Raw genomic sequence first — 49,560 nt, 5'->3', positions numbered from 1 at the left:
CAGGAGCAAATAAAGAACATTTATTCCATTCGAGAGAGAGGGCTTTTTAAAAGTCCTTTCTTTTGAAAAAATATCTTTATCTCCCCCCTAAAAGTTGCATTAATTAGTTGAATCTAGTATTCATACAATTTCAATTTTTCATTCAGTCGTTTTATTTTGTCCTTATCCAACCTTTTTCGCAAAAAAGCAATGTTTATTTTTTTGGGATTTGAAGTGAACTGCGTTTTTTTGTAAAGCACAATATCTCTTTTATCTAAAAACTCTACTTTCAAAAATTGTTCTACCTTTTGTTTGTATTTTTTTTCTTTAAAAAGCTGATATGCAAAGAAAACGCTTGGAAACAATTAAAGCTAATGTCAAAAAAGAAATTATAAACCTAACTCTCTTTTCTGTCTTAAAATTGGTTTGTTTAACACATGGGTATTTCAAATATTTAACAATTATAAGGCTTGCAATACAAATGAAAACACAATTAATAGTGTACAAATACATCGCACCAAAAAAAAATCTAAAATTCCCAAAGCTAAGCCATAACCCGCAGTACACAAAGGAGGCATTAATGCAGTTGCGATGGCAACTCCTGGAATAGGATTTTCTTTTTCTACCTTTGTAATGGCTATCACTCCAACGAGCCCTCCAAAAAAAAGCAAAAAAATATCTTAAATTTTGGGTCATGTTCTTGTTAAAAATACTAATTATGTGTCTTTTAAAGGACTCAAATAAAAGTAAATTTTAGAAACCACCAAACTCACCATTGTGGCGATAGGTAAGTTTTAAATGATCTTTTACATCAATTAAAATAATAAATTATCAAACCAAAACCGGCTCCAGTAATTGGTCCCATAAAATGTTAAATGATAAGGTCATAAGTAATAATAGCCGTTAAATTCAAATTCAAACTGATAAAAGCCACTACCGCATAAGCCCAAATTTATAAAGATGATCCTTGAAAAGAGATGTTTGAAGTGACATTATCCAATACTTTCTTTTTGTATTCTTAAACGCTAGGTAAGTCAAAAAAATTTACTACTTTATTTACGCTTCCATGTTTATTTGTCACTAAAATAAGATTCAAAAATTAAGAATTAATCTTTACAATCATCCGTGAGAACAGCAAGATGAACATTTTTGAACTAAATGAAAATTTTCTCATTTATCTGAAACGTGACTAATTAAGTAAAATATATGATGTAGAGTCTGTTTACTACTTCAATAAATATGTTGTGCCAGTAAATTTCTTAACAAGTCTATTCAAGAGTTTCCAAATGCTTTTTAATTTGATTTTTGTTACTCGTACCTGTTACAATACTTACAGCGAGTCAAAATTTAATTTGTTAATAAGATATTTTTATGAATTCTGTTTTTTTATTCAATAAAAATTAAATTTTCAATAATAAAACAACATACAAACATTTTTATTAAGTATAATGAAATATAATTAACATTTTATTTGGATATTTGACTCAATTAATCTTAAACCAAACCAAAATGAAAATGAAATTCAAACAATTTTTGAGTTTACTAATTGTACTGTCCGTGCAATTGACATTTGCTCAAGAAAGTACCTTGTCCGGTAAAGTGACTGACATGGGCGGACTACCAGTACCCGGCGCTAACATTATTGTTAAGGGAACAACAATTAGTGCACAAACTAATTTCGATGGAGATTTTACCATAAATGCAAAAAAGGGACAAATTTTAATCGTCAGTTTCGTGGGGATGAAAACTGTAGAAATTTCAGGATCTTCTTCTATGCTGATAAAGCTTGGTGACGCTTCAAATCAATTAGAAACAGTCGTTGTTGTGGGTTATGGAACCCAAAGCAAAAAGAAATTAACGGATAATATTGCTCGTGTAACAGCTAAAGATATCCAACAGATTCCGGTATCGAATGTGCAAAATGCTTTAGTTGGTAAATTGGCTGGAGTTCAAATCACACAAACCAACGGTAAAGTGGATGGAGGCATAAACATTCGTGTACGTGGTGCCGCCAGTATCAGTGCCGGGACACAGCCATTGTATGTTTTGGATGGAATTCCTTTGGTAACAACAAATGAATCCAGTAATGGCGCACCAACCAACCCATTACTAACCTTGAGCCCAAACGAGATTGAATCTATTGATGTGCTAAAAGATGCATCATCAGCCGCAATTTATGGTGCCAGAGGAGCAAATGGTGTGGTATTGATAACTACTAAAAGAGGAAAAGAAGGCAAAGGAACGTTTTCGATCAATCTTTCACAAGGAGTTAGTCAGGCTACAAACAAAAGAAAATTCCTGAACGCGGATCAATACATCGAACTTTTTACAGAAGCTTCCATCAATGGACTTGGCGATGCTATTGAAGCCGAAGATACTTTCGATTTCTTGGCACAAGGTACAGATTGGAGAAATAGAGAAGTAGACACTGATTGGCAGAATACTGCGTTTCAAGACGGATTTAATACCGATGCTGATTTCTCAGTATCAGGGGGAGATGCAAATACCAGATATTTCTTCTCTGGCGCATACAACAATACAACAGGAATTATAAATAGCAATGCATTAGAACGAATTACCGCTCGTACAAATGTTTCCCACAAAGTTTCAGACCGCTTTACTGCTGGGATGAATTTAAGTTTCTCTAGATCAGAAATTGATCGTATTCAGGATGATAACTCTTTCACGACTCCATTACAAGCCGTAGCACAATCACCATTGTCTCCAGATCGTTTTGAGGACGGTACTGCTAATCCAAATACTTTGTATGCGAATTATTTATTAGCGATTGACAATTCGTTTTGGAAAACATTAATGAGAAGAGTTACAGGAAAAGTGTACGGAGAATTTAAGATTATCCCTTCTTTAAAAGTAAATTCTGATTTTTCTTATGACCTTTTGTCGCAGACAGAAGATGCTTGGTATGGGAAAGATTCTCCTTTTATGGCTACTGATGGTGAAGCTTTCGCCACTTCTGTAAATAACGAGACGTACATTTACAGTAATTATTTAACCTTTGATAAAACTTTTGGCGAGAAACATGATATTAATGCCGTTGCCGGTGTGGAGTTTAATAAATTTAATCGCAGGTTTCAAAGTGTAACTAGTATTTATTTTCCAAATGACTCTTTTCAAACTGTAGACGGTGGAGCAGAAGTTTCTGCAGGATCAGGTAATGAAACTGATTACACTTTTGTTTCTCAGTTTGGTAGAATCACCTATTCATTTGATGACAAATACATTTTCAAAGCAAGTATTCGTCGTGATGGTTCTTCTCGATTTGGTAAAAACGAAAGATTTGGTACTTTTCCAGCTTTTTCAGCTGGTTGGATTATTTCAGAGGAAAGTTTCTTAAAAGACAATACTACTTTAACTTTTTTAAAATTAAAAGGAAGTTGGGGTAAATTAGGAAATGCAGAATTAGGCAATTTTGCTTCCCGCCAATTATACGGCTCAAATCCTTACAACTTAAAATCAGGACTTTCTTTTTCTCAAGCAGGAAATGATAATCTTACTTGGGAAAAGTCTACTCAAATCGATTTTGGTGTTGAATTTGGTTTAGTAAACCGAATCAGTGTCGAAGCTGATTACTACAAAAAAAATACCAATGGATTACTGTTTAGTGTACCATTAGCATTAAGCTCTGGTGCGACATCTATCAATCAAAACATTGGTGAAGTACAAAGTAGCGGAGTTGAATTTACTTTAAATACAAAAAACATTGAGTCGGCGAATCTTAAATGGAATACCAGCTTTAACATTACAACTAATGAATCTGAAGTAGTGTCCATGCCAAACAATAATAAAGATATCATTGGTGCATTTACGATTAACAGAGTTGGTGAAAATATATCTTCCTTTTTCTTGGCAGAATATGCTGGAGTTGATCCTGCTAACGGTGATGCATTGTATGTAAAAAATACCCGTAATGCTGATGGATCTTTGGATAAATCAACAACTAATGATTATGCTGAGGCTTCAAGAGTTGTTTCCGGAAATCCTTTCCCAACATTGATGACTGGTATGACCAACACCATCAACTATAAAGGAATTGACTTGTCTTTCACTTTCCAAGGAGAATGGGGAGCTAGCATTTACAACTCAGCAGGAAAATATCAATCGGTTGCTGCTGATTATTTTGACAACCAAACGATTGATCAATTGGATCGTTGGCAAAATCCTGGCGATATCACTAATGTTCCGCAAGCCAGATTGTACGGAAGTAACGGAACTGGAGAATCAACACGATTTTTAGATAAATCTGATTTTGTTCGTTTAAGAAACCTAACAATAGGATATTCTTTATCAGGAAGTGCTATTAAAGAACTAGGAATGAGCAGCGTACGCCTTTACGCAACGGGTGTCAACTTGCTTACATTCACAAACTATTCTGGTTATGACCCAGAAGCAAGAAGAGATGATGCGGGTATTGGAGAAGAATTTTATTCGGCACCACCTGCAAGAACAATTGCTTTAGGAGTAAATATTAATTTTTAAAAATTAAAAAAAATGAAATCAAATAAATTAATCTTATTTATTCTTTTCGCTACTTTTTTTGCAAGTTGTGATAATGAATTAGAAATTGATCCGAAACAAAATGAAGATGCAACAGTAACATTAAGCACTGAAACCGGTATTACTAATATACTAACAGGCACTTATGCTACCGCGGCTGACGGCGATGTCTATGGAGGCAGAATATTGACTTCTGCTGATTTATTGGCACAAACTGGTATAACTGCAACTACTGACTTTAGATGGAGAGGTACTTTTGGCGAATGCCGACAAATGTATTCTAAAAGTATTCTTGTAAACAATGCTTTTGTTCAGCAAATTTATGCCAGAAACTATCAAATAATAAATGCGGCCAATACTGTTATTGAAAATATAGATAAAGTACCAGATCCGGAAAAAAAGGCGACAATGGTTGCTGAAGCCAATTTCTTAAGGTCAATGGCGTACTTTGATTTGGTTCGATTCTTTGCAAAACCATTTGAAGCAGGTCAGACAAATACACAATTGGGTGTGGTTATCCGACCAAATGCAATATATGATTTCACTGTTGATTTAGCAAAAGAAAGAAGCACTGTTGCCGAAGTGTATGCGGTAATAATCTCAGGTTTGAATCTGGCTTACAATGACCTTCCGGAAAACAATAGTTTTTATGCTGATAAATATGCTGCGAAAGCTTTATTAGCAAGAGTCTATCTTCAACAAGGGAATTATATAGCTGCCAGAGATGCGGCTGATGATGTAATAAAAAACAGCGGACGCTCATTATCTACAAAATATGCCAACGCTTTCAACCACGATGTAAACCAAAGTGAGGATATTTTTGCAATCCAAATCACAAAACAAACTGGAGAAAATGAAATGACAATTTTATATGCTTCTGAAAACAATGGTGGACGTGGAGGCGATATCGAAATCAGATCTACTTATTTAGCTAAATTTACAGATCCTGCTGACGAAAGACGAAACTTTAATTACATCAATCCAGACAATGGAAGAAGATTGACTTCTAAATATACCAATCAATTTGGCGATGTTCCCTTAATTCGTTTGGCTGAAATGTACCTGATTCGAGCAGAATCCAATTTCAGAGCTGGAACTTTTGTTGGAAATACACCATTAGCTGACGTTAATTTACTGAGAACTCGTGCAAATGCTACAAATTTTCTAACCATTTCCTTAGCTACTATTTTAAGAGAACGCCAATTAGAATTAGCCATGGAAGGTTTTGCCATTCACGATTTAAAAAGAACAAAGGCTTCAATTGATGTTTTTGCAGACGGAACGAAATTGATTCCATATAATGACAACTTATTGGTATTTCCTATTCCGCTAAGAGAGATGGATACAAATAGTAAAATCAGTCAAAATCCTGGTTACGGAGGCTAATACAATTCCATACTATTAGAAAAAACCATTAATTAAAAAGCCCGAAATCAATTTTGATTTCGGGCTTTTTTATAAATTCGAAAAAAACTATTCAACAGGATTAACAAGTTCTGAAGTTATGGACTCTAAAACTTCAAATGCAGTTTCTGCCATTTTATTTCCTTTGGTGTCCAATAACGGATTAACCTCCACAAATTCGATACAAACCACTTTTTTGGTTTGGATAATCTGATTGATGATTGCTATAATTTCATATTGATCAAAACCTTTAGGAACCGGCGTTCCTGTTCCACAAGAAATCATATTACAATCCATGGAATCCACATCAAAAGAAATATATAATACCTCACAGTGCGATAATTTAGACAACGCTTCAGCGACACATTTCTGCAAACCTCGATACCTTAATTCATCAACTTTATAATTTTTGATATGCAATTTTTCAATTTGCTTGTCCTCCTCTTCTTCAGTATCACGCACACCAAAATAAATCAGATTTTCAGCCAAAACTTTTGGTCCTTTAAAGCCAATATTTTTCATATCCTCCCAATGCTGTTGTGTTTCAGAGGGAACTTCGTTATTCTGACAACTCAAATTATCATCGCCAAGGGCAGCAGACAATGGCATTCCATGAATATTTCCAGATGGTGAAGTGTAAGGCGAATGCAAATCGGCATGCGCATCAATCCAAAATACGCCAATATTTTGCTCAGGATATGCCGCTTTGATTCCGCTTAACGTTCCTAATGCCGAAGAATGATCTCCCGATAATACAATTGGAAAATAATTCCCTTCAATATTTTTCTTTACCGCATTACAAACCCTGGTGCATTGCTCCACAACGTGCTCAATTCTTTTAGCTGAAGAACTTCGATTTTTATCATATATTGATTCGTTGTGCGTTTTGACATCTTCAAACTCAAATTGATTAAAATAATCGCTGTTTTTATTAATTGCTGCAATCTCGATAGCATCAATCCCTAAGTCAGATCCTCGCGTACCTGCACCAATATCAGATCGGTTCTTTATTAATTTTATCGTTTTTCCCATTATCTGAAATCGTTTAAAGCTCTTTCAATAATAGCCAAACATTCGTGTATTTGAGATTCCGTAATTACTAATGGCGGAGCAAATCTAATTTTGTTTCCGTGTGTTGGCTTTGCCAATAACCCATAATCTCTAAATTTCATACAAATATCCCAAGCTAAATCGGATTCTTCATCACTGTTGATAACTATGGCATTCAATAATCCTTTTCCTCTAACCAATGTAATTAAAGGATTTCTGGAAGCGATCTCGTTAAGTCCAGTTCTTAAAACTTCACCTAAGTAAGCAGCATTTTGCGCCAAATTTTCCTCTTTTACCACTTCAAGCGCTGCAATGGCAACAGCAGCAGCAATAGGATTTCCTCCAAAAGTAGATCCGTGTTGTCCCGGCTTAATTACGTTCATAATATGATCATTCGCTAAAACTGCCGAAACTGGGTAAACACCACCTGAAATAGCTTTACCTAAAATAAGAATATCTGGTTTTACTTCCGGATTGTTTTCACAACCTTTTTTGCATTCACAATTTCCACAAGTTGCCAATAATCTTCCGGTTCTCGCGATTCCCGTTTGTACTTCATCTGCAATAAATAAAACATTATGTGCCTCACAAAGCGCTTTCGTTTTTGCTAAATATCCTTCAGAGGGAACATAAACTCCAGCTTCACCCTGAATAGGTTCAACTAAAAATCCTGCAATATTTGAAGTTGATTTTAATACGTTTTCCAATGCTTCAACATCATCGTATGGGATTTTAATAAATCCTGCTGTATATGGTCCAAAGCTTTTACGTGCATTTTCATCATTCGAAAATGAAATGATAGTAGTTGTTCTTCCGTGGAAATTGTTTTCACAAACGATAATTTGTGCTTGATTTTCAGGAATTCCTTTTACCTCATACGCCCATTTTCGACATAATTTCAAAGCGGTTTCCACAGCTTCTGCACCAGTATTCATTGGCAATACTTTATCAAAATCAAAATACTTGGTTACATATTCTTCAAAAGGTCCTAATTGATCATTATGAAAAGCACGTGAAGTCAAGGTCAATGTTTGTGCTTGTTTTATCATAGCACCAACAATTTTCGGATGACAATGCCCTTGATTAACGGCAGAATATGCTGATAGAAAATCAAAATATTTCTTTCCATCCACATCCCAGACATAAACGCCTTCGCCTTTTTCTAAAACCACAGGTAATGGATGGTAATTGTGCGCACCGTATTGATTCTCTTTTGCTATCAACGCTTCAGATTTTGAAGACAGGTTTTGCTCTGTATGTGTCATGATATTTCGAATTTACTATTTGAAAAAACAAAATTACTGTTTTTTTTTAATTTACCAATAAAATAAATATTTTGACTTTTAAAAAGATCTTATGTAAAAATATTTATTTAATTTAGATTAAAATAAGTCATTTAAGAATTCTAGAACCAATTTAAAGACATATTCCGAATTAAATAAAAATAAGTACTTTTATACAAACATAAGAGCATTATTTATAATTAAACCAACATGGACATAGTAGACGAATTTGATATCAATATTATTAAAGAATTAGAAAAAGATGGAAGAATGGCATATTCAGCCATTGCAGCCAATCTAAAAATATCAAATACCATGGTGCATCAACGCATCCACAGATTGATGGAACAAGGAATACTTACAGGGATAAAACCAGTAATCAATGAAAAAAAAGTGGGGTATGATTGGGGATCTTTTACGGGAATTACGTTAAATAAAGATCAAGACTCTGATAGAATTATTGAAGAACTGAAAAAAATTCCGGAAATAACAGAATGTTACTATATTACCGGATCTTTTACCCTTTACATAAAAATCATAGCCAAAGATCACGAACACATGCGAAAAGTCCTGTACGAAAAAATAGACAATATTCCCGGTATTGCCAAAACCGATTCCATAATTGAATTGGGCTGCGCTTTTAAAAGAAACGTTTCTCTCTAATTATTATTCAAATGCCGACTTAATCTCCAAAAAATAATTCATGAAGGAACCGACTCACTCCCTACTCTATTTTAAATTTGTTATTGGCACGCTTTTATTTCTATCTTTTGGAACTTTGCAAGCTCAAAAATTGAAGGGAAAATTATTCATCATTGGAGGAGGACAACGTTCTGATGCAATGATGACACAATTAGTAAACCTATCTGAATTGCAAAAAAACGATTATATTGTCGTGTTACCAATGTCGAGCGAGGAACCGGACAGTGCTTACATTTATTTCAAAAAACAATTCGAAAAACTGACCACGAATCCAATTATTATGCTGAATTTCGACAAAACAACAGCTACAAATAAAGTATTGAACGATTCGTTGCAAAATGCCAAACTAATTTTCATCAGCGGAGGCGATCAATCTCGCTTCATGAACGTAGTGAAAAACACTCCTATATATATAGCAATTCACCGCGCGTACGAAAATGGAAGTACAATTGCCGGAACAAGTGCAGGAGCAGCAGTTATGTGTGAACACATGATTACAGGAAATCAAAAATTAGAATCCAAATATAGCGAAACTTTTAACAATATTCGATATGACAATTTGGAAACAACTACAGGCTTGGGACTTGTCAAAAACGTAATTATCGATCAGCATTTTCTAAAAAGAAGCCGATATAATCGCTTACTGTCTGCTTTAGTTGAATTTCCAACTCATATCGGAATTGGCGTCGACGAAAGTACCGCCTTGATTGTTCGCAACAAAGAAATCGAAATTGTTGGCTCAAGCGAAGTTATTGTCGTTAAAAAACCAAAAGGAATCGCCAAATCTAAAAAAGAAAATTTAGTTAGTATCAAAAGCTTAGAAATGGCTATTTACACTGAAGGTCAAAAATTTAAAATTCAATAAAATGAAATATTACAAGAATGATTTGCCATTAACAATTTTAGTTATTTGTTTTAGTTTTTCCATGTTTGCACAAAAGATATCAAATCAAGAAATAGAAAGACTAAAAAAACTATCGCAAAAAGTAACAATTATCAGAGACAACTGGGGAATTGCGCATGTATATGGCAAAACCGATGCAGATGCAGTTTTTGGAATGCTGTACGCGCAATGTGAAGATGATTTCAAACGGGTAGAAATGAATTATATCGAAAAACTGGGACGCCTTTCCGAAATCAAAGGACAGTCGGTTTTATATAATGATTTGGAAATAAAACTTTTGATTGATACCGAAGAAGCCAAAGCCGATTATAAAAAAGCAGCACCTTGGTTAAAAAAATTATTAAGCAGTTACGCGGACGGAATCAACTTTTACCTACACAATCACCCCGAAGTAAAACCCGCTTTGCTGACTCATTTCGAACCTTGGTTTCCATTACTTTGGACCGATGGAAGTATTGGAGCCATTAGTACCGCTGATCTTTCTACCGGAGAATTGAAAGCTTTTTACTCCGGAAACACCGATAAAGTGTCGTACATAGAACGTGAAAAAGATGTGCAAACAGGTTCTAACGGATTTGCAATTGCTCCATCAAAAACGGCGTCTGGAAATGCAATTTTATACATTAATCCGCATACCACTTTTTATTTTAGACCAGAAATACAAATGAGTAGCGAAGAAGGATTGAACGCCTATGGAGCAGTGACTTGGGGGCAATTTTTCATTTACCAAGGATTTAACGAAAATTGCGGTTGGATGCATACCTCGTCAAATGTGGATGTTGCGGATATATATGCTGAGAAAATAGTGACTAATAACAACAAACTATTTTACGAATACGACAACAAATTAGTTCCAGTTATCGAAAAAAAAATAATTATCAAGTATCTGGAAAACGGGAAACTCATTCCCAAAACATTCAATACGTATTACACCAATCACGGTCCAATCATGGCCAAAAGAGACGGAAAATGGATAAGCTTAAGATCGAATAATCGTTCGATGAAAGGACTGGAACAAAGTTGGGTGAGAACTAAATCGAAAAGTTTTGAAGATTATAAAAAGGCAATGGATTTGAAAGCCAATACCTCAAACAACACCGTTTATGCCGATAAAGAAGGAAATATTGCATACTGGCATGGGAATTTTGTCCCAATTCGGGACAAAAAACTTAATTGGTCAAAAGTGATGGACGGCACAACACCAGCAACACAATGGAAAGGCTTACACGAAGTTTCAGAAACGGTTCATTCCTACAATCCCATAAACGGCTGGTTGCAAAACTGCAACTCTACACCATATACCGTGGCGGGTGATAACAGTCCAAAAGAAGAAAACTATTTACCGTACATGGCCCCGGACGGAGAAAGTTTTAGAGGACTAAATGCTGTTCGATTATTGAGTAAAGGCAATCAGTATACATTAGACAAAGTAATTACTGATGGTTACGACACGAAACTGACGGCTTTCGAATTTTTAATTCCATCGTTGATTTCCAGTTTTGAGAAAAATATCACTGCCGCAGATCCGCTTTACGCAGCACTATTAGAACCGATAACCCTTTTGAAAAATTGGGATTATTACAGCAGGGAAAATTCTGTCGCAACAACCTTAGCTGTGGAATGGGCTTATAAATTAGATCCAATTATTCAAAAAGTATACACTAATGAAGGAGAATTGGACCAAGTAGAGAACACCCGTAATTTTGCGAAAAATGCTTTTCCAAATCAATTGATTCCGCAATTGCAAATGGTGGTAAACGAACTGAAAATTAAATTTGGAACTTGGCAAATTCCTTGGGGAGAAATCAACCGTTTCCAGAGAACTTCCGGTGAAATAACAATGGTTTATGACGATGCTTTGGAAAGTTTACCGATCGGATACGGACCGGCGCTTTGGGGAAGTTTACCCGCTTTTAAAAGCAACTATCAAAAAAATACTAAAAAACGCTACGGAACTAACGGCAACAGTTTTGTGTGCGCAGTCGAATTTGGATCTAAAATAAAAGCTAAGTCTTTACTGGCAGGTGGAAACAGCGGTGATTTAAAATCAAAACATTTTTACGATCAGGCTGAAATGTACCAAAAAGGACAATTTAAAAACATATTATTCTATAAAGAAGACGTGCAAAAAAATGCCGAAAAGACCTACCATCCGGGAGAATAATTGCTGTACTCTTGATAATAAGAATTAAAAATACTGTCATAAGATAAAAAAATCAAAGTCTTAATTTTAGGACAAATTAATTGAGACATTTGTAAAAATAAAAAATACAATATGAAAAATATTTTCTTTACCTTTTTAGGGTTATTATTATTTTCCAGTAGTGCATTTGCACAATTAAAAGCCGTAAAATACACGGATGGAAATCAAAAATTAAATGGACTTTCAACTGGTCCCAAAAAAGGAAGCACAACCAAACCCGGAATTTTAATCATTCCCGCTTGGAAAGGAATCGATACGCATTCCAAACAATCAGCAGAAAAACTGTCAAAAATGGGCTACTATGCGTTTGTGGCAGATATCTATGGTGAAGGAAACTACCCAACTAACACACAAGAGGCTGCTAAACAAGCTGGTTTTTACAAAAGTAATATAGCGAATTATCAACTACGCATACAATTGGCTTTGGATCAGTTAGTGAAAGCGGGTGCTAACCCAGACAATATTGTAGTGATTGGATACTGTTTTGGGGGAACAGGAGCACTTGAAGCGGCGAGAGCAGGAATGAAAATTCAAGGTGCAGTTTCTTTTCACGGAGGTTTAGGTCGTGATGCTTCCCGAATAAACAATCCAATAACTGCAGAGATATTAGTATTACACGGCGCAGATGATACGTATGTTCCAGCTGCAGAAGTAGCCGCATTTCAAAAAGAAATGAGAGATAGTAAAGCAGATTGGGAAATGATTTATTACGCGAATTCAGTACATGCCTTTACTGAAATAGAAGCTGGAAACGATAATTCAAAAGGTGCCGCTTATAACGAAAAAGCTGCTAAACGTTCGTGGGAGCGTATGAATTCTTTCCTAAAAGAAGTTTTAAAATAACGCAGAAAATATAAGTTTTTAAAAACAGTATAAGTTCGGTTTTTTTGTTAGATTTATAAATTAAAATGTAACAAAAAATCTGGAATTTATACTGTTTGTTTATGTCTAAAAGTAAAATCCGAAACGACAAAACCTGCCTTAACTGCAGATTCGTGGTAGAAAATAAATTCTGTCCAAATTGTGGACAAGAAAACACTGATACCCGAAAGACGTTTTACCATCTCTTTATTCACTTTTTTGAGGATTTAACACATTACGAAAACGCTTTTTGGCGCACCATAAAAAATCTTTTATTCAAACCTGCAGAACTAACTAAAGAATACCTTTCGGGAAAACGATTGTCTTATTTGGCTCCAGTTCGATTGTATATCTTTATAAGCTTTATCACTTTTTTATTGATTACCATTTTCCCAAGTGAGATCAATTCCCCCGATAATACGGGCGAAAAGGAATCTAGCATTACCACTAAAAATAAATCATTTCAAGATACGTTATCTAAAAATGATTCCATTAAAAAGAACCATACGGATTCAGAAGAAGAAGATCACTTATTTAATTTTGGATACGCCTCCGTGGAACAACTGGACTCTATCCAAAAAAATGCTCCGGAATCAGAAAAGCTATCTGATTTCAGTTATTGGATAATTAAAAAATTCCAATTAGTTAAAGAGAAAAACACACAAAGCGAAATTATTGAAAAATTCGTACGCACCTTCACCCATAATTTACCCAAAGTTCTGTTTGTATTTATGCCAATATTTGCTTTTTTTCTTTGGCTTTTCCATAATAAAAAACGCTGGTATTACTTTGATCACGGTATTTTTACCTTACATTACTTTTCCTTTTTATTACTAATTTTTTTGTTACTGTTCCTCATTAACAAAGGACTGACACCAATTTCAGAATCGAGTTTCATTTCTCTAATTCGGTTTCTGGTTAATTTTATTGGTATCGGATGGATGATATATTATTTCTATCCCGCGCATCATCGTTTTTATGGTGAAACCCGCTTAATATCTTTCTTAAAAAGCAGTTTGTTATTTTTTATTAACTTCGTGCTGATTATTATCATATTATCAATCTTTGTTATTTACACCTTTATTAATTTACATTAAAAAATGAAAAAAATCCCTTTATTAGGTTTCATGGTCGCATTAACCATAAGCTGTACTACTCAAAAAATAAGTATTACTCAAAAAGTAAGTACCACTCATGTCGACCCAACAAATTACATGAATACAATTACCGCTGAAGAACTAAAAACACACCTGTACATCGTAGCTTCAGACGAAATGGAAGGCCGCGAAACTGGTTCAGCAGGTCAGAAAAAAGCGGGCGTTTACCTTGTCAATCAATACAAAAAAAACGATATCAGCTTCCCTACTGGAGCTTCTGACTTCTACCAAAAAATTCCGGCTGCTTTTCTGAACGCTAAGCGCAATGAAAATTTACCGGATTCAGAAAACGTTTGGGCTTACATTGAAGGTTCTGAAAAACCAAATGAAGTCGTGGTAGTTTCAGCCCATTACGATCACGTGGGTACAAAAAACGGAGAAATTTATAACGGTGCCGATGATGATGGTTCTGGGACTGTTGCATTGTTAGAAATTGCGCAAGCCTTCCAAATGGCTAAAAAAGCAGGACATGGTCCAAAACGTTCTATCCTTTTTCTTCATGTTACCGGCGAGGAACACGGGTTACATGGTTCCCGTTACTATTCTGAAAATCCGTTGTTTCCGTTAGCAAACACCATTACTGACATCAATATTGATATGATAGGCCGCCGTGATGAAGCCCACGCAGACAGCAATAATTATGTTTATGTAATTGGCGCAAACCGATTATCAACTGATTTACACAACATTTGCACCATCGCAAACACTAAATACACGCAATTGAATTTAGATTATAAATACAACGATCCTAAAGATCCAAACCATTTTTATGAGCGTTCGGACCACTACAACTTTGCTAAAAATGGTGTTCCATCTGTATTCCTTTTCAACGGAGTTCATGCTGATTACCACAAACCAACGGACAGCGCGGACAAAATTGAATACGATGCGTTAACCAAAAGAGCTCAATTTGCGTTTGTAACCGCCTGGGAACTGGCAAACCGCGCCGAAAGACCTATTGTGGACAAAAAATAGATTGAATATTTGGGCACATCTGCGCTTTCACTAACGTTACAGCGTGGTCGGGCTATACGTTACAATCTTTATTGTCTCGTTAAAAAACAAGACAATAAAGGATTTCCACTGCTATCCCTTGTGCATAACCCATAAAAAAAGAGCTTTGAAGTGATTCAAAGCTCTTTTTTTATAAACTAATAAAACTAAACTTACGCGTCAAATTCTATTTTATCCGCACTGTCAATTTTATACAAAGATTCCTCAATAGGCAATGTAAAATAAAATGAAGTCCCGTTTCCTTCAACACTTTCAACCCATATTTTACCGTCATTTCGCTCTAAAAATCCCTTGACCAATAAAAGTCCAATTCCGGCACCTTTGTTATCTTTCCTTGCTTTAGATAGCGTACTCATTTGGGGAGTAAAAAGTTTCTCTTGCACCTCTTTAGACATTCCCGTTCCGGAATCTTTTATTTGAATTATGGCAATTTCAGCCTCAATTTTCGCCAAAATGATAATTTCCCCGTCAGGTAACGAATGCTTAATAGCATTAGAAACAATATTTTGAAAAACAGAAAAAAGCATTTTCCCATCTGCAAAAACAGTGGTATTAGCTTCAATTTCGTTAATAAGATGTATGTTGTTTAAAGATGCCGATTCCTTCAAAGATTTAAAAACTTTTTGTACATAATCAAAGAGATTAATTTTTGACGGAGAAAATACTTCCGAGGCATATTTTATTCTGGCCCATTCCACTAAATTGTCCAGCATGTTTAATTCATCAACCGCAGTTTTGTGAAGCAAATTAAGCATTTCTTTTGCCTTGGTGGTTTCTAATCGGTCCAGGTTTGTTTTCAAATATTCTGCCGTTCCAATAATTCCAGACAACGGACTTCTTAAATCATGGGAAACAATCGCAAGAACGTTCTCTTTGTGCGAGTTAAGATCTTCCAGTTCTTTTATATATTTTTTTATGGCATCCTCAGATTTCTTTCTCTCAGTCAAATCCCGCAGGATTTTTACGTAACCTAACATCTCACCATCGATTCCAATAAGCGGAAAAACCAAACCATTAGCATAAAATTCACTTCTGTCCTTACATATATGCCACCTGTTATCAGTAGCTCTTCCCTCTATTAATGCCGCTTTAATTTCTGTTTGCGGAATACCATTTTTTATATCTTCATCAGTAAAAATAATATCAAAATGCTGTCCTATAACTTGGTCTGGCTCATAACCAAATATTTTGGTTGAACCGGAACTCCAGCTATTAATTATAAAGTCATTGTCAAGAGTAAAAATCGAGTAATCATGTAAACTATCTATTATTTGGCTATAAAATTCGGCAGTCGGAACGTAATTGGTTTTAAGAATTTTAGTATTGATTTTCTCGTTTTTCATTAAATTATGTAAATAATATTTAAAATTTTGAAAGTATATATTCGTTTGATTTAACTACGTAATGTGCCCAAAGATACACAAAAGAAAACACGTTTTATGTAAAACAACTATTATAACCCGAAACAAGAATGTCTGCCCGGAAAACTACAACGGCACCGGGGTTACTGGTGAAATCGTAAGTAGTATATTTAAGTGCAATGCCGTCTTCATTCCCTTTTACAATATTCACGCCAATAAAATAATTGCTATACTTTCACGAAACTTTATCCCACAAAAAAAGCCCCGAATTTCTTCGAAGCTTTTGCTTTCTGGGTGGAAGACGGGGCTCGAACCCGCGACCCTCGGTACCACAAACCGATGCTCTAACCAACTGAGCTACAACCACCATTTGCTTAGCGGTGGCAAATATACGACATAAGTTTACTTCTGCAAATATTTTTTTTGTAAAATTACATGAAATTTACATTAAATCTCCTAAGCTATTGACTGCCAAATATCTTTCTACAGTAAATCCTTCCGCATGATCTAGTCCTGTAAGCCTTCCTAAATCTCTGGATCGGTAATTCAGGCTTTCCAGGAAGTTTTTACTCGAAATTGGTGACTCCGGTTCATTAGAATTTGCATCATAAAACTGTGAACCGTAAGCCAAAATCGACTCAATTTTTTTATCGGTGAAACCAGTAATATCAACAACGAAATCTGGCTCTATGTTTTTCCATTGTATGTAATGATACACTAATTTTGGTCGCCAGGCCTTTTGTTTCTCTCCTTCCAATGAAGTTTCAATCTTCATTAATCCAGATAAGAAACAAGCATTCGAAACCAATTTGCTTCCCTTTGCATGATCGATATGACGATCATCTATCGCATTACACAAAACAATTTCCGGTTGATACTTGCGAATCATTTTTATAATTTCCAATTGGTGCTTTTCGTCATTGACAAAAAAACCATCGCTCATTTCTAAATTTTCACGCGCTGAAACACCAAGGATTTTTGCAGCAGCATTTGCTTCCTGATCTCTTATTTCAGCTGAACCGCGAGTTCCTAATTCTCCACGAGTCAAATCGATAATTCCAACCGTTTTTCCTAAAGAGATTTCTTTCAAAATGGTTCCTGCACAACCCAATTCAACATCATCAGGATGCGCACCAAAAGCAAGTATATCTAATTTCATCTAAAATTTATTTAATGTTTTTTTACTTAGTGGTTAAACGCGCATATGACCTGCAACCTTTAACTCTTTATTTTGTCGCTTCTGCAACAAAGATTAATTACTGCAAATTCAATATTTTTTTCATTGTGACAGATTTATTGACACTTTCTTTCCACTCTTTTTCAGGAATACTGTCCTTTGTAATACCACAGCCCATATACAAATGCGCTTGATTGTCTTTAATCTGCATGCATCGCAAATTGACAAACAAATCGGATTTTAATTCTTTATTATTATATCCTTGCTTGTTTAATTCCCCTAAAAAACCGGTGTAATATTCTCTATCGTAGCCTTCATTTTCAATAATAAAATCTCTGGCAGACTCTTTTGGCAATCCGCATACGGCGGGTGTTGGATGTAAAACGGAAACGACTTGTTTCAAACTTGAATTCTCATTGATTATCCCTTCAATATCTGTTTTAATATGAGCTAAAGATCCCGCTTGTGCTGTGTATGGGCTTGAAACGGAAACTTCTGAAGTTAGATCTTTAAGATTATTTAAAATAAAATCGGTTACAAACTGCTGTTCCTCCATTTCCTTTTTCTCCCAAACTACTTCTTTCGCACCTTGAATTTTTTGCGTTCCCGCTAATGACATTGTTTCAAAATTATTATCATTGGACTTCAATAATCGCTCTGGCGTAGCGCCCATCCATAATCCTATTTTAGGATGAAACCAACAATAGCAAAAAGCAGTTGGATAGCTTTGAATTAATTTTTCGAAAATTAAAACTAAATCAAAATTTAACAAATCAACTGTTTCTTTCCTTGATACAACCACCTTTTTTAGAGTTCCTTCTGCGATTGCATCAATCCCTTTTTGAACAAGGTTTTCAAAATTTTCTTTAGCTTGACTATCTTCTGAATCTGTAAAATTTGAGTCTTGATTTTCTTCCAAAAAAGTAATCAATTCTTCCCATTTTACAGATTGATTTTTAGGTATGAGTATTCTTTGACTGCCTTCAAAAGGAGCAAAAACAAAACCTGCTTCTTCAAAATTTTCAGCAAAATATAAATGGTCATTGTTCTGAAAAAAACCTACTAGTTTAATATCATTTGGTTTTCTGTACAATACAAAAGGTAAATTCTGAGCTTTTTGTTGCTTTACTTTTATAAAAAAATCAATCATCTTTAATTTATTAAAATATAAATTTCATTAAAACTCTAAGTGTTATTATTTGCTTGATTTTTTAAAAAATTACAGTAGTCAAGTTTTCCCAAAGCTGTTTTTTGGGTTTAGCTTCATTTGCTTTCATTACTTATCTCCGTTTTTTCTTTTTGGCAAGACCATGTTCGTCAACTTACAAAGTGAGATTAAATTATTGTTTTCATCAGTAATTCGTATTTCCCAAAGATGAATGCTTCGTCCCTTGTGAACAATCGTAGCGGTTGCCGTTACAATTCCGTCCCGTTTTGCTTTCAAATGATTGGCTGAAATTTCGATACCGCGAATTTCACTTAGCTCGGAATTAACGTATAGCATAGAGGCGGCACTGCCTACACTCTCTGCTAAAGCCACTGAGGCGCCGCCATGCAACAATCCCATTGGTTGATGAACGGACGAATTTACGGGCATTGTGGCAACTAAAAAATCTTCTCCTGCATCAGTATATTCAATATTCAATGTTTGCATTAAGGTATTTTTAGAAACGTGATTGCAATATTGAAGTATTTTTTCTTTGTCGAATGTCATGTTATTGGCTTTTAAAATGTAAAATTAAATAAAAGATAAGTCACAAAATAGTAATTACAATTGTTATTCTAATTCCGAAATAGATTTTTCCTATTTTTACAAAAAATCTAACGAAATGCGTCCTATCCCATTACTACTTTTTATTGGAATAATGCTTTCAATTTTTTCCTGTCGTTCCGATTTTGAGACTGTAACAAGTACTGGCGATTTGAAATTTTCGAAAGACACTATTTATTTAGATACCGTTTTCTCTAATATTGGTTCCAGCACGTACCGACTTAAAGTGTACAACAATAGCAAGAATGACATCACTATTCCAAGTATAAAATTAGGAAAAGGATTGAACTCAAAATACAGAATTACCGTTGATGGATCGCAAGGGACAAATGGCAAAATTTTCAATAATGTGGATCTTTTAGCCAAAGACAGTTTATATATTTTCATTGAAACTACCGCTAATATCGCCGATGCTAACCCAAACGATTTTTTATACACCGATAAAATTCAGTTTGACAGTGGCGAAAATCTTCAAAATGTAGAATTGGTCACGCTGATTCAAGATGCTGTTTTCTTGTATCCAAAACGTTTTGCCGATGGAACGACTGAAACACTCCCACTAAATACCGAAAAAATTGAGGGATTTTACCTTGATGAAAATGATCCTGTAAATGGAAATGAATTACAGTTTACCAATGATAAACCTTATGTGATTTATGGTTATGCTGCGGTTCCTTCGAATAAAAAAGCCACTTTTGAAGCAGGAACCCGAGTTCATTTCCATGCAAATTCCGGACTCATTGTAGCCAATAATGCTTCCATAAATATTAATGGAACTCTGTCAACAACGGATAAACTAGAAAACGAAGTTATATTTGAAGGCGACCGTTTAGAACCGGATTTTTCGGATGTGCCAGGACAATGGGGAACCATTTGGCTTACTGATGGCAGTACCAATAATACTTTTAATCATCTCACCATTAAAAATGCTACCATTGGTTTATTGATTCAAAACAATGACGGCACAACAGTTTCTGTCAAAAATACCCAAATTTACAACAGCAGCAACTACGGAATTTTGGCGCAGACCGCAAAAATAAATGGAGAAAATATAGTCATCAATAATGCAGGATTAGCCAGTTTAGCCTGCACTTACGGAGGAAATTATTCATTTATACATTCTACCTTTAATAATAACTGGAACAGCTCGCAACAAGTGGCGGTTTTAGTGAGTAATTATATTTTGGGAGCAATTCCAGAAGTGAAAAATTTAACCGCAGCCACATTTAACAATTGCATTATTTATGGTTCTTATTCAAACGAAATGAGTTTAACAAAAAAAACTGGAGCCGCTTTTGAATACCAATTCAACAATTGCCTGATTAAATTTGATAATGTTGCCAACCAATTCATGACAAATCCCGATTATCAATTCAATACGGATACGGCACATTACAATGCGATACTTTTGAACAAGGATCCCAAATTCTTCAATATTTCAAGAAACAAATTTAATATTGACGAAACTTCTTCCGCTTTCGCAAAAGGGAATTCGGCGTATTTAATTCCGTTGGATATTATAGGAAAAACGAGAACTTTCCCGCCGGATTTAGGTGCGTACCAAAACAAAGCTTTTCCAAAATAAATCACTTTGAATGCTGAGATGTCACTTCAGTAAACAATTTATTGCAAAACTAAAAATTGAATTACGACCGCACAAAATGGTACTAATTATGTTAAAAAATTCACACGTATCTTCATAATTCCTTAACATAAACCACTTAAAAAGTTATAAATTTGCATGTCTTCACTATTTTAAAATTTGAAAATCAAGTTTTACAATCGGAAACTAACCCCAATAACCTAAAACAGTTTTAATTTATGAAAAAAATCTACTCAGTCTTATTATTCCTCATCGTTACAGTTAGTATAGCCCAGATACCAAGTGGCTATTACACGACCGCTACCGGAACTAGTTACACCTTAAAAACACAATTGTACAACATCATCAAAGGCCATACAGATAATGGGTATTCAGGATTATACACTATTTATCAAACCTCAGACAGAGATTATTATTATGAAAATGATGCCACAATATTAGACATGTATTCTGAAAATCCATCAGGAACAGATCCTTACACTTATTCCGCCGGCACCACTCAAAGATGCGGCACCTACAGCGTAGAAGGCGATTGCTACAATAGAGAACACATTATTCCGCAGTCTATTTTTGGTTCAGCGGCTCCGATGGTTTCAGATGCCCATTTTATCACACCAACAGACGGTAAAGTAAACGGTCAACGTTCTAATTACCCACACGGACCAGTGACTTCTCCAACGTGGACCTCCAGAAACGGCAGTAAACTTGGATCCAGCACAACTGCTGGTTATTCCGGACCTATTTTCGAACCTATCAATGAATTTAAAGGTGATATTGCCCGAATGTACTTTTATTTTGCCACACGATATGAGAATACTGTTGCTGGTTATTCTTACGCGATGTTCAATGGCACTAGCAATCAAGTTTTTACCACTTCATTTTTAAACTTATTGATCACTTGGCACAATCAAGATCCGGTTAGCACAAGAGAAATTGCCCGCAATAACGCTATATATAGTTCCCAAAACAATAGAAATCCATATATTGACCATCCGGAATATGTACAATCCATTTGGAACCCAACCGCTGATGCACAAGTCCCTACAACTCCAGCAAATTTAGTAGCTAGCGGAACAACATCAAATTCAGTTACATTAAGCTGGACAGCTTCCACTGATAATACAGGAGTGAGTGGCTATAATGTATACATGAACAATGCTTTAAAAACAACTGTAACAAATACAACAACAACTATTACTGGACTACCCGCTTCTACTGCCTTCTCTTTCTTTGTAAAAGCTAAAGATGCCGCAGGAAATATCTCTGGCGCAAGTAACACGGTAAATGTGACAACTGCTGCAGCGAGCAGTGCAACTGCAACCGATTTATTATTTTCAGAATATATTGAAGGTTCGTCAAACAACAAAGCGTTGGAAATTTCGAATGCAACTGGCGCAGCGATCAACTTATCGATTTATACCATTAAAAAACAAACAAACGGTGCCGGTGCCTGGAGTACAGGGTTAAGTCTAACAGGAACTTTGATTACCGGAAGTAAATTCACTATTGTAAATAATTTAATGGCGTCCAGTTGTTATGCTACCTCATCTGCAAACCTTTCTACAGCGGCAACTGAAATGACTTTTAATGGAAATGATGCTTTAGGTTTATTCAAAAACGGAATTTTAATTGATATCATTGGAACTTTTAACGGTGGAACGGCAAACTTTGCTGCGGATCAAACCATCCGAAGAAAATCTACCGTTACAGCACCAACGACTACTTTCAACAAAACGACCCAATGGGATTCTTACACTTCTGATACCTGTAACAATTTAGGAAGCCGCATGGCCGAAAACGCGCCAAAAACCAGTATTGCTTTGGATATAAATGATATCGCCCTCTATCCAAATCCATCCAATGGAAATTTTTCTATAAACAATTCGAATAAAATATACTCCATCGAAGTTTATTCGATAACCGGTCAGAAGATTTTCGAAGAAAAAAACAGCACTAAAGCAGAAATTACACTGCCCAATAGTGCGAAAGGAACGTACTTAGTTCGGGTTACTGTGGATTCAAATTCAGTCATTAAGAAATTAATAATCAACTAATAAAAAAAGCGGCAAATTGCCGCTTTTTTTTGTTCTAATTATAAAAAAATTTGTTTTTATTTTAAAAAAAAGATGCCTTGACTCTGTATTTCAAAATCGCTTTTAGGTTTCTTTTCTTTTATCATAATCTAAAATAAGACTATGAATACAGTATTTAAAATGTTTTGAGGTGTTCATTTACTTACTTATTGTAATATCTTGATCTAAAACTTTTTGAGTGTTCTTCATTCCGTTAATATGTAATTCACATATGTTTTAATTGTAAATTGACCTATCAATTCGGTAACTAAACTCGTCTAAATATGCTCTTTATAAACCTAAGAAAAAGTACTTCTCAACCAAGATTTTACTTGATGAATTATAGTATTTAATTCTTTTGAAGATTTTTCTTTGTTACTTTTTATCTGTTTCAAAATAAACCCTTTTTTTAACGGATTATTTCCAGTCTATTTGTCTCTTTTTATTGTCGCAGATTTAGATATATATTTATCAAATATTTTACGAATTTCTTTGCATGAATAATCTTCAAGTAGGTTAAATATACTTTTTTGATTTCGCCAGTATGATTTGTTTCAACGGCGATTATAAACATCTTTTTTTTTGAATCATTACTTCTTTATTGCTTGCGCTCTTCTTTTCCACCCAAAACAAATTAATCAGTAAAAACCTGATAAATCACTGGTTGTGGAACACTAATTACTACACTAATTCTGAATTTTTAAATGAAATTTGTAGCCGAAGTGTTCCTGCTTTTTAATCGTTTTTTCGTTTGTTTCGTCGAGAAATCTTTTGTGGTTGCACTCCTCTCAAAAACAATTGTAAATGCTTTTCACAAACCAAATCGAACTCTGTGAAAAATAGTATTTCCGATTGGACTTTCAATATGATGGCACGCTCTACGTTCTCTGGCAAAATTCTTCAAAAGAACAGTAAATTTTGTGCGATTGCATTTTACACATGTAAACCTTTTTTCGACTTTATTTATGCCAAATATTCTAAACAATTAAAATTTGGTTTAAACTTTTTGGTGAATTTTAAAATACATTTTTCTACGCATTTTTCGATACTTTAAATATAAATCAAACGATGAGTAATTATCACGACCGCTCCAAATAATTTAAATTGTAACAAAATTTTGAATATTATAATTTATTTATTAAATTATATAACACTCTAACTATCAGTTATTAATATCTTTGTTTAATGTAAAAATTTAACGAAATAAATACAAATGGAAACGTCTAATCATACATCCGAGTTCGAAGATGGAACTGTAACTTCTGGAACTAATCTTTCATATTGGTTTTCTTCCAATATAAAGACGCTAACTTTTGAGAAATTAAGCCAAAATATTGATACAGATATTTTAGTGATAGGAGGCGGCATTGCAGGACTGACTACTGCATACTGTCTTGCAAAGTCGGGACGTAAAGTAATTTTAGTGGAAGACGGATACATCGGAAGCGGTGAAACTGGAAGAACTACCGCTCATCTTACTTGTGCGCTTGACGATCGGTATTATGAATTGGAAGAAAATTTCGATGTACAAGCTGCAAAATTAATAGCTAATAGTCATATGGCTGCAATTGAATGGATAGCCAATACTGTAGAGGATCATAATATTGATTGTCATTTTAAAAGAGTGGATGGTTATTTGTTTTTAAGTTCTTCTGACACAGTAGAAACTTTGGAAAAAGAATATGAAGCAACAAAACGTGCAGGACTAACTACAGAGATGTTGAATTATATCCCATCTGTAGTTTCGGAAAACAGCAATTTGTGTATCAAATTTTCTGATCAAGCACAATTCCACATACTGCTTTATCTTACCGGTTTGGCAGAAGCTTTTATAAGCTTAGGAGGAAAAATATATACACAAACAAAAGCAGAAAACATTACGGATCAGGGCGCTACTGCAAACGGTTTTACAGTAAAAGCAAATCACATTGTAGTTGCAACCAACACGCCAATTAACGACTGGATAACTATGCATACTAAACAATGGCCTTATCGGTCCTATGTTATAGGTATCAAAATTCTGAAAGGAAAACTCCCTTACGCATTATGGTGGGATACTGGCGATATGAGTTCAAAATGGATCGTAAAACCTTACCATTATGTCCGTTTAGAAGAATATGACGAACAGTATGACTTGTTGATTGCCGGTGGTGAAGACCATCGCACGGGGCAGGCAGATGACGAAAATATTAACGAAGAAGACCGTTATGCGAAATTGGAAAAATGGACAAAAAAACATTTTCCTGTAACTGGAGTTGTTGAATTCAAATGGTCAGGTCAGGTGATGGAACCTCTTGATTCATTGGCATACATTGGCAAAAATACTGGGGAAGATAACATTTACATTATCACGGGCGATTCCGGTAACGGTATGACGCATGGAACACTTGGGGGAATAATTATTAACGATATAATTACCGGAAAAGAAAATCCTTGGATTGAAATATATAGCCCCTCTCGCATTAGCCTAAAAAAAACTGGTGATTACCTGCATGAGGTTGGAAACATGGTTGCGCAATTTGCTGACTGGATTGTTCCGGAAGATATAAAGGAAGTAACCGATTTAAAACCAGGAGAAGGAGGAATAATTTCAGTAGGGTTAAAAAAAATAACGGCCTATCGTGATGAACAAAATAATCTTCATACCTGTTCTGCAGTATGTCCTCATTTAGGTGCTATACTGCAATGGAATGCCGATGAAAAAACATTTGATTGTCCAATGCACGGCTCCCGTTTCACAAAATTAGGTAATGTGATAAATGGACCGGCATCATCAGATTTAAAAAAAATTACACATAATGAGCCTAAAATCTAAAAATTATAATTTACGATTCGTTAGAAAGACTCCATTGATAATACTGGAGTAAGTGGAGACTATGTGTACGTAAACAGTGCTTTAAAAACAACTGTAATCACTCCATCAACAACTATCAATTTACTAACTGGTTCTACCACCTTACCGTTGAGTGTAATTAAATTTGTTTAATTTTTTAACCACATAGAAAAATAGATTTTAAAATTATCTAAGGCGTTTCACTTTTTTAGAGAAAATCATTGCTATGCGAATCCAAAAATTGGGCTGTCCAACTCTTTTTTCTATGTTTCTATGTGGTTCAATTTTTTTATTTACAGTTAATTGAAATTTTCAATAATTACACCCAACGGGTACTTCCTTCTCTTTTATTATAAAAGCTAAAGTTGTCGCCGGAACTATCCCTCTAGAAAGTAACACAGTAAATTTAACAACTTCTGCAGTGGGCGGTTCAACTGTAACGGATTTGTTGTTTTCTGAATTTATTGAAGGTTCCATAAACGATAAAGCGTTGGGAATTTCGAATGCAACTGGCCCAGCGATCGACTTATCAATTTATAGCATCCAAAAACAAACGAACGGTTCCTCCGATCGGATTCCAGGGTTATATTTAACAGGAACTTTGAATAACGGGAGTAAATTCACTATTGTAAATAGTTTAATGGCCTCCATTTATTATCCTTTATCCTCTGCAAACCTTTTTACAGCTGAAACTGCAATGACTTTTAATGGAAATGATGCTGTAGGTTTACACAAAAACGGAGATTTAATTGATATCACAGGAACTTTTAACGGCGGAACGGCAAACTTCGCAGCAGATCAAACCATCAGAACGAAATCTACCGTTACTTCTCCAACTACTACTTTTAATAAAACAACGCAGTGGGATTCTTACACTTCTGACACGTGTAACAATTTAGGACGTCGCATGGCCGAAAACGTGCCAAAAACCAATATTGCTTTAAATATAAATGATATCGCCCTATATCCAAATCCATCCAATGGAAATTTCTCTATCAACAATTCGAATAAAATATATGCTTTCGAAATTTAATCTATAATTGGTCAGAAAATTTTCAGCGTAGAACACAGTACCAAATTAGGAATTACTTTACCAAATAGTGTAAAACGAACGTACTTGGTTCGAGTTAGCATCGGTGCGCATTCGGTCATAAAGAAATCAATAATTAAATAATTGGGAAAGCGACAAATTTGCCGCTTTTTTTATACCCAAAATTTAATCTTAATTGACTAAATTTGCACCGCAATACAACAAACTACACAACAATGATCCATTTCTTTGAAAACCAAAGCAAAACTGTTTTTGCAGTACAAACGCAAAACGAAATTTCGGCTCAAGACATTTCAAAACTTAACTGGCTTTTTGCCGATTCAAATAAAATAGAAAAATCCGTATTGACGGATTTTTTTGTTGGTCCTCGCGCCACAATGATAACGCCCTGGAGCACTAATGCTGTGGAAATTACCCAAAACATGGGAATTTCCGGTATTATTAGAATCGAAGAATTTCATAAAGCAACAGCTGATTTTTCTGATTTTGATCCAATGCTTTCGCAAAAATACGCTGAGTTAAATCAAGATATTTTCACTATTAACGTACTGCCGGAAGCCATTTTGGATATCGACGATATTGCTGCTTACAACAAAAAAGAAGGATTGTCTTTAAGTCCGGAAGAAGTAGCATATTTGGATAATTTAGCAATTAAATTAGGACGGAAATTAACGGATTCAGAAATTTTTGGTTTCTCACAAGCCAATTCAGAGCACTGTCGTCATAAAATATTCAACGGAAAATTCATCATTGATGGTGAAGAAAAAGAGTCGTCTTTATTCAAATTAATCAAAAAAACATCACAGGAAAATCCGAATAATATTGTTTCGGCTTACAAAGACAACGTTGCTTTTGTAAAAGGGCCTCGGGTACAACAATTTGCTCCAAAAAGCGCTGATAAACCTGATTTTTACGAAATAAAAGAATTTGATTCGGTTATTTCATTAAAAGCAGAGACACATAATTTCCCGACAACCGTTGAGCCTTTCAACGGAGCTGCAACGGGTTCTGGAGGAGAAATTCGGGATCGTTTAGCAGGTGGACAAGGTTCTTTGCCGATGGCGGGAACAGCAGTTTACATGACATCATATTCTCGTTTAGAAGAAAACAGACCGTGGGAAAACGGTATGACCGAAAGAAAATGGTTGTATCAAACCCCAATGGATATTTTGATCAAAGCTTCCAACGGAGCTTCTGATTTTGGAAATAAATTTGGACAACCGTTAATTACAGGTTCTATCCTGACTTTCGAACACGAAGAAGACGCTCGCAAACTAGGTTTCGACAAAGTAATTATGCAAGCGGGTGGAATTGGTTACGGAAAATTAGACCAAGCAATTAAGAAAAAACCCCAAACAGGGGATAAAATTGTTATTCTTGGTGGGGAAAATTATAGAATTGGGATGGGTGGAGCTGCCGTTTCTTCAGCAGATACGGGCGCTTTCAGTTCAGGAATTGAATTGAACGCGATCCAACGTTCGAACCCAGAAATGCAAAAACGTGCTGCCAATGCCATTCGTGGTTTGGTAGAAAGCGATATCAATCCAATTGTTTCTATTCACGATCACGGCGCTGGCGGACATTTAAACTGTCTTTCAGAATTAGTGGAAGATACTGGTGGATTAATTGATTTAGACAAATTGCCTGTGGGAGATCCTACCCTTTCGGCAAAAGAAATCATTGGTAACGAATCTCAGGAAAGAATGGGATTAGTTATTGGCAAAGAAAACATTGATTTATTGCAAAAAATTGCCGACCGCGAACGTTCTCCGATGTATCAAGTGGGAGACGTAACTGGAGATCACCGTTTTACTTTCCAATCAAAATCAACTGGTGCCAAACCAATGGATTTTGCCTTGGAAGACTTTTTTGGAAGTTCTCCAAAAGTGGTCATGACGGACAAAACAATCGAAAGAAACTATACAGATTTAGTATACGATAAAAAGAACATCACCACGTATTTAGAGCAAGTCCTTCAGCTGGAAGCAGTGGCTTGTAAAGACTGGTTGACCAATAAAGTGGACCGTTGTGTAGGTGGTAAAGTGGCTAAACAGCAATGCGCAGGACCTTTGCAATTGCCATTGAACAATTGTGGTGTAATGGCCTTGGATTACCAGGGAATAGAAGGAGTTGCCACTTCATTAGGTCACTCTCCTGTTGCAGCATTGATTGATCCCGTTGCCGGGAGCAGAACTGCGATTGCAGAAGCATTGTCTAACATCGTTTGGGCTCCAATAAAAGATGGTTTAGACGGAATTTCACTTTCGGCGAACTGGATGTGGGCGTGTAAAAACGAAGGGGAAGATGCGCGTTTATATGCAGCAGTTCAAGGTTGTTCGGATTTTGCAATCGAATTGGGAATCAATATTCCAACAGGAAAAGATTCACTTTCAATGAAACAGAAATATCCAAATGAAGAAGTAATCGCACCGGGAACGGTAATTATTTCAGCAGGTGGAAATTGTACCGATATTAGAAAAGTAGTGGAACCCGTTTTACAAAGAGACGGCGGTTCTATATATTATATCAATTTGTCACAAGATGATTTCAAATTAGGTGGTTCTTCGTTTGCGCAAACGTTGAATACTATTGGAAAAGAAGTACCAACGATTAAAGACGCTGCCTTTTTTAAAAGAGCGTTCAATACAATACAAGAATTAATTTTAGACAACAATATCCTTGCAGGACACGACATTGGAAGTGGTGGATTGATCACAACTTTATTAGAAATGTGTTTTGCCGATGTGAATTTAGGAGCTAAAATAGACTTCTCCTTTTTCGAAGAAAAAGACATCATCAAATATCTTTTTGCAGAAAATATCGGAATTGTTTTCCAAGCAAAATCGGATGCTGATGTTGAATCTAGATTAAACGCCAATAACGTTTCTTTCTATAAATTAGGAACAGCTACAAGTGAAGCGACTTTAGATTTTGGTCCTTATACATTAGACATCGCAAAATACAGAGATGTTTGGTTCAAAACTTCGTTTTTATTAGACCAAAAACAATCGAAAAACGGAGCGGCTCTGGCACGTTTTGACAATTACAAAAACCAAGCGTTACAGTATACTTTTCCAGTACATTTTACAGGAAAAAAACCAGTTATCGACAATTCTAAACCGCGTCCTAAAGCAGCTATTATCCGTGAAAAAGGAAGTAATTCGGAACGCGAAATGGCTAACGCGATGTACTTAGCCGGTTTTGATGTCAAAGATGTTCACATGACCGATTTGATTTCAGGTCGTGAAACTTTGGAAGACATTCAGTTTATTGGAGCTGTTGGTGGATTCTCTAATTCTGATGTTTTAGGTTCTGCCAAAGGTTGGGCCGGAGCATTTTTATACAATGAAAAAGCAAAAACAGCTTTAGATAATTTCTTTAAAAGAGACGACACTTTATCTGTTGGAATCTGTAATGGTTGCCAATTGTTCATGGAATTGGAGGTAATTAATCCGGAGCATGAAATTCACGGAAAAATGTTGCACAACGAAAGTAATAAACACGAAAGTATTTTTACATCGGTAACAGTGCAGGAAAACAATTCGGTGATGCTTTCTTCATTAGCAGGAACCACGCTTGGAGTTTGGGTTTCGCATGGTGAGGGTAAATTCAATTTGCCGATGGGCGAAGAAAACTATAATATTGTTTCTAAATATGCCTATGAAGGCTACCCTGCTAATCCAAACGGCTCTCATTTTGATGTTGCCATGCTTTGCGACAAAACAGGGCGTCATTTGGTTATGATGCCGCACATTGAGCGTTCTACGTTCCAATGGAACTGGGCACATTACCCAAAAAATAGAAATGATGAAGTTTCACCTTGGCATGAAGCTTTTGTTAATGCCAGAAAATGGATGGACAAAAAATAAGTGGAAAAATAGATTTCTCAAAAGCGTTCCTGGATAAGGAGCGCTTTTTTATTACCAAACAATCTTAAAATTTGATATAAAGGAAACAACTGCATTGCACAGCAACAATGCGTTCACGAACTTTAAATTATAATTTTATTGGTCCCAAAAATAGTTAAAACTATGCACTTTAGTGCATTTCGCTTTTAGCTTCTAAAAATGTACATTTGAAATATGGATTTTCAAAGAACAAATGGACATACAGTATCAAGATTGACCGTTCATATAGTTTGGGCTACAAAGTATAGATATGCAGTTTTGCAAGGGGATATTAAATTGCGATGTAGAACTATTTTGATACAAATATGTGAAGCGGAAGGAGTTCAGATATTAAAGGGAGTAGTGTCAAAAGATCATGTCCATATGCACATTGAATATCGTCCTTCCCAAGATGTAAGTACTTTGGTTAAATTAATGAAAGGTCGTTCTTCAAGAAAACTACAAATTGAATTCCCAGACCTTAAAAAAAGATATTGGGGTCGTCATTTTTGGGCAATAGGTTTTGGATGTTGGAGTACGGGTAATATAACAGATGAAATGGTAAATCAATATTTGGAACATCACAGAAAGCCGAATGAAAACAATATTGATAACTTCATAATTGAGGACTAGCAACGTGCAGACTTTAAGTCTGACAACCAAATCTATGGACTTTCAGTCCATAGTGGTTTAGTTTTTTTTAAATCACCTTCTACACTTCTCATTTTCAACGAAAACATCCATTTAAATCAGAGGCTTGATTAAGTACTTTGCAACGTAGATTGCTAATAATAAATTTTAAGACTATTCAAAAAAATACGAAAAGATCGAAAAAGTTGCGCCTAGTTTATACGAATAGGACAGAACTCTTTGCATACGAGCGTCAAAGGAAATAATATTGTATAAGCCATAAATACAAAACTTCGGCTCTAAGTACTAATGTAAGCTTGTATACATCAGTTTTGGAACTTACACTGTATAAGTGAACTTATATTTTACAGCATTCAAATTACCAATAGCTGTTCCGGATATGATTAAATAAATTCATTGCCAAGCTTCACCTATTTAACACTTGCACTATTTTAATTGAAAAACAATTGCTTAAATCCAATTGTGCTATCTGGTTTACCATGCTCCATGATTTATTTGCTTACAGCAGAATTACAAATACGCCATGTAAAATAACATAAATTTATTTAATGTAAATCATTACAAACATTAATAAAAACTTATGAAAAAAAAATACCACTTTTGTAATTAGTTAATTAAAACAATCGCTCAGCTGAACAAAAGAATAATTAAGTATTTAATGAGTGGGTTAAAAAAAATTGTTGACGGAATTGCTGTATGTCTTAACGTGCTTAAAATTTGCACTGTATTATTTTGCTTTTCTTATATTTTGAATTAGTAAACAAATAGTAGAACGCTAACGATGAAGACAGATGCCTATTGCATTCGCTTAACTTTTAAACAACTAAAAGTTGAGCGGAGCAATTCCTTTTCCTCCATCAATGCCAAAATTTAAGAATTAATAAAAACAAAAATACCACATACACAACTTGTGGCTGTTTTATAGTTTTTTAATTAATTTGCTAAATTCACAGCTTGTAAAAAAACTTGACAAGAGAATTATTTTTAAATTACTTTAGATTGTTTCACGCTTACAATCATCTACGAAGTACATTTTCATTATTCCTCTATTTTTTACTTCAATTTCTCCTCTATAATTACAATCAAAGGCATCTTTGATCAACTTATAGGTATTCTCAGAAATATTAATTTTCCCTGGTTGTGAATTAGATTCCATGCGCGACGCTATGTTCACCGTGTCTCCCCAAATATCGTACGCAAATTTCTTAGTTCCAACTACTCCCGCCACGACCGGACCGGAATTAATTCCGATACGAATTTCAAAACGGGTATCATTCAGAGGATTATTCTTTTTAGAATCCGCAACAAATTCGGCAATTTCAAATGCGGCATGCACCATTTTACATGCATGATCTGCTGTTGGAAACGGTAATCCTGACGCGCACATGTAACAATCACCAACTGTTTTGATTTTTTCTAATTTATATTTTTCCATAATTTCATCAAATTTCGAAAAATAGTAATCTACACTTTCTACTAATCTTTCTGGCGATAGCTTTTCTGCATAATTTGTAAATCCCTCGAAATCTGTAAATAATACGGTAACCGATTCAAATTTTTTGGCTTGTACTTTTCCGTTTTGTTTTAATTCATTAGCTGTTTCTTCCGGTAGAATATTAAGAAGTAGGTGATCTGATCGATTCTTTTCCTCTTCAATAATAACATTGGTTTTCTTTATAAATTTATAGCGTCTGTACATTCCAAAAGCAAGTAAAAAAACGAGTGCCGCTGAAACAGCAGAAGAAATCGCCATAATCTGACTCATTTTTTTTCCTTGGTTTAGCAAGTCGACTTCCGATTGTTTCTGAGAAACTTCATAATCTGTTCGCAAATCAGCCATTTGTTGAACTGATTTGAGGTTAGTGACACTATCCCTGTATGCAATGTGATTCTTATAATATTTAAAAGATTCAGCCGTATTTCCTGCTTTTTGATACAGTTTTGAAAGTTTAAGATTGGAATTACTGATTTGATCTTTCAGCCCATATCTTTGGGCTAACTCCAGACTTCTGCGGGCATAGTTGAGTGCAGTAGTCCAGTCATTTTGTTTTAAATAAATATCAGACATGTAGGTCAGATAATCTGAAATCGCATAGTAATCTTTGAGTTCTTCAAGCATTTTTATGGCTTCACTAATATACTTCTTTGCTAAAGCATCCCTTCCCTGCTCCGCATACACCATCCCTATATTTCCTAAATTGTAGGCAGTACCGCTCAAGTAATTAGCTTTTTTAAAAATCCCACCTGACTCTTTAAAATAGCGCAATGCTAAATCATATTTCTTGTTTTTTGAATATTCGTCTCCTGCGTTGAGTAACGCCGTTGCTAAGCCAACAGGATTATCCGCTTTTCTTAATAACTTGATTGCTTCACCGTAATACTTTTGGGCATTTGTAGAATTTCCCATCACTGAATATACATCTGCAATAGAAGAATATGCGGTTCCTTGGCCAATAACGTATTGGACCTTAGTTGCTGCTTCTTCACTTTTAAAAAAAGCGTCCAAAGATTTATTCAACTCTCCTGTTAGTCTGAGTTTATTCCCCTTTTGAAAATAACCCCTATGCAGGTATAAATAGTTTTTTTCTAATTTTGAAAGTGTGATAAGTTCCTCCGCATATTTTAAAGACAATTTGAGGTTGTTGACTTCGTTAAAAGACAAATTCCGAAGTAATTCTAATTTTTCATAATTTGAAAGATTCCCTTTCTGATAAATTTTCACAAGGCTATCCGCGACTTTTTGCTCTTGTGCTAAAATACTCACCTGAAAAAAAAACACAAAAAGAGAAATTCTAAAAGAATATTTTAAAAAGTGTAATTCCATTATGGATTTATGGCTAATTTTGGATCAATACTAAAACTTTTTAACGAATTACCGGAATTATAAACACTAAAATTGATTGTGTAAATATCTAACTGGCCCCTCAAATTAGTATTATTTTTGACATTGGCGGATGCGTTTCCGGATCTTCCACCTGTTCCACTAATGGTAGTATTGTCGAAGAAATTTACATCACTGATCTCCGATTTGTAAACAATACTGTCGATTGCCACTGAATAGGCACGATCATTTGAAACAGCAACCCACCTTACGTTATAATCGATAAACACAAATGATTTAAAATCTTCTAAAGTTCCATTTGAAGATTTTCCAGAATTATCATCCGATAATGCGCAACAGCTGTCAACTTGATTTTTCGATGGAGCATTCATTCCAAAAAGATTAGCGGTTTGCACCGTCAATGTGATAACTACAGGCTTTGCCATGATTGCTATATTTAAAGGTTAGGAAATTCTATTTTAAAAAACTATCGGTTTAAAAATGGTTGGGGAAACCAAAGAATAAAAAATGCGGTAACTATCTAATTATTAGACAAATATAATAATATATTCTCTAAAATTAAGTAGTATATTTAAAGGATTATAATTCAAATTCATGATTATGAATATTGACCAACAACCAATAGACTGGAAGGAAATATTTCATCCCAAAAATATTGTTTTAAATTTAGTGGGTGTTGCATTTATTACATTGGCACTTAAGGGATTTATGATACCCAATAAATTTTTGGATGGAGGGATTATAGGTATTTCAATATTAATTCATGAAATCACACAAATGCCATTTGGAATTCTTGTGTTAGGCCTAAATATACCCTTCTTGTTCTTAGGGAAAACACTGTTGGGAAAAACGTTTGCGATACAAAGTTTGATCACTTTTTTATTGATTGCAGCAAGTATGACTTTTATTAATATCGATGCCGTCACCACGGATCGCCTTTTAATTGCCTTATTTGGTGGTTGTCTGATTGGGATCGGGATGGGATTGTGCATTCGAAGCGGTTCAACGGCTGACGGTGTTGAAATTCTGGCTTTACTGACTACCCGAAAAATCGGGCTTAATGTATCAGAAGTAATCTTTGCGATGAATACCTTATTGTTTCTGGCGGCTGCTTGGTCTTTTGGTATCGTGACTGCATTATATTCAATAGTTACGTATTTCTCTGCCATAAAATCACTCGATTATATCGCTCACGGTTTAGAACAATACACTTCATTAAATATCATTTCATCCAAAAGTGAAGCCATTAAAACTTTAATAGTAAAAAAATTTGGAAAAGGAATTACAATAATTAAAGGAGAACGGGGTTATTTACCGCATACTTTCGATATTAAAACCGACTGCGATATCATTGTAACTATAGTTACACGGCTCGAATTACTTCGGATAAAAGATGAAATAAGAAAATTAGATCCGCATGCTTTTATGTTTATCCAGTATATCAAAGAAGCGAGCGGCGGAATTTTAAGAAACAAACAGAAACATTAATTTATAAAACAGCTATGATAGAGATTCACTACCGAAGAAACCTCTCATCGCAGTAAAATATTTCTAAATTTAAAAGCTTCTACAAATGAAAAACTGGAATCTATTGTACAATAATGTAATGGATTGTTTGAAATCGCGATTGTCTCCCTTTCTTATTTATCATGACTGGAAACATACACAGTATGTGGTAAAAATGGCAGAATATATTGCATTCCAAGAGCAAATAAATGAGGATGATATACTGCTCATAAAAACTGCCGCACTGTTTCACGATGGGGGATTTATTAATACTCGCAGTGAGAGACACGAAGAAGAAAGCATTCGTTTTGCAAAAAACAAATTACCGCAATTTGGATACACTAAAAAAGAAATTGCAATCATTGTTGGTATAATAAGAGCCACAATAATAACTCAAAAACCAAAAACTAAATTAGAGTGCATTCTTGTGGACGCTGATCTTGAATATCTAGGGACTGATCAATTTGAGCATTTAGGGAATAAACTCTATTTAGAATTGAAGCATTATAATCCTAATCTCAGCTCGGAGGAATGGAACACTATGCAAATTAATTTTCTTCAATCGCACTTTTATCACACCGCCTTTTGCATTCAAAATAGAGCCGAAGTAAAAGAAAAGAATTTGAAGGGTTTGATTGAGCGACAAAAAAGTATATCAAGACAAAAATCAAGCTGATTTTTAGTTAACCTATTTTAAAACATGGCTAAAAGCAATTTTGAACGGATGTTACAACTGGCTGATGAAGTTTTTGCTGTTAAAAATGATTCAGCCCAACTTGATATAAATCAGGAAGTGCTCGAGCGATTAATGAGAATACATCCCGCGACAGTTCAAGAATATAATTATGGGAATGGTCCTGTAGCTTGGGTTTTACTAATTCCTACCACGCTGGAAATAATGCAACAGTTCCTGGATGATACGATATCGGAAAAAGAACTCTTCGAGCAGACACCATTAGCTACAAAATACGAAGCACTATATCTTTGTTCCGCTTTGGTTTTACAAGAATACAGAAGAAAAGGAATTGCAAAGCAACTGACATTACAAGCAATTGAAAGCATAGGAAAAGACCATCCTTTAAAAGCGTTATTTGTGTGGACCTTCAGTAAAGAAGGGGATTTAGGTGCCGAAGCGCTGGCCCGTAGCACTGCACTGACAGTACACAAACGATCAAAATAATGAAAAGTTGTGTCAAAACTCGTTGTTTAGTAATAAAAAAAAGACAATGCCTATCTTACAAAATCGATGTAAAAGCCATTTAGAATAATTTAGTTAGCTGGAAAATTTACTTCCGGTAGTAACAACAAAATCAAAAGCCGAAACAAACTGTTTCGGCTTTGTGATTTATAAAGAATGAGTTTTTAATATGTAGCCATTATTTTTCCATAAGTTTTCACTGAAGTAGGCAGTTTCATCAACAATCAATCCTGATCATTGAAAGTATCAATAAAAAGTATCGGCATTACTGTTTTTTTATTATCCGATTTTCTGTTCATATTAAAATTCCACCACGATTGTACTACTTTTTGATCTTCCATTTCATAGTTTAAATAATCAGGGTAGCCAAACCACATCAATACTTGTAATATCAAATTGCGCCATTAATTTTTTATCGTTAGCTTTCGTCTCATCTAAATTCTTGCTATTTTGATCTGGAGACATATTAATAGTGCCATTCGCTTTTTTTTGCACGTAACTGATGAAAGTAAAAACAACCACCACAATTAGTAATGCTTTTTTCATTTTTAATACTGTTTTAAGTTATTACTGTTTTAAATTTAAATTATTGATAATGAATTATATAAAAAGTTAATTTTATTTAAATAAATTACAATACTATCTGATAAAATTATTGAAAGGCTATTTTAAAAAAAAACAGGAATTATCATGATAAGAAATTACTGTGGGTGCCTTCTTTTGGGGTTTTTTATTAATGAAGTTTAGTCCAAAACCCTGTTGAAAGAAATCGATTTCGGTAAACCGCTTAATTTTTACAATTAATTTTTGAAAAACAAAATTTATCGCTAATTTTTTTTTAATTTGCGAACAAATCCAATATTTCCATAATGATAAATATCACCCGCCTCTTTGATTTTCCCTATTATCAGCAAGAAAAATACAATTCCATTCCGGATGCTTTAGTAAGCAAACAGAACGGTGTCTGGATAAAAACATCGACCCAAGAATATATAGCTAAAGCGAACGCCATATCTAGAGCATTACTTCGATTGGGTATTCAAAAAGACGATAAAATTGCCATCATTTCGTCTAATAACAGAACCGAATGGAATGTTATGGACATCGGTATACTGCAAACCGGAGCACAGACTGTTCCCATTTACCCAACTATTTCCGAAGAAGATTACGAATATATCCTGAACCATTCCGGTTCCATTTATTGTTTCGTTTCGGATGCCGAAGTACTTCGAAAAGTAAACCTAATCAAACACAAAGTCACTACGCTAAAAGAAGTTTATTCATTTAACGAAATAGAAGGCTGCACCAACTGGAATGATTTATTGGTTCTTGGTGTAGACACCGGAAACCAAGATGAGGTGGAACAACGTAAAAACAACGTAAAAACCGAAGATTTAGCAACTATTATTTATACTTCCGGAACAACAGGTAGACCAAAAGGCGTTATGCTTTCGCACAAAAATATTGTATCGAATGTATTGGACAGCGCTCCGAGAATTCCTTTTGAAGCAGGAAAAAGCCGTGCTTTAAGTTTCCTACCTATCTGTCATATTTTTGAGAGAATGATTTTGTATTTATACCAATATTATGGTGTTTCGATTTATTTTGGAGAATCCATTGAAAAAATCAGTGATAACATTAAGGAAGTGAAACCAACTGTAATCACAGCCGTTCCGCGACTTCTGGAGAAAGTATATGATAAAATCTACGCCAAAGGAACAGAATTAACAGGCATCAAAAAGAAATTATTCTTTTGGGCAATTGACTTAGGTTTAATTTATGAGCCGTATGGCAAAAATGGATTTTGGTATGAGTTCCAACTCAAAATTGCCCGCAAACTGATTTTCAGCAAATGGAAAGAAGGTTTGGGTGGAAATTTAGATTTAATGGTTTCTGGAAGCGCTGCTTTGCAACCGCGATTAGCCCGAATTTTTGCCGCTGCTGAAATCCCGGTCATGGAAGGATATGGATTGACTGAAACCTCTCCGGTAATCTCGGTAAATGACATTAGAAATGGTGGTTTTAGAGTGGGAACTGTAGGTAAAGTAATCGACAATGTGCAAGTTATTATTGCCGAGGACGGTGAAATCCTTTGCAAAGGACCTAACGTAATGCTGGGTTATTACAAAGACGAAAAATTAACAAACGAAGTAATTACAAACGGGTTTTTCCACACGGGAGATATTGGGATTTTTGACGAAGACGGATTCTTGAAAATCACCGATAGAAAGAAAGAAATGTTTAAAACCTCCGGAGGAAAATATATAGCACCACAATTAATCGAAAATACAATGAAACAATCGCGTTTCATTGAACAAATCATGGTTATTGGCGACGGACAAAAAATGCCGGCAGCCTTTATTCAGCCAAGTTTTGACTTTATTAAAGAATGGGCCATTATTCACGGAATCGATATTGGAAAAAGCAATGAAGAAATAATTGCCAACGAAAAAGTAATCGAAAGAATTCAGGTGGAAATTGACAACCTGAATGAAAAATTCGGAAATTGGGAAAAGATAAAACGTTTTGAGCTCACACCAGATTTATGGTCTGTGGAAGGCGGACAGTTAACGCCTACATTGAAACTGAAACGAAAAATAGTAATGGAAAAATACATTGATTTATTCCATAAAATATACAACTAGCCGTTATAAAACCAATCGTTATGAAACTAAAAGTCTTGATTTGCTCCGTTATTAGTGTATTCATTTTTTCTAATTGTCAGGAAAAATCAAAGGAAGATTCCGTCAGAGCAAATTATTTAGACTTTTCTAAACGGGACGATCAACTCACTGGCGGCATCAAAATGATTCCGATAAAAACGCCAAAAGGCACGTTTAAAGTTTGGACCAAACGAGTGGGCAACAATCCTAAAATTAAAGTGTTGTTGCTGCACGGCGGTCCCGGTTTGACACATGAATTATACGAGGCATTTGACGGTTATTTCCCCAACGAAAGTATTGAATACATTTATTACGACCAGTTAGGATCCTATTACAGCGACCAACCCAATGACAACAGTCTGTGGACTAACGAACGTTTTGTTGAGGAAGTCGAGCAAGTACGCATCGCGTTAGGATTGGACAGTTCCAATTTTTATCTGATGGGACAATCCTGGGGTGGAATACTAGCAATGGAATACGCTTTGAAATATCAAAAAAACCTGAAAGGCTTGATTATCTCGAATATGATGGCCAGCGCACCTGCTTACAACAAATATGCAGAAGAAGTATTGGGTCCAAAACTTCCAAAAGCAGTTTTTGATCAAATAAAAACATTTGAAAAAAACAAAGATTACACCAATCCAAAATACACCGAACTGCTTTTTAAATATTACTATACGGAACACATTTTAAGAATGCCTGTTGATCAATGGCCAGAATCCATAAACAGAACTTTCAAACACATCAACCCAAATGTGTATGTTTATATGCAAGGGCCAAGTGAATTTGGAATTACAGGAAATGCTTCTTTAAAGAATTGGGATGTCACCGCCAGACTCAAAACAATTAGCGTTCCCACTCTGGTTATTGGCGCCAAATATGACACTATGGATCCCAAACACATGGAATGGATATCTAAAGAAGTACAAAACGGACGTTTCTTGTTTTGCCCTAACGGAAGCCATTTATCACAATACGATGACCCAAAAACTTATTTTCCGGGCGTGATTAAGTTCCTGAAAGATGTGGATAATGGGGAGTTTAGGAAGTCTTAGAAAAAATATTTAGTATATAAAAAACCAACTATTTTACAAATAAAATTCACCCTTTATACATTCTAAATCAATCCCTTGTGAATAATTAGAATTAAAATCTTTAGCAGAAACATAAGCTAGTGCAATTTTGTTCTCGGATTTCATATAAGCTTCGTAAACACTTAATGCAGATATTTTTGGTCCTTGAGAATCAATAATAACATTATATAAATCAATATATTCTATATATTTATTATAAATAATTTCAGAAGTTTCCCTAACATTATACGTGTCAATCTCAATAATTTCACAATACTTGTCATGAACCTTCATATAGGTACTAAAATCTTTATTTCTATTCCCATTGCCAAATTGCCTTCCTTTTTGATAAAAAACAACAATTTTAGAAGGTTCATAAAATTCTATAATCTGATTTAATCTTGAATTATCAAAACCTGCTATTACAAACAATACTAGCTCTTTATTTAAATCAAAAATACCAGAATGTTTAAATAGCAATCTTGGATTTTTGTGATTCTTTGTTAACCAATCTTTACAATAGCTTGTAGGTTTAAAATATATATAGTTTATACTTTCAGCATGCTTTTTTATAAAGAAAAATAATGTCCAAATAGTTTCTCGTGGTATTGTAGTAATATTCAACAAATAATTATTATCCTTCTTTTTAAAATATTCTTCAAGAATATTCCAATTATGGATTGATTCATTATACTTCAATTTAATATATTCCAATCCTATATTCTTTTCTATAGATAAATGTTTAACTTTTTCAATGTTATCTTTCATATTATCCATATCAAGATAATCTTCAAAGCAAATTAAAATAATTTTATAAACTGAAAATTTGCCTAAAGTTAATTCAAGTCCCTTAATAAACCGATCTTCCCAACCTAAAACAGTAATTAATGTGTAATTTTTCATTCAAATTCAATTTGTAACTGTTCATTATTATCATCAAATTCTTCGCTAAATAATGGGATTGCTTTATTAAAATAAGCAGCATCCACAAATGATTTTCCAGAAATAGGGAAATGTGAATATTGTCCGTGAGGATCTAAACCATGCGTTGGCAATAAAAGTCTGTTAGGAACATAGAGATGTAATTTTTTCCCGGTAGCTTTATCGTTTACCGTTCTTCTATACAATAATGTGCTTCTTAAACAAACATCAATTATTGGCATTATTTTACAATCTAAAGCTTCATTACTTTGGGATATAATAAAATTTAACGCCCTAGGCTCTGAAATACTTTCATCATTCAATCTCTTCCTTAAATAAATCATTAGTTGATTAAAGAAATTATTAATTGCTTTAGCAAAATCAATTGAACAATCTTCTATTTCTGAATCAATATTTCTTAATTTATTCCAATAATCATCACTAATAGTTTTTATAATTTCAGATTGTGTATTTGGCGGTATTGAATTAATTAATTTGACTCCTGAGTTGGAGACTTCTTTTTCATACATATAAAAAATGGGAGTAAGTAAATTTCTAATAACCCCCGTTGAAATATCTACAATTGTGTCAAATCCTGAATATTTTGGTAAATTTGATTTTGGAATTCTTCTAAAAGCTATTGCTCTTCCATATTTAACTACATAATCACTTATTTGTGTTCCGGTTGGATTTGGAAATTTTACTTTAGCCAATTCGTGTGCTTTTTCTCTGCCTAGTTTTAAATTTTCACTGAAACTTTCATTTACAGGAAAAAAATCATTAACATTAGAATCTATTCCGGCAATTTTTAATCTTTTATTTATTACATCTTTAGCGAACTTACTAAACTCTGAATCTTTATTGAATAATCTTTTGGTCAAATCAATTTTCACAAAATCATGTCCCTCTAAAATTACTCCTCCATTAGCTGTAATATAAAATGGTTTTATATCAGCGGTTGCTATTTTAAAACTAAATAGTTTGTTATCTCTGAATGAAATCCATGAATTAATTACTTCTTTATGAATTTGACTTAAATCTTGTATATCATCAAAAAATAATGAGAAATGAGAGTTTTTCAATTTTGGAATCCTTTTTAATTGTTCTAAAATTGGGATAATTGTATTATTGAAAGAAAATGAAAAATCAATAAAACTTTCTAAATCTTCATTGATTAGCTTTCGTTGACTTGACATCGATTCTTTACTTACATACAATTTTAATTTATCAAAAATATTTTTTCCATGACTAAAATTAGCATCTAAAATAAATGATATATTATCAATAATTTCTAATTCAATTTCGCTTTCTAATTCTAAACTATCAATAGTTTGAATAAAAGTGTCACAAATACATGAGATTATATTAATACATAAGAAATGTTCAACTACTATATATTTTTTAATTTCTCTTTTATAAAGTAAATGTTCTTTTTTTTCAAATAAGGGATTCTTGCAAGGTATATGTATTCCTATAATTTCCTGCTTATTTTGTACTTCTTCATTAATAAGTTGAATAGGATACGAATAATACATTAATGTTGAAGTTTTCCCACTTCCCCTTACCCCGATTAATAGAATATTTCTCGTTGATTCTAGAAATCTAGTGTAAGTATTATCTTTAATATAAAACTTTAAAAAATTATCAACACTTACATTATTTGGTCTATCAAAAACAAATGGGTTTTCCATAATTAAGTTATTGTAATTATTGAATTAATAATTTTTTCAATATTATAATTTTCATCTTTTTTAGTAAAAATTGTTTCTAATTCAACTCCATCGACTACTTTTAATTCTCCTGGAATAGGATATTTATCTTCAAAAATTATTTGTTTTAATTCAATATCAATAGGTATATGATTTTTCGTAAAATTATATACAACCGAAACTGTTTTAAAGACTTTTAATATTTCAGAATAATATTTTGTGTATCTTCTTTCCTCATCTAATTTATGTGCTCTATAATAAGTAAATTTGAGTAAATTTTTTAATTTCTCTTGCTCATCTTTATTAAAATCTACCGGAATATCAATATTATATGTGATTGAAACTCTACCTAAATTTCTATCGGGAAAAATATTAGTTATCTGTGCATATTTATGGAAAATCATACTTTCTTCACTGTATAATCCTTTATCTATTAAAAATGAACAAGTCCTTTGTTTACCTTCGGCAAGTTCATCTGAAAATCTTAAAATAGATGACAATTCTCTTAATCTAACTAAATTAGAATCAAGATTATCGTCATTCAAATCCTTTAAAGTATCCTTATTGCCCGATTTAGATTTGCCAGAATGAGCACTTGCTCCAGTACTTATTATCCTTCTTTCATTACCATAATTTTGATAATTCGCTCTATATTTATTATAAACTTCCGCAATATTTCGAATAGCCTCATGTCCCTTTCTACCAAAAATATTTCCCACATCATGAAATAAAATCATTAAAGCTAAACAATATATCTCTGTTTCATTAAAATAACAGAATGAATCTTCTCCCATAATTTTATAAGCTCTTGAAAAAACATCTTGTATGTGTTTTTCACTATGATCAGAAAGACTAGGTTCTTGCCCTTTTATTTCTCCAAAAAAACCATCCTCATACATTGCATCTCTTACACTTGCGTATCTTTTAAATAATACGTCAGAAGAATCCCCTTTTCCCCTAAAAAATTTCATCATTTCCTTTTCAAAGGAAGTATCATTCCAACTCATATGTTTTTGTATTCCATTAATTTATCAAAAATTGCTTTAGCTAATAAAGGAGGAACAGCATCGCCGACCTGTTGTTGTTGTTGGTTTATTGGTCCCAAGAATTCGAAATTATCAGGAAATGATTGTAATCTCGCAGCTTCCCTCACTGACAAACCTCTATTTTGTGTGGGATGAATTAACATATTTTTTCTATAATTGCCTATAACTACTGATGGAGAATCATTCGATAATCTTCTGTAAATTCCACCATGACATCTCGAATGATCTTTATAATTACTCATTAACTCATTGGGTATATTTTTCCAATTTCCCCCTTGAGGGATATGCGTATATCGGTCTATGATTAAATCCGAATTTTTAGAAACATAATTATTTTTTACCTTATCGGCATTACACCTCATTAGCTTTGAGTAGTTTGATTCAGATTTTGAATTATATTCTAGTTTATCAGATATTTGTCCATTATTCAAAATTGGTAAATCTGTCAATGCATCACCAACAGTTATGTAAGATTCTAATTTATTTGATGGAAAATCAAATGCAATTCCATTAAGAGAAGCCACTATAAATATTCTTTCTCTTTTTTGAGGTACACCATAATCAACAGAATTTAAGACTTTATAATTAACGGTATATCCTAATTCATTCAAGTCTTTAAAAATTTCATTTAAAAAAAAACCTTTATCAAGATTTAAAAGCCCTTTTACATTTTCAATAACAATCCAATCCGGCATTATTAATTTAGAACATCTTATAAATTCTTTAAATAACCAATTTTTAGGATTTTCTTTAGATTTATTTTTTTGGTTAGAACTAGAATAACCTTGGCAAGGAGGTCCTCCAAAAAGCACAACTTGTTCTTTTCCTCTATCAAAAACAAACTCTTTAATATTAGTAATATCATCAATTACAACAGTCGTTTCTTTATGATTTTTTGAATAAGTTTGTGCTGCATAATAGTCTTTCTCTACTGCAATTTTAACATTGATACCTGCAGATTTTGCTCCTAAAGACATACCACCAGGTCCAGAAAAAACTTCGATTCCTATCATATTCAAAAAATTAATACTAATTTACAAACATAGCTAAATCAAAGTATAATCCCACCAATTAAATTACAAATCCCATTATTTTTCCTTTGCAGGATTCGCGTAAGGGATGGAAGTGGCATCCATTTATAAATCCCCATCCCGAAGCCTCGGGGTGGGGAATTTATAAAAGATACAACGAACAGCCCGACCCGGAGGGATACGCCCAAAGAATATTAATTACTCTTAGAAAACGGTATAATCTCCTCTATTTCAGCGGGGATTTTTTATATTTAATGCTTTTTAACAAAAAAATATTTTAATATATTATGCATGCATAGTATTTTTTATTATATTTGAAATCGATATAGTTACTTATGAAAGATAAAACAATAGATTATATTTTACGTGCCACCTGGCAAGCGGTGGCCAGAATGTATAATGAAGAAGCGTCGAAATACGATGCGAGCATGGCTACTGGATTCGCTTTATTAAGTATTGATAAGGAAGGTGGAACGCCATCGACCTCATTAGGTCCGAAAATGGGAATGGAAGCTACCAGCCTAACCAGAACCCTGAAATCTATGGAGGAAAAAGGCTTAATCATTCGCAAGAAAAATCCCGAAGATGGTCGTGGTGTATTGATTTACCTGACGGATTTTGGTAAAGAAAAAAGAGAATTGTCAAAAAATACGGTTTTGAAATTCAATGAAACAGTGAAACAAACTATTTCGCAAGAGAAACTCCAACACTTTATAGAGGTTGCGGAAACGATTAACGAATTAATTCAAGATAAGAATATATTTAATCACGCGAGCGTCAGCGAACTGGCGGAGCAAACTGAAAAAACAAATACAAACGAAGTTTGAAATAAGCATAATCAACAATTAGTCCTAAAAACTGATTGCTGCAATGCGAATTACATTGGCTCAATAAAAAACAAATATTATTTTATATGAAACGCACAATTAAAAAAGTTGCAGTAATTGGATCCGGAATTATGGGTTCAGGAATTGCCTGTCATTTTGCTAACATTGGAGTTGAAGTCTTACTGTTGGACATTGTTCCAAGAGAACTTACCGACGCAGAAGCCAAAAAAGGGCTTACTTTAGAAAGCAAAATTGTAAGAAACCGATTAGTGAACGAGCATTTGGCTAACTCATTAAAATCGAAGCCCTCTCCTATCTACAATCAGAAATTTGCCAGCAGAATTTCCACTGGAAATACAAGTGATGACATGGCGAAAATCGCTACTGCCGATTGGATTATTGAGGTTGTGGTGGAACGTTTGGATATCAAAAAAATGGTTTTTGAACAAATAGAAAAATTTAGGAAACCAGGAACTTTAGTAACCTCCAACACGTCTGGAATTCCAATTCATTTTATGAGTGAAGGACGAAGTGAGGATTTTCAAAAGCATTTCTGTGGAACACACTTTTTTAACCCTGCGCGTTATTTAAAATTATTCGAAATCATTCCTGGCCCACAAACGGCAACGGAAGTTTTAGATTTCCTTACGGATTACGGTTCTAAATTCCTGGGGAAAACTTCGGTCGTGGCCAAAGATACTCCAGCATTTATTGGGAACCGCATTGGGATTTATGGTATTCAAAGTTTGTTTCATCTGGTTAAAGAAATGGGGCTAACGATTGAAGAGGTCGATAAATTGACTGGTCCGGTTATTGGAAGACCAAAATCGGCTACTTTTAGAACGGTAGATGTTGTTGGATTGGATACTTTGGTACATGTTGCCAACGGAATCTACGAAAACTGCCCTAATGACGAACAACACGAGTTGTTCAAATTACCGGATTTTGTCAACAAAATGATGGAAAACAAATGGTTGGGTAGCAAAACTGGTCAAGGATTTTATAAAAAAGTAGACAAGGATATTTTGTCCTTGGATTTAGACACTTTAGAATACCGTCCGGCTAAAAGAGCTTCTTTTGCAACTTTGGAACTGACAAAAACGATTGATAAACCTATTGACCGTTTTAAAGTTCTGGTGAAAGGCAAAGACAAAGCAGGAGAATTCTACAGAAAAAGTTTTGCTGGAATGTTTGCTTATGTTTCGAACAGAATTCCTGAAATCTCAGATGAATTATATAAAATTGACGATGCGATGAAAGCCGGTTTCGGATGGGAAAATGGTCCATTCGAAATTTGGGATGCCATAGGTGTCGAAAAAGGAATCGAAATCATGAAAGCGGAAGGTCTTGAACCAGCTGCTTGGGTAAATGATATGTTGGCTTCCGGAAGTTCTAGTTTTTATTCTATTAAAGAAGGCGCCACTTTTTTCTACGATATCCCAGCAAAATCACAAACTAAAGTTCCGGGTCAGGATGCCTTTATTATCCTGAACAACATTCGCGAAAGCAAAAAAGTGTGGAGCAACAGCGGTGCCATTATACAAGATTTAGGAGACGGAATTTTGAATTTAGAATTCCAATCTAAAATGAATACAATCGGTGGTGATGTTTTGGCCGCTATCAATAAAGCAATTGATTTATCTGAAAAAGAATATCAGGGTTTGGTAATTGGAAATCAAGCAGCAAATTTCTCTGTTGGTGCTAATATTGGAATGATTTTTATGATGGCGGTTGAGCAAGAGTATGATGAGTTGAATATGGCTATCAAAATGTTCCAAGACACGATGATGCGCGTGAGATACTCTGGAATTCCAGTTGTGGTTGCGCCACACGGAATGACTTTTGGCGGTGGCTGCGAAATGAGTTTGCATGCCGATAAAGTAGTTGCGGCAGCGGAAACGTATATGGGATTAGTGGAATTTGGTGTTGGGGTAATTCCTGGCGGTGGCGGATCGAAAGAAATGGCATTGCGTGCAGCAGATTTGTTTCATAAAAATGACGTGGAATTAAATGTATTGCAAGAATATTTCTTGACTATCGCTATGGCAAAAGTGTCTACTTCAGGTTACGAAGCTTTTGATACCGGACTATTACAACAAGGAAAAGATATTATTGTAGTGAATAAAGACCGTCAGATTGCCGAAGCAAAAAAACACGCACTACTGATGGCCGAAGCAGGTTACACACAACCAATTCGCAGAAGCGATGTAAAAGTTCTTGGAAAACAAGCGTTGGGAATGTTCTTAGTGGGAACTGATCAAATGGAAGCCGGAAAATACATCTCGGAACACGACAAAAAAATCGCTAACAAACTGGCTTATGTTATGGCTGGTGGTGATTTGTCCGAACCAACTTTAGTAACCGAACAATATTTATTGGATTTGGAACGTGAAGCTTTCTTGTCACTTTGTACAGAAAGAAAAACATTGGAGAGAATCCAATTTATGTTAACCAAAGGGAAACCGTTGAGAAATTAATTTTAAAGTAAAAATTAGGAATTATAAATTAGGAATGAGCTTCATCTAAAGTTTATAATTCAAAATTCAAAATAATAGTTATGAAAACAGCCTATATAGTAAAAGCATACAGAACAGCCGTGGGGAAAGCCCCAAAAGGGGTGTTTAGATTTAAACGTCCTGATGAATTGGCAGCAGAAACGATTCAGTTTATGATGAATGAGTTGCCTGATTTCGACAAAAAGCGTATTGACGACGTGATGGTAGGAAATGCGATGCCGGAAGCGGAACAAGGATTAAACGTGGGACGATTGATCTCTTTGATGGGATTAAAAATCGAAGACGTCCCGGGTGTTACTGTTAACCGTTATTGCGCGTCAGGATTAGAGACAATCGGGATGGCTACAGCCAAAATCCAGTCTGGAATGGCAGATTGTATTATTGCTGGTGGTGCTGAAAGCATGAGTTTTATTCCGATGGGAGGCTACAAACCGACTCCGGATTATGCTGTTGCAAAAGCTGGAAACGAAGATTACTATTGGGGAATGGGATTAACTGCAGAAGCGGTTGCCAAACAATATAATGTATCTCGTGCCGACCAAGATGAGTTTGCTTATAACTCGCACATGAAAGCCCTGAAAGCGCAAGCCGACGGTAAATTTGACAAACAAATTGTTCCTATTACGGTAGTACAAACATTTATCAACGAGAACGGTAAAAAAGAAACAAAATCCTATATAGTAAATAAAGACGAAGGTCCCAGAGCAGGGACTTCTGTAGAAGCTTTGGCAGGTTTAAAACCAGTTTTTG

36 protein-coding genes and 1 tRNA gene are annotated in these 49,560 nt (G+C 34.5%); 22 read left to right on the top strand and 15 right to left on the bottom strand.

Translation table 11 applies throughout. The annotated features are described in order from the left end of the window. Positions 1-440: 440 nt before the first annotated feature. Positions 441-650, bottom strand: a complete 210-nt coding sequence (locus ACP7AT_RS15345) for a DUF389 domain-containing protein (protein WP_426065311.1) — start codon at positions 648-650, stop codon at positions 441-443. Positions 651-1,488: 838 nt separating this feature from the next. On the opposite strand from ACP7AT_RS15345, the gene ACP7AT_RS15340 reads away from it, so the two are divergent. Next, the gene (locus tag ACP7AT_RS15340) at positions 1,489-4,476 is read left to right on the top strand and encodes a SusC/RagA family TonB-linked outer membrane protein (RefSeq protein ID WP_426065310.1); all 2,988 of its coding nucleotides are present in this window, start codon (positions 1,489-1,491) and stop codon (positions 4,474-4,476) included. 12 nt (positions 4,477-4,488) lie between these two features. After that, positions 4,489-5,880, top strand: coding sequence for a RagB/SusD family nutrient uptake outer membrane protein (locus ACP7AT_RS15335; RefSeq protein ID WP_426065308.1), 1,392 nt, complete (start codon positions 4,489-4,491; stop codon positions 5,878-5,880). Between the two features lie 87 nt (positions 5,881-5,967). Here ACP7AT_RS15335 and ACP7AT_RS15330 read toward each other — a convergent pair whose 3' ends face one another. Then, the gene (locus ACP7AT_RS15330; protein WP_426065306.1) at positions 5,968-6,930 is read right to left on the bottom strand and encodes an arginase; all 963 of its coding nucleotides are present in this window, start codon (positions 6,928-6,930) and stop codon (positions 5,968-5,970) included. Then, positions 6,930-8,213 carry an ornithine--oxo-acid transaminase gene (gene rocD / locus ACP7AT_RS15325; RefSeq protein ID WP_426065305.1) on the bottom strand — a complete coding sequence of 428 codons (1,284 nt, stop codon included), beginning with the start codon at positions 8,211-8,213 and terminating at the stop codon, positions 6,930-6,932. Before rocD ends, ACP7AT_RS15330 begins: the two co-directional genes overlap by 1 nt. 228 nt (positions 8,214-8,441) lie before the next feature. Here rocD and ACP7AT_RS15320 point away from each other — a divergent pair, with 228 nt between their 5' ends. The 6 genes from ACP7AT_RS15320 to ACP7AT_RS15295 all read left to right on the top strand — a co-directional run bounded on the left by ACP7AT_RS15320 (position 8,442) and on the right by ACP7AT_RS15295 (position 15,033). Then, complete coding sequence (locus tag ACP7AT_RS15320) at positions 8,442-8,894, top strand: Lrp/AsnC family transcriptional regulator (protein WP_426065303.1); 453 nt, start codon at positions 8,442-8,444, stop codon at positions 8,892-8,894. A 40-nt stretch (positions 8,895-8,934) separates the two neighbouring features. Continuing rightward, positions 8,935-9,798, top strand: a complete 864-nt coding sequence (locus tag ACP7AT_RS15315; RefSeq protein ID WP_426065301.1) for a cyanophycinase — start codon at positions 8,935-8,937, stop codon at positions 9,796-9,798. A gap of 1 nt (position 9,799) precedes the next feature. Then, positions 9,800-12,001 carry a penicillin acylase family protein gene (locus ACP7AT_RS15310; RefSeq protein ID WP_426065300.1) on the top strand — a complete coding sequence of 734 codons (2,202 nt, stop codon included), beginning with the start codon at positions 9,800-9,802 and terminating at the stop codon, positions 11,999-12,001. Positions 12,002-12,112: 111 nt separating this feature from the next. Then, positions 12,113-12,883 carry a dienelactone hydrolase family protein gene (locus tag ACP7AT_RS15305; RefSeq protein ID WP_426065299.1) on the top strand — a complete coding sequence of 257 codons (771 nt, stop codon included), beginning with the start codon at positions 12,113-12,115 and terminating at the stop codon, positions 12,881-12,883. A 101-nt stretch (positions 12,884-12,984) separates the two neighbouring features. Continuing rightward, positions 12,985-13,998, top strand: coding sequence for a DUF3667 domain-containing protein (locus tag ACP7AT_RS15300; RefSeq protein WP_426065297.1), 1,014 nt, complete (start codon positions 12,985-12,987; stop codon positions 13,996-13,998). 3 nt (positions 13,999-14,001) lie between these two features. Then, entirely contained in the window at positions 14,002-15,033 is a 1,032-nt protein-coding gene (locus tag ACP7AT_RS15295; protein ID WP_426065296.1) for a M28 family metallopeptidase, read from the top strand. A gap of 191 nt (positions 15,034-15,224) precedes the next feature. On the opposite strand, the gene ACP7AT_RS15290 is transcribed toward ACP7AT_RS15295, so the two are convergent. From ACP7AT_RS15290 to ACP7AT_RS15270, 5 genes are all read right to left on the bottom strand, one after another. Then, a complete protein-coding gene (locus ACP7AT_RS15290) occupies positions 15,225-16,415 on the bottom strand; it encodes a PAS domain-containing sensor histidine kinase (protein ID WP_426065295.1) in 1,191 nt (396 codons plus the stop codon). Between the two features lie 310 nt (positions 16,416-16,725). Then, positions 16,726-16,801: transfer RNA gene (locus ACP7AT_RS15285), tRNA-His, on the bottom strand. A gap of 74 nt (positions 16,802-16,875) precedes the next feature. Next, positions 16,876-17,592: a bacillithiol biosynthesis deacetylase BshB1 gene (gene bshB1, locus ACP7AT_RS15280; RefSeq protein WP_426065294.1), complete on the bottom strand. Its 717-nt coding sequence runs from the start codon at positions 17,590-17,592 to the stop codon at positions 16,876-16,878. A 97-nt stretch (positions 17,593-17,689) separates the two neighbouring features. Then, positions 17,690-18,760, bottom strand: coding sequence for a chorismate-binding protein (locus ACP7AT_RS15275; RefSeq protein ID WP_426065292.1), 1,071 nt, complete (start codon positions 18,758-18,760; stop codon positions 17,690-17,692). A gap of 126 nt (positions 18,761-18,886) precedes the next feature. Continuing rightward, positions 18,887-19,324 carry a PaaI family thioesterase gene (locus ACP7AT_RS15270; protein WP_426065291.1) on the bottom strand — a complete coding sequence of 146 codons (438 nt, stop codon included), beginning with the start codon at positions 19,322-19,324 and terminating at the stop codon, positions 18,887-18,889. A 115-nt stretch (positions 19,325-19,439) separates the two neighbouring features. Here ACP7AT_RS15270 and ACP7AT_RS15265 point away from each other — a divergent pair, with 115 nt between their 5' ends. The 6 genes from ACP7AT_RS15265 (at position 19,440) to tnpA (ending at position 31,460) form a co-directional block, all read left to right on the top strand. Beyond that, the gene (locus ACP7AT_RS15265) at positions 19,440-20,966 is read left to right on the top strand and encodes a hypothetical protein (RefSeq protein WP_426065290.1); all 1,527 of its coding nucleotides are present in this window, start codon (positions 19,440-19,442) and stop codon (positions 20,964-20,966) included. Between the two features lie 236 nt (positions 20,967-21,202). Further along, positions 21,203-23,038, top strand: a complete 1,836-nt coding sequence (locus tag ACP7AT_RS15260) for an endonuclease (protein WP_426065289.1) — start codon at positions 21,203-21,205, stop codon at positions 23,036-23,038. A 1,231-nt stretch (positions 23,039-24,269) separates the two neighbouring features. After that, positions 24,270-25,871, top strand: coding sequence for an FAD-dependent oxidoreductase (locus tag ACP7AT_RS15255; RefSeq protein ID WP_426065288.1), 1,602 nt, complete (start codon positions 24,270-24,272; stop codon positions 25,869-25,871). A 439-nt stretch (positions 25,872-26,310) separates the two neighbouring features. Next, complete coding sequence (locus tag ACP7AT_RS15250; RefSeq protein WP_426065286.1) at positions 26,311-26,922, top strand: hypothetical protein; 612 nt, start codon at positions 26,311-26,313, stop codon at positions 26,920-26,922. Between the two features lie 233 nt (positions 26,923-27,155). Continuing rightward, on the top strand, positions 27,156-30,809 hold the full coding sequence (purL, locus tag ACP7AT_RS15245) for a phosphoribosylformylglycinamidine synthase (RefSeq protein ID WP_426065285.1): 3,654 nt from the start codon (positions 27,156-27,158) through the stop codon (positions 30,807-30,809). Between the two features lie 213 nt (positions 30,810-31,022). Then, a complete protein-coding gene (gene tnpA, locus ACP7AT_RS15240; RefSeq protein ID WP_426065283.1) occupies positions 31,023-31,460 on the top strand; it encodes an IS200/IS605 family transposase in 438 nt (145 codons plus the stop codon). A gap of 1,012 nt (positions 31,461-32,472) precedes the next feature. On the opposite strand, the gene ACP7AT_RS15235 is transcribed toward tnpA, so the two are convergent. Next, on the bottom strand, positions 32,473-34,302 hold the full coding sequence (locus tag ACP7AT_RS15235) for an adenylate/guanylate cyclase domain-containing protein (RefSeq protein WP_426065282.1): 1,830 nt from the start codon (positions 34,300-34,302) through the stop codon (positions 32,473-32,475). Beyond that, on the bottom strand, positions 34,302-34,745 hold the full coding sequence (locus ACP7AT_RS15230) for a hypothetical protein (RefSeq protein ID WP_426065281.1): 444 nt from the start codon (positions 34,743-34,745) through the stop codon (positions 34,302-34,304). The genes ACP7AT_RS15235 and ACP7AT_RS15230 overlap by 1 nt, the downstream gene beginning before the upstream one ends. Positions 34,746-34,920: 175 nt before the next feature. Here ACP7AT_RS15230 and ACP7AT_RS15225 point away from each other — a divergent pair, with 175 nt between their 5' ends. From ACP7AT_RS15225 to ACP7AT_RS15215, 3 genes are all read left to right on the top strand, one after another. Continuing rightward, positions 34,921-35,808, top strand: coding sequence for a YitT family protein (locus tag ACP7AT_RS15225; protein WP_426065280.1), 888 nt, complete (start codon positions 34,921-34,923; stop codon positions 35,806-35,808). An 85-nt stretch (positions 35,809-35,893) separates the two neighbouring features. Next, positions 35,894-36,502 carry an HD domain-containing protein gene (locus ACP7AT_RS15220; protein WP_426065279.1) on the top strand — a complete coding sequence of 203 codons (609 nt, stop codon included), beginning with the start codon at positions 35,894-35,896 and terminating at the stop codon, positions 36,500-36,502. Between the two features lie 48 nt (positions 36,503-36,550). Further along, on the top strand, positions 36,551-37,006 hold the full coding sequence (locus ACP7AT_RS15215; RefSeq protein WP_426065278.1) for a GNAT family N-acetyltransferase: 456 nt from the start codon (positions 36,551-36,553) through the stop codon (positions 37,004-37,006). A 375-nt stretch (positions 37,007-37,381) separates the two neighbouring features. Here ACP7AT_RS15215 and ACP7AT_RS15210 read toward each other — a convergent pair whose 3' ends face one another. Then, positions 37,382-37,570, bottom strand: coding sequence for a hypothetical protein (locus ACP7AT_RS15210; RefSeq protein ID WP_426065277.1), 189 nt, complete (start codon positions 37,568-37,570; stop codon positions 37,382-37,384). A gap of 323 nt (positions 37,571-37,893) precedes the next feature. Here ACP7AT_RS15210 and ACP7AT_RS15205 point away from each other — a divergent pair, with 323 nt between their 5' ends. Beyond that, positions 37,894-39,669, top strand: coding sequence for an AMP-dependent synthetase/ligase (locus ACP7AT_RS15205; RefSeq protein ID WP_426065275.1), 1,776 nt, complete (start codon positions 37,894-37,896; stop codon positions 39,667-39,669). 20 nt (positions 39,670-39,689) lie between these two features. Further along, positions 39,690-40,742 carry a proline iminopeptidase-family hydrolase gene (locus tag ACP7AT_RS15200; RefSeq protein WP_426065274.1) on the top strand — a complete coding sequence of 351 codons (1,053 nt, stop codon included), beginning with the start codon at positions 39,690-39,692 and terminating at the stop codon, positions 40,740-40,742. 33 nt (positions 40,743-40,775) lie between these two features. Here ACP7AT_RS15200 and ACP7AT_RS15195 read toward each other — a convergent pair whose 3' ends face one another. The 4 genes from ACP7AT_RS15195 to ACP7AT_RS15180 are packed head-to-tail and all read right to left on the bottom strand — an operon-like array spanning position 40,776 to position 45,449. Then, positions 40,776-41,663 (bottom strand): hypothetical protein, encoded by an 888-nt coding sequence (locus ACP7AT_RS15195; RefSeq protein ID WP_426065273.1) that lies wholly within the window; start codon positions 41,661-41,663, stop codon positions 40,776-40,778. Continuing rightward, a complete protein-coding gene (locus tag ACP7AT_RS15190; protein ID WP_426065272.1) occupies positions 41,660-43,372 on the bottom strand; it encodes a hypothetical protein in 1,713 nt (570 codons plus the stop codon). The genes ACP7AT_RS15195 and ACP7AT_RS15190 overlap by 4 nt, the downstream gene beginning before the upstream one ends. 2 nt (positions 43,373-43,374) lie before the next feature. Beyond that, positions 43,375-44,397: an HD domain-containing protein gene (locus tag ACP7AT_RS15185; protein WP_426065270.1), complete on the bottom strand. Its 1,023-nt coding sequence runs from the start codon at positions 44,395-44,397 to the stop codon at positions 43,375-43,377. Continuing rightward, positions 44,394-45,449: a DNA cytosine methyltransferase gene (locus ACP7AT_RS15180; RefSeq protein ID WP_426065268.1), complete on the bottom strand. Its 1,056-nt coding sequence runs from the start codon at positions 45,447-45,449 to the stop codon at positions 44,394-44,396. Before ACP7AT_RS15180 ends, ACP7AT_RS15185 begins: the two co-directional genes overlap by 4 nt. Before the next feature lie 353 nt (positions 45,450-45,802). Here ACP7AT_RS15180 and ACP7AT_RS15175 point away from each other — a divergent pair, with 353 nt between their 5' ends. From ACP7AT_RS15175 to ACP7AT_RS15165, 3 genes are all read left to right on the top strand, one after another. Further along, a complete protein-coding gene (locus ACP7AT_RS15175) occupies positions 45,803-46,294 on the top strand; it encodes a MarR family winged helix-turn-helix transcriptional regulator (RefSeq protein ID WP_426065267.1) in 492 nt (163 codons plus the stop codon). A gap of 86 nt (positions 46,295-46,380) precedes the next feature. Then, positions 46,381-48,771: a 3-hydroxyacyl-CoA dehydrogenase/enoyl-CoA hydratase family protein gene (locus ACP7AT_RS15170; RefSeq protein ID WP_426065265.1), complete on the top strand. Its 2,391-nt coding sequence runs from the start codon at positions 46,381-46,383 to the stop codon at positions 48,769-48,771. 80 nt (positions 48,772-48,851) lie between these two features. After that, positions 48,852-49,560, top strand: a 709-nt coding sequence (locus ACP7AT_RS15165; RefSeq protein ID WP_426065264.1) for a beta-ketoacyl synthase N-terminal-like domain-containing protein, incomplete at its 3' end; no start/stop codon positions are given.

The sequence above is a fragment of the Flavobacterium sp. DSP2-3-1 genome, assembly GCF_049896865.1.
In the GTDB taxonomy this organism is placed as follows: domain Bacteria; phylum Bacteroidota; class Bacteroidia; order Flavobacteriales; family Flavobacteriaceae; genus Flavobacterium.
The sequence above is the reverse complement of the archived record's forward strand: the minus strand, read 5'-3'. Positions and strand labels throughout refer to the sequence as shown.

Bases quoted from the DNA above. Each gene is read 5' to 3' on its own strand.
- ACP7AT_RS15255 (WP_426065288.1), top strand. From the start codon at position 24,270: ATGGAAACGTCTAATCATACATCCGAGTTCGAAGATGGAACTGTAACT.
- purL (WP_426065285.1), top strand. From the start codon at position 27,156: ATGATCCATTTCTTTGAAAACCAAAGCAAAACTGTTTTTGCAGTACAA.
- ACP7AT_RS15265 (WP_426065290.1), top strand. From the start codon at position 19,440: ATGCGTCCTATCCCATTACTACTTTTTATTGGAATAATGCTTTCAATT.
- ACP7AT_RS15220 (WP_426065279.1), top strand. From the start codon at position 35,894: ATGAAAAACTGGAATCTATTGTACAATAATGTAATGGATTGTTTGAAA.
- ACP7AT_RS15315 (WP_426065301.1), top strand. From the start codon at position 8,935: ATGAAGGAACCGACTCACTCCCTACTCTATTTTAAATTTGTTATTGGC.
- ACP7AT_RS15235 (WP_426065282.1), bottom strand. From the start codon at position 34,302: ATGGAATTACACTTTTTAAAATATTCTTTTAGAATTTCTCTTTTTGTG.
- ACP7AT_RS15190 (WP_426065272.1), bottom strand. From the start codon at position 43,372: ATGGAAAACCCATTTGTTTTTGATAGACCAAATAATGTAAGTGTTGAT.
- tnpA (WP_426065283.1), top strand. From the start codon at position 31,023: ATGGATTTTCAAAGAACAAATGGACATACAGTATCAAGATTGACCGTT.
- ACP7AT_RS15335 (WP_426065308.1), top strand. From the start codon at position 4,489: ATGAAATCAAATAAATTAATCTTATTTATTCTTTTCGCTACTTTTTTT.
- ACP7AT_RS15260 (WP_426065289.1), top strand. From the start codon at position 21,203: ATGAAAAAAATCTACTCAGTCTTATTATTCCTCATCGTTACAGTTAGT.
- ACP7AT_RS15305 (WP_426065299.1), top strand. From the start codon at position 12,113: ATGAAAAATATTTTCTTTACCTTTTTAGGGTTATTATTATTTTCCAGT.
- ACP7AT_RS15270 (WP_426065291.1), bottom strand. From the start codon at position 19,324: ATGACATTCGACAAAGAAAAAATACTTCAATATTGCAATCACGTTTCT.
- ACP7AT_RS15340 (WP_426065310.1), top strand. From the start codon at position 1,489: ATGAAAATGAAATTCAAACAATTTTTGAGTTTACTAATTGTACTGTCC.
- ACP7AT_RS15195 (WP_426065273.1), bottom strand. From the start codon at position 41,663: ATGAAAAATTACACATTAATTACTGTTTTAGGTTGGGAAGATCGGTTT.
- ACP7AT_RS15180 (WP_426065268.1), bottom strand. From the start codon at position 45,449: ATGATAGGAATCGAAGTTTTTTCTGGACCTGGTGGTATGTCTTTAGGA.
- ACP7AT_RS15295 (WP_426065296.1), top strand. From the start codon at position 14,002: ATGAAAAAAATCCCTTTATTAGGTTTCATGGTCGCATTAACCATAAGC.
- ACP7AT_RS15230 (WP_426065281.1), bottom strand. From the start codon at position 34,745: ATGGCAAAGCCTGTAGTTATCACATTGACGGTGCAAACCGCTAATCTT.
- rocD (WP_426065305.1), bottom strand. From the start codon at position 8,213: ATGACACATACAGAGCAAAACCTGTCTTCAAAATCTGAAGCGTTGATA.
- ACP7AT_RS15300 (WP_426065297.1), top strand. From the start codon at position 12,985: ATGTCTAAAAGTAAAATCCGAAACGACAAAACCTGCCTTAACTGCAGA.
- ACP7AT_RS15310 (WP_426065300.1), top strand. From the start codon at position 9,800: ATGAAATATTACAAGAATGATTTGCCATTAACAATTTTAGTTATTTGT.
- ACP7AT_RS15320 (WP_426065303.1), top strand. From the start codon at position 8,442: ATGGACATAGTAGACGAATTTGATATCAATATTATTAAAGAATTAGAA.
- bshB1 (WP_426065294.1), bottom strand. From the start codon at position 17,592: ATGAAATTAGATATACTTGCTTTTGGTGCGCATCCTGATGATGTTGAA.
- ACP7AT_RS15225 (WP_426065280.1), top strand. From the start codon at position 34,921: ATGAATATTGACCAACAACCAATAGACTGGAAGGAAATATTTCATCCC.
- ACP7AT_RS15330 (WP_426065306.1), bottom strand. From the start codon at position 6,930: ATGGGAAAAACGATAAAATTAATAAAGAACCGATCTGATATTGGTGCA.
- ACP7AT_RS15205 (WP_426065275.1), top strand. From the start codon at position 37,894: ATGATAAATATCACCCGCCTCTTTGATTTTCCCTATTATCAGCAAGAA.
- ACP7AT_RS15210 (WP_426065277.1), bottom strand. From the start codon at position 37,570: ATGAAAAAAGCATTACTAATTGTGGTGGTTGTTTTTACTTTCATCAGT.
- ACP7AT_RS15175 (WP_426065267.1), top strand. From the start codon at position 45,803: ATGAAAGATAAAACAATAGATTATATTTTACGTGCCACCTGGCAAGCG.
- ACP7AT_RS15215 (WP_426065278.1), top strand. From the start codon at position 36,551: ATGTTACAACTGGCTGATGAAGTTTTTGCTGTTAAAAATGATTCAGCC.
- ACP7AT_RS15185 (WP_426065270.1), bottom strand. From the start codon at position 44,397: ATGAGTTGGAATGATACTTCCTTTGAAAAGGAAATGATGAAATTTTTT.
- ACP7AT_RS15275 (WP_426065292.1), bottom strand. From the start codon at position 18,760: ATGATTGATTTTTTTATAAAAGTAAAGCAACAAAAAGCTCAGAATTTA.
- ACP7AT_RS15290 (WP_426065295.1), bottom strand. From the start codon at position 16,415: ATGAAAAACGAGAAAATCAATACTAAAATTCTTAAAACCAATTACGTT.
- ACP7AT_RS15170 (WP_426065265.1), top strand. From the start codon at position 46,381: ATGAAACGCACAATTAAAAAAGTTGCAGTAATTGGATCCGGAATTATG.
- ACP7AT_RS15200 (WP_426065274.1), top strand. From the start codon at position 39,690: ATGAAACTAAAAGTCTTGATTTGCTCCGTTATTAGTGTATTCATTTTT.